47 protein-coding genes and 1 tRNA gene (1 of these 48 only partly in view) are annotated in these 57,671 nt (G+C 51.7%); 26 read left to right on the top strand and 22 right to left on the bottom strand.

Translation table 11 applies throughout. The features are described from left to right. The 7 genes from AC4IE8_RS19340 to AC4IE8_RS19310 form a co-directional block, all read right to left on the bottom strand. Window positions 1-955, bottom strand: partial view of a phospholipase D family protein gene (locus AC4IE8_RS19340; RefSeq protein ID WP_490791771.1) — the 5' portion only. The gene continues 488 nt to the left of window position 1, outside the view; 955 of the gene's 1,443 nt are visible here — the first part of the coding sequence; its start codon is at window positions 953-955; its stop codon lies beyond the left edge, outside the window. A 491-nt stretch (window positions 956-1,446) separates the two neighbouring features. Beyond that, complete coding sequence (locus AC4IE8_RS19335; protein ID WP_490791770.1) at window positions 1,447-2,853, bottom strand: TRAP transporter large permease; 1,407 nt, start codon at window positions 2,851-2,853, stop codon at window positions 1,447-1,449. Further along, window positions 2,850-3,482, bottom strand: a complete 633-nt coding sequence (locus AC4IE8_RS19330) for a TRAP transporter small permease subunit (RefSeq protein ID WP_490791769.1) — start codon at window positions 3,480-3,482, stop codon at window positions 2,850-2,852. The genes AC4IE8_RS19335 and AC4IE8_RS19330 overlap by 4 nt, the downstream gene beginning before the upstream one ends. 49 nt (window positions 3,483-3,531) lie before the next feature. After that, window positions 3,532-4,536 carry a C4-dicarboxylate TRAP transporter substrate-binding protein gene (locus AC4IE8_RS19325; RefSeq protein WP_490791768.1) on the bottom strand — a complete coding sequence of 335 codons (1,005 nt, stop codon included), beginning with the start codon at window positions 4,534-4,536 and terminating at the stop codon, window positions 3,532-3,534. A gap of 280 nt (window positions 4,537-4,816) precedes the next feature. Beyond that, complete coding sequence (locus tag AC4IE8_RS19320; protein WP_490791767.1) at window positions 4,817-6,154, bottom strand: hypothetical protein; 1,338 nt, start codon at window positions 6,152-6,154, stop codon at window positions 4,817-4,819. A 450-nt stretch (window positions 6,155-6,604) separates the two neighbouring features. Further along, a complete protein-coding gene (locus AC4IE8_RS19315; RefSeq protein WP_068987851.1) occupies window positions 6,605-9,436 on the bottom strand; it encodes a bifunctional diguanylate cyclase/phosphodiesterase in 2,832 nt (943 codons plus the stop codon). 6 nt (window positions 9,437-9,442) lie between these two features. After that, window positions 9,443-10,249: a substrate-binding domain-containing protein gene (locus AC4IE8_RS19310; RefSeq protein ID WP_490791766.1), complete on the bottom strand. Its 807-nt coding sequence runs from the start codon at window positions 10,247-10,249 to the stop codon at window positions 9,443-9,445. A gap of 725 nt (window positions 10,250-10,974) precedes the next feature. On the opposite strand from AC4IE8_RS19310, the gene tadA reads away from it, so the two are divergent. The 3 genes from tadA (at window position 10,975) to AC4IE8_RS19295 (ending at window position 13,341) form a co-directional block, all read left to right on the top strand. Continuing rightward, window positions 10,975-11,445, top strand: coding sequence for a tRNA adenosine(34) deaminase TadA (gene tadA, locus AC4IE8_RS19305; RefSeq protein ID WP_068987853.1), 471 nt, complete (start codon window positions 10,975-10,977; stop codon window positions 11,443-11,445). Window positions 11,446-11,534: 89 nt separating this feature from the next. After that, window positions 11,535-12,500, top strand: a complete 966-nt coding sequence (locus AC4IE8_RS19300) for a phospholipase A (protein WP_490791765.1) — start codon at window positions 11,535-11,537, stop codon at window positions 12,498-12,500. Between the two features lie 49 nt (window positions 12,501-12,549). Further along, entirely contained in the window at window positions 12,550-13,341 is a 792-nt protein-coding gene (locus AC4IE8_RS19295; RefSeq protein WP_068987854.1) for an inositol monophosphatase family protein, read from the top strand. A gap of 12 nt (window positions 13,342-13,353) precedes the next feature. On the opposite strand, the gene mltF is transcribed toward AC4IE8_RS19295, so the two are convergent. Then, window positions 13,354-14,787 (bottom strand): membrane-bound lytic murein transglycosylase MltF, encoded by a 1,434-nt coding sequence (mltF, locus tag AC4IE8_RS19290; RefSeq protein ID WP_071891724.1) that lies wholly within the window; start codon window positions 14,785-14,787, stop codon window positions 13,354-13,356. A 299-nt stretch (window positions 14,788-15,086) separates the two neighbouring features. Between mltF and AC4IE8_RS19285 the strand changes: the two genes are divergently transcribed. The 3 genes from AC4IE8_RS19285 (at window position 15,087) to AC4IE8_RS19275 (ending at window position 16,697) form a co-directional block, all read left to right on the top strand. Continuing rightward, window positions 15,087-15,176 (top strand) — tRNA-Ser (locus AC4IE8_RS19285). Between the two features lie 141 nt (window positions 15,177-15,317). Beyond that, the gene (locus AC4IE8_RS19280; RefSeq protein ID WP_068987855.1) at window positions 15,318-15,935 is read left to right on the top strand and encodes a LysE family translocator; all 618 of its coding nucleotides are present in this window, start codon (window positions 15,318-15,320) and stop codon (window positions 15,933-15,935) included. Between the two features lie 201 nt (window positions 15,936-16,136). Next, entirely contained in the window at window positions 16,137-16,697 is a 561-nt protein-coding gene (locus AC4IE8_RS19275) for a beta-class carbonic anhydrase (protein WP_068987856.1), read from the top strand. Between the two features lie 98 nt (window positions 16,698-16,795). Here the strand turns inward: AC4IE8_RS19275 and AC4IE8_RS19270 are convergent, their stop codons facing one another. The 3 genes from AC4IE8_RS19270 to AC4IE8_RS19260 form a co-directional block, all read right to left on the bottom strand. Beyond that, window positions 16,796-17,599 carry a DUF2189 domain-containing protein gene (locus tag AC4IE8_RS19270; RefSeq protein WP_490791764.1) on the bottom strand — a complete coding sequence of 268 codons (804 nt, stop codon included), beginning with the start codon at window positions 17,597-17,599 and terminating at the stop codon, window positions 16,796-16,798. Between the two features lie 472 nt (window positions 17,600-18,071). Continuing rightward, window positions 18,072-19,082 (bottom strand): metal-dependent hydrolase, encoded by a 1,011-nt coding sequence (locus AC4IE8_RS19265; RefSeq protein ID WP_068987858.1) that lies wholly within the window; start codon window positions 19,080-19,082, stop codon window positions 18,072-18,074. Between the two features lie 19 nt (window positions 19,083-19,101). Further along, entirely contained in the window at window positions 19,102-19,788 is a 687-nt protein-coding gene (locus tag AC4IE8_RS19260) for a TetR/AcrR family transcriptional regulator (RefSeq protein WP_490791763.1), read from the bottom strand. Between the two features lie 187 nt (window positions 19,789-19,975). Between AC4IE8_RS19260 and AC4IE8_RS19255 the strand changes: the two genes are divergently transcribed. After that, window positions 19,976-20,668, top strand: a complete 693-nt coding sequence (locus AC4IE8_RS19255; protein ID WP_490791762.1) for an alpha/beta hydrolase — start codon at window positions 19,976-19,978, stop codon at window positions 20,666-20,668. A gap of 15 nt (window positions 20,669-20,683) precedes the next feature. Here AC4IE8_RS19255 and dinB read toward each other — a convergent pair whose 3' ends face one another. From dinB to AC4IE8_RS19235, 4 genes are all read right to left on the bottom strand, one after another. Next, window positions 20,684-21,898, bottom strand: coding sequence for a DNA polymerase IV (dinB, locus tag AC4IE8_RS19250; protein WP_068987861.1), 1,215 nt, complete (start codon window positions 21,896-21,898; stop codon window positions 20,684-20,686). Between the two features lie 18 nt (window positions 21,899-21,916). Then, the gene (locus AC4IE8_RS19245) at window positions 21,917-22,102 is read right to left on the bottom strand and encodes a hypothetical protein (protein ID WP_068987862.1); all 186 of its coding nucleotides are present in this window, start codon (window positions 22,100-22,102) and stop codon (window positions 21,917-21,919) included. Between the two features lie 227 nt (window positions 22,103-22,329). Continuing rightward, window positions 22,330-24,219 (bottom strand): DUF6345 domain-containing protein, encoded by a 1,890-nt coding sequence (locus AC4IE8_RS19240; RefSeq protein ID WP_490791761.1) that lies wholly within the window; start codon window positions 24,217-24,219, stop codon window positions 22,330-22,332. 278 nt (window positions 24,220-24,497) lie between these two features. Further along, window positions 24,498-25,601: a serine hydrolase domain-containing protein gene (locus AC4IE8_RS19235; RefSeq protein WP_490791760.1), complete on the bottom strand. Its 1,104-nt coding sequence runs from the start codon at window positions 25,599-25,601 to the stop codon at window positions 24,498-24,500. Between the two features lie 313 nt (window positions 25,602-25,914). Between AC4IE8_RS19235 and AC4IE8_RS19230 the strand changes: the two genes are divergently transcribed. The 4 genes from AC4IE8_RS19230 to AC4IE8_RS19215 are packed head-to-tail and all read left to right on the top strand — an operon-like array spanning window position 25,915 to window position 30,219. Then, window positions 25,915-26,433 carry a (2Fe-2S)-binding protein gene (locus AC4IE8_RS19230; RefSeq protein ID WP_490791759.1) on the top strand — a complete coding sequence of 173 codons (519 nt, stop codon included), beginning with the start codon at window positions 25,915-25,917 and terminating at the stop codon, window positions 26,431-26,433. Beyond that, a complete protein-coding gene (locus tag AC4IE8_RS19225; RefSeq protein ID WP_490791758.1) occupies window positions 26,430-28,619 on the top strand; it encodes a xanthine dehydrogenase family protein molybdopterin-binding subunit in 2,190 nt (729 codons plus the stop codon). Before AC4IE8_RS19230 ends, AC4IE8_RS19225 begins: the two co-directional genes overlap by 4 nt. Next, window positions 28,619-29,608: an XdhC family protein gene (locus AC4IE8_RS19220; RefSeq protein ID WP_490791757.1), complete on the top strand. Its 990-nt coding sequence runs from the start codon at window positions 28,619-28,621 to the stop codon at window positions 29,606-29,608. Before AC4IE8_RS19225 ends, AC4IE8_RS19220 begins: the two co-directional genes overlap by 1 nt. A 2-nt stretch (window positions 29,609-29,610) precedes the next feature. Continuing rightward, window positions 29,611-30,219, top strand: coding sequence for a nucleotidyltransferase family protein (locus AC4IE8_RS19215; protein ID WP_490791756.1), 609 nt, complete (start codon window positions 29,611-29,613; stop codon window positions 30,217-30,219). A gap of 10 nt (window positions 30,220-30,229) precedes the next feature. Here AC4IE8_RS19215 and AC4IE8_RS19210 read toward each other — a convergent pair whose 3' ends face one another. Together AC4IE8_RS19210 and AC4IE8_RS19205 are read right to left on the bottom strand one after the other, a co-directional pair. Then, window positions 30,230-30,535, bottom strand: coding sequence for an MGMT family protein (locus AC4IE8_RS19210; RefSeq protein WP_490791755.1), 306 nt, complete (start codon window positions 30,533-30,535; stop codon window positions 30,230-30,232). An 81-nt stretch (window positions 30,536-30,616) separates the two neighbouring features. Beyond that, complete coding sequence (locus AC4IE8_RS19205; RefSeq protein ID WP_490791754.1) at window positions 30,617-31,201, bottom strand: class I SAM-dependent methyltransferase; 585 nt, start codon at window positions 31,199-31,201, stop codon at window positions 30,617-30,619. Between the two features lie 801 nt (window positions 31,202-32,002). Between AC4IE8_RS19205 and egtB the strand changes: the two genes are divergently transcribed. The 7 genes from egtB to AC4IE8_RS19170 all read left to right on the top strand — a co-directional run bounded on the left by egtB (window position 32,003) and on the right by AC4IE8_RS19170 (window position 44,496). Further along, window positions 32,003-33,262 (top strand): ergothioneine biosynthesis protein EgtB, encoded by a 1,260-nt coding sequence (gene egtB / locus AC4IE8_RS19200; protein WP_490791753.1) that lies wholly within the window; start codon window positions 32,003-32,005, stop codon window positions 33,260-33,262. After that, window positions 33,262-34,215, top strand: a complete 954-nt coding sequence (gene egtD, locus AC4IE8_RS19195; RefSeq protein WP_490791752.1) for an L-histidine N(alpha)-methyltransferase — start codon at window positions 33,262-33,264, stop codon at window positions 34,213-34,215. The genes egtB and egtD overlap by 1 nt, the downstream gene beginning before the upstream one ends. 188 nt (window positions 34,216-34,403) lie before the next feature. After that, window positions 34,404-37,868 carry an ABC transporter substrate binding protein gene (locus AC4IE8_RS19190; RefSeq protein ID WP_490791751.1) on the top strand — a complete coding sequence of 1,155 codons (3,465 nt, stop codon included), beginning with the start codon at window positions 34,404-34,406 and terminating at the stop codon, window positions 37,866-37,868. Further along, on the top strand, window positions 37,763-39,850 hold the full coding sequence (locus AC4IE8_RS19185) for an EAL domain-containing protein (RefSeq protein WP_490791784.1): 2,088 nt from the start codon (window positions 37,763-37,765) through the stop codon (window positions 39,848-39,850). Before AC4IE8_RS19190 ends, AC4IE8_RS19185 begins: the two co-directional genes overlap by 106 nt. A 14-nt stretch (window positions 39,851-39,864) precedes the next feature. Then, window positions 39,865-40,323 (top strand): hemerythrin family protein, encoded by a 459-nt coding sequence (locus AC4IE8_RS19180; RefSeq protein ID WP_083225904.1) that lies wholly within the window; start codon window positions 39,865-39,867, stop codon window positions 40,321-40,323. Between the two features lie 725 nt (window positions 40,324-41,048). Next, complete coding sequence (locus tag AC4IE8_RS19175) at window positions 41,049-41,306, top strand: hypothetical protein (protein WP_490791750.1); 258 nt, start codon at window positions 41,049-41,051, stop codon at window positions 41,304-41,306. 91 nt (window positions 41,307-41,397) lie between these two features. Continuing rightward, window positions 41,398-44,496, top strand: a complete 3,099-nt coding sequence (locus tag AC4IE8_RS19170) for an efflux RND transporter permease subunit (RefSeq protein ID WP_490791749.1) — start codon at window positions 41,398-41,400, stop codon at window positions 44,494-44,496. Between the two features lie 161 nt (window positions 44,497-44,657). Here AC4IE8_RS19170 and AC4IE8_RS19165 read toward each other — a convergent pair whose 3' ends face one another. The 4 genes from AC4IE8_RS19165 to AC4IE8_RS19150 form a co-directional block, all read right to left on the bottom strand. After that, a complete protein-coding gene (locus AC4IE8_RS19165; protein WP_490791748.1) occupies window positions 44,658-45,785 on the bottom strand; it encodes an NAD(P)/FAD-dependent oxidoreductase in 1,128 nt (375 codons plus the stop codon). Window positions 45,786-46,420: 635 nt separating this feature from the next. After that, the gene (locus AC4IE8_RS19160; protein WP_068987876.1) at window positions 46,421-46,654 is read right to left on the bottom strand and encodes an ATP-binding protein; all 234 of its coding nucleotides are present in this window, start codon (window positions 46,652-46,654) and stop codon (window positions 46,421-46,423) included. A gap of 256 nt (window positions 46,655-46,910) precedes the next feature. Further along, entirely contained in the window at window positions 46,911-47,966 is a 1,056-nt protein-coding gene (locus tag AC4IE8_RS19155; RefSeq protein WP_068987877.1) for an efflux RND transporter periplasmic adaptor subunit, read from the bottom strand. A gap of 4 nt (window positions 47,967-47,970) precedes the next feature. Continuing rightward, window positions 47,971-48,327: a S24 family peptidase gene (locus AC4IE8_RS19150; RefSeq protein ID WP_068987878.1), complete on the bottom strand. Its 357-nt coding sequence runs from the start codon at window positions 48,325-48,327 to the stop codon at window positions 47,971-47,973. Window positions 48,328-48,583: 256 nt separating this feature from the next. Between AC4IE8_RS19150 and AC4IE8_RS19145 the strand changes: the two genes are divergently transcribed. The 5 genes from AC4IE8_RS19145 to AC4IE8_RS19125 all read left to right on the top strand — a co-directional run bounded on the left by AC4IE8_RS19145 (window position 48,584) and on the right by AC4IE8_RS19125 (window position 54,552). After that, window positions 48,584-50,392: an ABCB family ABC transporter ATP-binding protein/permease gene (locus tag AC4IE8_RS19145; protein WP_490791747.1), complete on the top strand. Its 1,809-nt coding sequence runs from the start codon at window positions 48,584-48,586 to the stop codon at window positions 50,390-50,392. Next, window positions 50,392-51,540 carry a tRNA nucleotidyltransferase/poly(A) polymerase-related protein gene (locus tag AC4IE8_RS19140; protein WP_490791746.1) on the top strand — a complete coding sequence of 383 codons (1,149 nt, stop codon included), beginning with the start codon at window positions 50,392-50,394 and terminating at the stop codon, window positions 51,538-51,540. The genes AC4IE8_RS19145 and AC4IE8_RS19140 overlap by 1 nt, the downstream gene beginning before the upstream one ends. A gap of 102 nt (window positions 51,541-51,642) precedes the next feature. Continuing rightward, entirely contained in the window at window positions 51,643-53,298 is a 1,656-nt protein-coding gene (locus tag AC4IE8_RS19135) for an ATP-binding protein (RefSeq protein WP_490791745.1), read from the top strand. A gap of 128 nt (window positions 53,299-53,426) precedes the next feature. Further along, the gene (locus AC4IE8_RS19130) at window positions 53,427-54,071 is read left to right on the top strand and encodes a response regulator (protein WP_068987881.1); all 645 of its coding nucleotides are present in this window, start codon (window positions 53,427-53,429) and stop codon (window positions 54,069-54,071) included. A gap of 10 nt (window positions 54,072-54,081) precedes the next feature. After that, the gene (locus AC4IE8_RS19125; protein ID WP_068987882.1) at window positions 54,082-54,552 is read left to right on the top strand and encodes a rhodanese-like domain-containing protein; all 471 of its coding nucleotides are present in this window, start codon (window positions 54,082-54,084) and stop codon (window positions 54,550-54,552) included. 194 nt (window positions 54,553-54,746) lie between these two features. On the opposite strand, the gene cysG is transcribed toward AC4IE8_RS19125, so the two are convergent. Continuing rightward, window positions 54,747-56,171: a siroheme synthase CysG gene (cysG, locus tag AC4IE8_RS19120; protein ID WP_068987883.1), complete on the bottom strand. Its 1,425-nt coding sequence runs from the start codon at window positions 56,169-56,171 to the stop codon at window positions 54,747-54,749. A gap of 178 nt (window positions 56,172-56,349) precedes the next feature. Between cysG and AC4IE8_RS19115 the strand changes: the two genes are divergently transcribed. The 3 genes from AC4IE8_RS19115 to dsrE2 all read left to right on the top strand — a co-directional run bounded on the left by AC4IE8_RS19115 (window position 56,350) and on the right by dsrE2 (window position 57,628). Then, window positions 56,350-56,676: a rhodanese-like domain-containing protein gene (locus tag AC4IE8_RS19115; RefSeq protein ID WP_068987884.1), complete on the top strand. Its 327-nt coding sequence runs from the start codon at window positions 56,350-56,352 to the stop codon at window positions 56,674-56,676. 188 nt (window positions 56,677-56,864) lie between these two features. Continuing rightward, window positions 56,865-57,095, top strand: coding sequence for a sulfurtransferase TusA family protein (locus AC4IE8_RS19110; protein ID WP_068987885.1), 231 nt, complete (start codon window positions 56,865-56,867; stop codon window positions 57,093-57,095). Window positions 57,096-57,145: 50 nt separating this feature from the next. Then, complete coding sequence (gene dsrE2, locus AC4IE8_RS19105; protein ID WP_068987886.1) at window positions 57,146-57,628, top strand: sulfur carrier protein DsrE2; 483 nt, start codon at window positions 57,146-57,148, stop codon at window positions 57,626-57,628. The last annotated feature ends 43 nt before the right edge of the window (window positions 57,629-57,671 follow it).

The raw sequence follows: 57,671 nt of genomic DNA, 5'->3' as shown, positions 1-57,671 counted from the left end.
ATTCAAAACCGCCTTCCGGCATGATCAGATAGGGACTCTCTATCAGTATCTCTTTCTCGGCCCCGGAAAGCAGTTCGATCAGCGAGGTTGTGCTCTGGCCACCACCTCTCAGGTTGTTGCTCTGATTGTTTTTACCCGGTATGTCGTGGAGGTAGGTTACATCTGTCCAGTGCAGTTGCGTAAAAATCCGCTCGACCCGAGTCGCCATATTGGTGATTGCGATGCGGATCTCTGGTGCGAAATTCAGTGGATCACCGGCATATCGGTGGAGCCATTCGGTATAGCCTTCGATCTGCTCGTTGGTCAAATCTTGCTTCTCTTCCGCAAGCAGACTGCTTAGAGAGACTGACAGGGGGCTTTGCCAAAAGCTGTCGAAGCTGTGTTGTATCCGGGGCAACACAGAACCGGCAACCATCACATCCCGGTCGCGGAAGTTATAGGTATGGTCGAAATCATAATACTCATCGGCCATGTTGCGTCCGCCGGTGATCGCAATGGTCTGGTCGTAGATTACGACTTTGTCATGCATACGTTGATTGGAGCTGCGAAAGTCTGTGATCAGATGCCAGAGCTGTGACAGTGTTCCTCTGCCTACCGAGTGCAGCGGGTTATAGATTTTGATCTGGATATTGGGGTGTGCATCCAGAGAGAGCAGTGTCTCCGGTTCGGCGTCGATCAACAGGTCATCGACTATGACCCTTACCCTGACGCCCCGTTCAGCCGCGGTGAGAAGAGACTCACTGGCAAGCGTACCGATATTATCCGTACTCCAGATGAAATATTGTACGTCGATGGTCTGCTGTGCGGATTCGGTGAGCCAGGCCCGGGTGAGCAGTGACTCCTCACCTTTTTCCAGAATATAGACACCACTCTGTCCTGGGTGCTGTTGGCCCAGTTCATTCAAGTGTTCAAGGATACTGGCCTGCAACGACAGTGAGATTAAGAGAGCCGGCACTATCTGAGTGCATAGTTTTACGATCTGTTTTAGAAGCATTGCTGATAAGTGCATGATGTTGACTTTAATTAACTGTCGACTGTTTAAAAAGTCGCTATTCCCGATACTCTCCGAAGATCTTCGGCTGCCAAAAATCTATCGAGGCAATCAGGTAACTCGTTGGCTGACGTTATTCAATTCTGGTCTGCTTTACTTGTCGGTCTGGTGTTGCAGTCATCGGCTTAAAATTCTGCTCCCAGTTGCAATTAAAGCTGAGATATCCATGTAACAGGTTTGGCGTATGCTCATGGTAACTGACTTCAGTATAAGGTGTTGTTATCAGTGATACATTCATGATTTTGAGAAGAGCATCACCGATAGAAAAACTTAACCATCCTTTTTTGTGGCTGATATCAAGATAGTAGCGTGGATTCGGCTTTTTGGGCTATGTAACCAGGCCGGTCTGAAGAGTGAGTGGTCAATCTGATGCGGGCAGTCGAGGTGGTTACAGGTCATGTATAGCCAATCAGGCTGGGTAACCAGATGACTATTTTAGGGAATGCGATCAGCGTGCCTATGGTGATCACATCAGCCACAAAGAAGGGTGTACATCCGCGGAATACATCCTGAACCGTGCATTCAGGTCGTACACCTGCGACCACAAAGCAATTCAATCCGATCGGTGGGGTGATCAGGCAGAGCTCCGCCATTTTGACCACGATAATGCCAAACCAGATGGAGCAGCCCACGCCGGATAAGCCAAATGCGGATTCCGCTGCGGTGACCGCCTCTCCGCCGTTCAGGGCGATCACGGCCGGATAGACCACAGGCAGTGTCAACAGCAGCATGCCGATGGCGTCCATGAACATGCCGAGTACCGCATAGGCGCAGAGAATCAGCAGCAGGGTCAGCATCGGACTCTGTTCCAGACTGACGATCCAGTCTGAAAAGGCGCTCGGAAGATCGGCAAAGCCGAGGAACCTCACATACAGCAACACCCCCCAGATGATGGTGAATATCATTACCGTCAACTTGGCGGTTTCCATCAGGGAGTTTTTCACTTCCGGCCAGCGTGCCCCCCGGTAGAGTGCCATGCAGAGGATCACGAAGGCGCCCAACGCACCCGCTTCCGTGGGTGTTCCCACACCACCGTAGATGCAGATTACGATAATCGCGATGACAAAAAAGATCGGCAGTGCTCCGGGGAGAGACTGAAAACGCTGTTTCCAGGTAAAGCCGCTGATTGGCGGTCCAAAATTTTTACGGGTCTTGGCCAACAGAATTACCAGGCCTCCGTAAATCAGTGCCGAGACCGCCCCTGGCAGAAAGCCGGCCATCAGCAATGCGCCCACATCCTGCTCCACAATGATCGCGTAGATCACCAGGATAGCCGAGGGTGGTATCAGTGAGGCCAGGGTGCCGCCGGCAGCGACCACCCCAGCAGCGAAGCGTTTGTCGTAGCCCAGCTTTAGCATTTCGGGCACTGCTATGCGGGCAAATACCGCCGATGTGGCCACTGATGCGCCGGAGACCGCGGCAAATCCCGCTGTGGAGAAAACGGTTGCCACTCCCATGCCGCCGGGTAACCAGCCGAGCCAACGTTTTGCCGCTTCGAACAGCGCCCGGGTCAAACCGGCATGATAGGCCAGAAAACCGATCAGGATAAAAGTGGGTATCAGAGAGAGCGCCAGGGTGGAGACTTTGGAGTGGGGGATGGTTCCTGCCATTTTGACGGCCACGCCAAAACCTTTCTCAAATCCCAGCTTGGCGCTAAAGATCCATAACAGACCGAGAAAACCGGCCAGGGCGGCAGCAAAGGCGACCCGCACACCGATGACCACAAATAACAGCATCGCTCCGGTCACCCATAGACCGATGCTGATGGAATCCATGCTGGCCATGGTTTCGATCAGGCTCATGAGCGATCCCTGTTGCCTTCAATCTCTCCCATCACCGATTCAGCCTCCTTGGCTGCCACGGTGGCTGCGTTCTCGATCAACGGTACGGCAACCGGTTGCTCGCCACCCTCTTTGAAGGCTCTGGCATACCCCCAGATCTGCAGTATCAGACGTAATGCCAAGACGCTCAGTGCCAGGGGCACTACCAGCTTGGCAGGCCAGGTGGGCAGGTTGATATCCAACGATGAGTCGCCAATGTCGTAGGCCCGCCAGAAATGCAGGTAGGAGCCATAGATCAGGACCAGGGTGACCAGCAACATCAGAACCACCGAAAACAGTTCGGTAAACCAGAGCAGGCGCCCATGTAACTGGCCGATCAGGATATCCATTCTGATGTGGCCGCCGAGACGTTTGGTGTAGGCGATGCCAAGAAAGGCGATAAAAGCCATCGCCTGTTCAACCCAGTCTACATAGCCGTCAATGGGCATGGAGAACAGCCATCGGCCGAGCACGTTGATTGTAGCGAGTATCACCAATAGGAAGATGGCGATGCCACCGATCAGATTGAGTAACGATTCCAGTCTGAAGAACAGACGATCAGCCAGGCTCAATCGCGATTCATCATTCAGAATGGTTGCTGTATTGGACATGGTCCACCTCTAACCAGGCAGGGCGACGTTGCTGTTGCCACCAATTGGACTATTTCTCAAACAGCTCAGCGGTAAAATCGAAGAGTGCCTGTGAATCAAATTTGCCGGCGAATTTTTTGATCCATTCCGCTCTCACCGATTCTGATAATTTGTTCAGTTCTGTGGTCTGTGCTTGAGTAAAGGTGACCTTGGTGAGTCCTTCATTCTCAACCGCCTTCTGATATTTGCCAGTGGTATTTTCTTCATAGTTCTTTACGTAGAAGGCCAATGCTTCATCCACAGAGCCGAGCAGTGCCTCACGATGAGCCGGCTTCAAGCTGTTGAGTGCGTCGGTATTGACAACTACCGGGCAGTTGGCTGAGCCAAGGTTGAGATTGGTGGTATACCATTTGCCTACCTTGTAGGATTTGGTGGCCAGGTGGGCGTGGGGAGCGAAGGAGGCAGCATCAATCACGCCTGAGTCCATTGATTGACGTACTTCAGAGAAGGGTACGCCGGTTTTGACAGCCCCCAACTTACCCAGAACCCCCATGATACCACCTGGGCCGCGTACCCTGAGCCCCTTGAGATCCGCCAGTCCCTGTATGGCATCCCCCTTACTGACGATATTGTATTGTGGCAGTGGGGTAGGCATCAGCAGTGTGGCATTCCAGCGAGCCAGATCCTTTTTCACGATAGGGTGTTTGAAGACTTTCGTATAGATTTCGGAAACTCTGGTCAGTGAGAGGGTGCGGGAAAAGGGTAGCTCTGTCACCGTAATGCTGGGATTTTTCGCGGTGTGGTAGAAGGAGCAAAATTGGGCCATTTCAAAAGCACCAATCGAGATACCATCCAGGTTTTCACGGGATTTTGAGAGGCCGCCGTAGGAGATGTTCAGTTTGAATTCGCCCTTGGTTTTCGCTTCAACCAATTCAGCCAGTTTTTCCACATTCTCGGTAAACGCTCGACGTTTTCCCCACAGGGATACGTTCCACTCGGTGGCAGCATAGGTTTCACTGGTGACGAAAATTCCGATCAGTATGGCCGGCAGAAGGCGACTGGTGATTTTATTCATTGTGTTTCTCCTCCGATATCGCAAATGTTTGCTCAATATTGTATGTGCATTGTCCTGTTGTGCTTCCTATTGACAGGCCCTGGTATGAACTTGATATTCAAGATCAGAGGCGGGTTTTAAGCATCTACAAGTCTGAAGATTAGCAGGAATGGGGGGGCAAGTTTAGGGTCTGTTCGTATTGATCCTATGTCAGCTTGCTTGCCAGGCAACGGCCAAGCAAGACCCTGGTTACCGGCAGCGGCAGGATAGGGTTGAGAATAATCCTATCCAGACAGTGGGCCTATTCCCAGGGGTAGTTGTCGAAGATGGCAATTGGAAAGGGGCCGAACACATCAGGACCGATTTTATATTTAATGAAGTAGTCGCCGGGTGGAATTATGCCTGATGGTGGGCTGTACGCCTCCAGCATGTCACCAGTGCCTGAGGTGGTTTTAGGTGGTGTGTATTCATCAAAAACAGTGGGTTCATCGTTGTTAGCGGGCCAGAGTTTTGATGATACAGGTTGGCTGGGCCAGACATTACTGACCATGACCACAAAAACCTCACCGTTCTTGCGTACTACTCTGTCAGAAATGGATATGGAGGGTCGCTGTTGGTTGCTCCAGTATTCCGGATAACTGGCGACACGGCCATGATCCCTGATATTGAGCCACATGGGGTATTCAAAACCATCCAGCCATTCAGGGTCTATGAGATACCCATCACCAAGCGCGTCAGGTTTGACCGCACTCTCCCAGGTGATGGATAGATCGGTGAAGTTGCCAAGGTTCCTTATGTTGTCAAGCTGAGGAATGCGTGTTGCAAGGATTGCCTCTGATTTGAAGGCTTTCCACATGTCGCTGAGGAAGAAAATGTGACCGAGTGAGGATAGGTGCAGACGGTCATGGGATAGCAAGCCGAGCCGGGCGGGTCTGAAATAATCGGTGTGCACAACTACGTCGGCAAGATTCTGGCACTCAGTGTCCAATGCTTTCCACGCACTTAATCGATCCTGCATAGATGGATCAATGATCTTTTCCAGTTCAGTGGTTTCAGAGGTATACAGTCCAGCCTCACCCGGGATTGTACTTGTAGAGTGCAAATGGGGAATGCAATACTTCTTTTTAATTTCGGTTTCGGATTTACCGCCGTGTTGAATTTCATCATAGGGTATCTGCCTGGAATAGATGATGACGGCATCCGGACTGCCTGCGCGCAGTGCCGCATAGAGGGCTTGTGCATCTGTGATAAGTTGTGAGCGCGATCTGTCGTCAATATTCAGTATGGCATCGGTAATTCCCAGTTCTATTACGATGACGTCAAGATCCATGGAGTTGGTGATCTCCACATAGCTCTTACCGGTCTCCGGGTCGATGCTGTTCAATGCTGTGAAATGGGTAAGTGCACCGGATCCTGTATGGTGTATATCCACATCAATACCCTCGGCATCAAATGCACGTTGTGCCAGGGCCGACCAGGTGTCGAACCAGGGAAATACAATCTCAGATGCACCGAGTACACCAATCTTACCCGCGTCTCCTTTGCATAGCGTGATTGTGTCACCTGTATTGAAGGCATAGGCCGTGGGTGCGCGCTCAATGCTCCAGCTGACGCCTGAGATCTGGGTGACTTTAACCATTTCATCTCTGCCGTCTTCAAGTCGAAGGATCCTTGCCCAGAACCAGTCACCTGTTTCCAAGGTCGGGAAACCAGACGATGAGGCGACCGTCACTGTTTGATCGCTCTCAGAAATATTTGAAGTCAGTACAGTGTCTATAACACCAGAACAGTTTTTCTCCGCCATGTAAGGTCTCCATTTTCAGTCTGTTGCCGATTCCGATAGCTTAGCGTTCAGATTGAATGTCTCTGGTTGTTTGGTTTCGTAGGTGAATGCCACAATCCATATGCCTGAGACTCCTTGATCACGGTGCGCACAAACTATTTGAGCTGCAAAAATAGAAGAGTTTGATTAAGTTTAGTGCACCAGTGATTGAAATATAATGACCGAAAATGGTTAACAGCTACCACAGCATAGCTGGATTAGTTAGCATGCAGGGTTGAATTTTGTGAAATTTGTCAGCTTTTGCCTTCAAGCGGTGGTCAGTTTCTGTTTTTTCTGTAACAGCTGCATCATCTCTTCCGCCGGTAGGGGTTTGCTGAAAAGGTATCCTTGGGCCATATCGCAATCCTGTTGTTGCAGATAGTTAAGTTGATCTTCTGTCTCAACCCCTTCTGCAACGACGGTGATTCCCAGTCCATGGGCCATGGCAATGGTGGCATTTACAAGCTCTCTGTCGGCTGGATCGATAGTGATGTCATTAATAAAGCTACGATCGATCTTCAGATTGCCGAATGGGTATCTGCGCAGGTAGCTCAGGGAAGAGTAGCCGGTACCGAAATCATCCATGGTAATGGTCACGCCAAGATTGTTTAACTCTGACAAGGCATCATCGATATAGGTGTGGCCACTCATCAAAACACCTTCTGTGATCTCCAGAACCACAGTATTTCTGGGGATTCTGCATTGAGCCAATGCCGCTTTTATCTGTTTTACCAGATTGGGATCCCTGAACTGTCTTGGTGAGATATTGATGGCAACTTTAAATGGTTTGCCGAATTGATTCTGCCACTGTGCTGTCATACACAGAGCCTGTTTAATCACAAATTGACCTAACGGTATGATCTGACCGGTCTGTTCAGTGATTGGAATGAACTCATCGGGTCTGACCTCACCCAATGCCGGATTGTGCCATCTTAGCAGGGATTCGGCGCCAATGATTTCGTGTTTGGCAATGTCGAGTATCGGCTGATAGTAGAGTTGAAACTCATTTCTCTCAAGTGCACCATGCAGCTGCTCTTCAACCTGCAATCGTCTTGATATTCCTTTATTCATCTCGTGAGTAAAGAAGTTAAAAGTGTTCCGTCCCTGTTCTTTGGATTGATACATGGCGGTATCAGCGTTGCGTAGAAGTTCTGCCGGGTTGTCCCCGTCGCTGGGATATATTGAGATACCGATACTGGCTGTGAGTATCAGTTCTCGTCCATCCAGAATAAAAGGTGGCTTGAAGCAATTGAGTATTTTTTCTGCGATTGGCAGTACTTCCTTTTCTGTATGTAGACTGCCCAGCAGTATGATGAATTCATCCCCTCCCAGTCGAGAGACCGTGTCATCAATGCGCACAGAATCTTTCAAACGCTTGGCTGCCTGAATCAGTAATTTATCGCCTGCTTCGTGGCTCATGGAATCATTGACCTTCTTGAAGTCATCCAGGTCGAGAAACAGCACAGCTGCCATATGCTGATTTCTCTGTGCCTCCTTGATGATCTGAGAGAGTCGATCAAGCGTAAGAAAACGGTTGGGCAGGTTTGTCAGACTGTCATAATTGGCTTGATGCAGGATCTTTTTTTCCTGCTGTTTCTGCAGGCTGATATCCTCTTTGACAGCCAGGTAGTGACTGGTTGAACCTGATTCATCCACTACCGGCGCTATGTATGCCCGTTCCCAGTACAGGTCGCCGTTCTTTTTGCGGTTCTGCAGTTCACCGCGCCAGGGTTGCCCTGATACGATGGCCTGCCAGAGCTCTTTGAAGTGCTCTGCTGGGGTGTTTTCCGATTTAAGAATCCGTGGATTCTTACCCAGCACCTCGTTGGCCTCATATCCGGAGGTGATTTCGAACGCTCTATTGACATATTCGATGTTACCGTTGGTATCTGTCATGACAACCGAAACGGGGCTCTGTTCTATTGCCTGAAGCAGGGTTCGAATGCGTTTTTCCGCCTGTTTACGATCACTGATATCACGGAAATTTATAACCGCGCCAACTATTTTGCCCTTACGGTGGATCGGATTGCTGGAGTATTCCACCGGAAACGAGGTACCATCTTTGCGCCAGAATAGCTCATTATCAACAGTGTGAACCGTGCCACCTTTGAGTACTTCAAGCATGCAGCATTCGGAGGCAGGGTAGGGTGAACCATCGCTGCGAGTGTGGTGGATTAATTCATGGTTGCCACGGTTGATCAGCTCTTCCGGGCTATAACCGAGCATGCGTGAAGCAGAGGGGTTGACGAAAGTGGTGATTCCCTGATTATCCACCCCGAAAATGCCCTCCACAGTCGTATCAAGCAGTAGCTGTAACTGATCTTCAGCCTGTTTGCGGTTTTCAATGACCTTTCCGACTCTGGTGAGTGTGACAAGCAGCAGGTAGGCGGATAGGCCCAGTGCGATGACCACCACGGGTATGCGAAAGCTGTCATAGAGGCTCTCACTCTCTTTGTATTCGTTGGATAGATGTGAGATTTTCTCCTGGCTGTCATAGAGTATTCGGGCGGCATTTTCTTGTGTTCTTTGCAGTATGGTATTTATGGTCTTGATCAAATTGATGATGCGGACCTGCAGATCTGCGGGTTCGTTGGGGAAAAGGTCAATTCTCGATTTGATCAATTGGTAGAGAAGTTGTGCTTGTTCCTCCAGATTATGAATCGCCGGTCCCAACTCGAGTACTTCAAGAACATACCCCTCTGACTCAGGCAGGTAGTAATTGGCGACCAGATTCATGGAGTTCTGACCTGGAATGTTGGTCGCAATCTCGTCTTTGAAAACACCGCCGTTGTGCAGTATGGCGAGCCCTTCCTTGATTATCATCAGGTTGTCGTCGAAGCGCTTTTTTACGACTTCAAGCTCAAGGCGGTTATCCAGTGTACTGAGTTTAAAAACAGAGGCCTTTGCGGAAAACAGACGTTGATAGATCGACAGTCCTATCTCCTGACGTGCTTTTTGGTTGTCGAGCTGGTTTTCTATTTGATTGGCTTTGCTTCTAAAGCCAGTATGAATACCAACCAACACCACGACAATAGCCAATATGGATAGGGCCAGGCCAATGATCTGTCTTTGGATCGGGTGTTCGGTGAGTTGTAGCATACTTTCCTAGATATTCCGGTCAACTGTATAGAGGCCGTAGCGCTCGAAAATGTTTCGGCCTACTTCAGATGAGGCATAATCCATGAATTTTTTTGCAAGTTCAGGATATTTGGAGGTTTTTAACAGTCCCAGTACCAGCTTTTTCTTTGCCGCATATTTGTCATCGATGGGGAGTGCATCAATCAGCTCTGCATTTTCCGGCCATGTGGCTGTGGCATACCAGTTGATTACCAGATCAGCTTCACCCTTCTTCAATACATCAATCAAACGTTTGGAATCCGTTGTCAATTCTTTCGCATTTTGCAACGCTTGATTGAATATTCCCGCAGCCGTGAGGATTTTTTTCGTCTCTTTGCCGATGCTGCCAGTATCCGGATTGCCGATCACAATGTACAAATCCGGGTTCAGTAGGGTCGTCACTCCAGCTGGGATGTTCTTCGGATTGCCTTGACGGACCATGATGGCTGCCTTGTTGTAGCCGATATGGGTTGACGCTTCAATCAGATCGTTCTCCATGGCTTGCTGGATGTAGGATTCAGAGCCAGGTAAATAGAGGTCCCCCAGACGATTGAACTTGATCGACCTGAGCAGATTTCCAGAGCCACCCTTAATAATGGAAATCTTAATATTTTCCTGTTCTTCCAGAATCGCTGCAATTTCCGATACCGGCTTGATCATGGTGATGCCACAGTAGATGAGCAGTTCTTTCCTGGGGAGGGCTTGCTCGGGTGAGAGGCTCGATCGGTTGATGATATAGACTGAGAGGATCGAAATCACAAGCAAGCTAAGGACGATAATGGCGCTTTTTCTCATCAGGTAGTAAATCCAGTATTAAAAGTTTTACTTCTTTCCTGGGTTGAAAAACTCTATAGTCCGTGCCCACTGGCTATATATTTCAACCTGCATGGTTGTTCAGTGCAACTTTCGATGAAAGGCGGCTGGTAGATGCCTTAATAGCAGTAGCCCTAGGGCCTGTTAACACGAATCCAATACGTCCTGTTGTGCCTGAAAGAGTACCAATCAAGGCGCGAGGAACGTAGGCTGGTTGTTCCAGATGAGCGACGAGCAACGGTTCGTGGTGCTTTTTCAGGCGCAACCCCCTTATTGATGTCGAAGAGGAGGTTGGGTCTGTTTTGCGCCCAGCAGCACTATCATTCGCTGATGTAGAATAACCACACCACACTCATTCAGCCTTGCTGAGTATAGAAACAGTCCCAGCAGGACAGTTTGGATTCGCGTTAACAGCCCCTGGTCACCGGGTTAGTTAAGTATAATATTTGGTGTTCGAAATAGAAGTGCAAATTTCTATCGATCGCCATGGAAATCAGGACAGCGCAATGTCAGCAGAACAGTGGATGGATTTCCTGGTGTTATTGATTCATTAGCAGTGCGAATTAAATTCACGTATTATTTGATGGATAACAATATATAAGGTGATAATATTTGCGAGAATGACACCGATGAACACCAGGGCATCTAACCCGGAACGGACCCTCGTACCACGGTTTTCAACCTGATTTAGTAAAAGACTTAGTTTCATGTCAGTAGAAGACGAGCATGATGTGCTTTTCATGCAGCACGCCCTGATGTTAGCGGCGCGGGCTGAGCAGTTGGGCGAGGTGCCGGTTGGGGCTGTTGTGGTCAGAGAAGGCAGATTGATTGGTGAGGGTTGGAATCAGCCTATCGGTGGTCATGATCCTACCGCCCATGCCGAGATCGTGGCATTGAGGGATGCTGCGATTAAGGAGCGGAACTACCGCCTTCCGGACACTACTTTGTATGTCACCCTTGAGCCCTGTCCCATGTGTGCCGGTGCGATTGTCCATGCCAGGGTCAAGCGGGTGGTCTATGGGGCGGCAGACCCGAAAGGTGGCGCAGCCGGCAGTGTCTTCGACCTGTTACCCACGGATAGTCGATTCAATCACCGTGTCGAGGTGGAAGGTGGTTTGATGATGGAGCAGAGTGCCAAGCTGTTGCAGGACTTTTTCAGGCGTAAACGCATTAAATAAAAAGCATGAAATTGATAGAACACTCTTTTGCCTCACTCAGGCCAGTCCAACTCATTTGTCTGTTGATCTCAGGATCTCTCTCCGTCTCGTTGTCTGCACAGCCTCTGACAGATTATCAGCGCTGTCTGCTACAGCAATTAGATCGTGCGGCAGAGACTCAAACGGTTGCGGATATCAAGGCACAATGCGCTGTGGAATTGGCTGAGCAATCGGCGGCAAAAGGGGCGATGGATGAGGCGGCTCAGAGTGAGCAGCCGGAGAGTGGTTCGATGATTGCCAATCGACGCGATGCTGAAAAGGCAACCCGCCAGAATCCATTTGTGATCTCCCCACACAAACAGAATTATGTGCTATTGGCATCCTACAATGCGGAACCGAATTTTCAGGTATACAACATTCCTGAGTCTGATTTTGACCGCTGGGAGATGAAATTCCAGCTCAGTTATAAAATGCCGGTGGTCGAAGGGTTGTTTGGCAGTGATGTGGATCTCTATGCCGCCTATACCAATCTCTCCTTCTGGCAGGCCTACAACCGGGATATATCATCTCCCTTCCGAGAGACCAATCATGAGCCAGAACTGTTTTTGGTTGTACCGGATATGTGGCCGGACGAATGGCAGCTGGATAGATGGCGCAATGCGCTGATGCAGTTTGGAGTGGTACATCAATCGAATGGACAGGGTGGTTTTCTATCCCGCAGCTGGAATCGTCTCTACGCAGACTTGAAGTTTGAGAAACGGAATTTCCTGTTAGGATTCAAGTCCTGGTATAGAATTCCGGAAGATAACGACGATAACCCCCATATTGATGATTATCTCGGTCGCTATGAGATCCATGGCTTATACAAAAAGCGCCAGCAGACTTTCAGCCTGATGCTGAGAAACCTGTTTGACGGTGAGAGCAGGGATACCATAAAACTCGACTGGAGTTTTCCGCTTTACGGCCGTTGGCGGGGTTACTTACAATATTTCAACGGTTATGGCGAGAGCTTGATCGATTTTGATGCCAAGAGTCATCGTTTGGGCTTCGGCCTGCAGTTGACCGACTGGTTATGATTGGCTTTGCGTAGCCGCTCAACAACAATCCAAAACAGAGCCGACTCTGATGCAACTTCCTCAACTTCAACAACTGACCGAAATGGTAAAACAGGCTGCTGTCAATGAGGTCAGGTCGAGATTTCAGCAAACCGATTCTAGAAAGAAGCTCGACGGCACTCTCATCACGGCGGCTGATCTTGGCTGTCAGCAGTGGTTGACTGATGCACTGAAGCAGTCGTGGCCGGACATCCCGCTGCTGGGTGAAGAGATGACGCCGGCACAACATGATCAGCTATTGGATAATAGCGACTCCGGTCTATGGGTGCTTGATCCCCTGGATGGCACAGCCAACTTTGCCGCTGGATTTCCTCACTTCAGTGTCTCCCTCGCTCTGGTGCAATCCGGGCAGGTCGTCCAGGGGGTTGTCTATGACCCCATGCGGGACGAGTGTTTTAGTGCGGAGCAGGGTGAAGGGGCCTGGCTGAACGGGGCAAGGTTAGAGTTGAGTTCGTCTGAAACCGCGCTTGAGGAGTGTATCGCGGTGGTCGATTTCAAGCGGCTCTCTCCAACCCTGGCCACAGCCCTGGCGGTTGAGCCCCCTTTCCGTTCACAGCGAAGTCTCGGCTCTGTGGCGCTGGATTGGTGTTGGATGGCCGCAGCTCGTGGGCAAATCTATCACCATGGTGGGCAGTCTCTCTGGGATTATGCAGCGGGGCGTTTGATATTCGCTGAAGCGGGTGGCTCTTTTTCCGCCCCTGAAGTCAACCTTAGCCTGGGAAAACAACCGGCGGTGGCAGCGGTTTCCACGCAGTTGCACGATCTCTGGTGGGAGTGGCTCGAGCGGATGGATAAGTGTTGACAGGACCTAGGACTACAGGGCGTCAGGTGTTATTGAAAGGACATGACTGGCATCGTTTTCCGACTCGGCTTTCCTGGTAGCTTCGATCTTGCGTAACTGCCATTTCAGCAATTCATAATAGGCCCTGATGTTGTCAACGTAGTTAACCGGTTCCTTACCCCGGGCATAGCCTCTTTTCAGGTTCTTGTACCATTTCTTTAGGCTCAGCTTGGGGAGGTGTTTCTTTACTTCCACCCATTTGTCAGGGTCACCACCAAGCTGTTCTGTGAGTATCCGGGCATCTTCCAGGTGGCCAAATCCCACGTTGTAGCCAGCCAGTGTCAGCCATAACCGGTCTGGCTCCTGAATCCGCTCTGGCAGTCGGCGCTTGATGAACTGCAGATATTTCGCTCCGCCGGTAATACTCTGTTGTGGATCGAGGCGACTCTCTATTTTCATATGCTTGGCAGTCGCCAGGGTCAGCATCATTATGCCCCGAACGCCGGTGGGGGATTTTGCCTTCGGATTCCAATGGGATTCCTGGTAGCCGATGGCCGCCAGCAGACGCCAGTCCATTCCGATCATTTCTGCCGCTTGTTCAAACAAGGCACGATATTTGGGTAGACGGTTTTTCAGGTGGCGCAGGAAGGTGCGTAGTTCGACAAAATTGAGCCGCCCGATATGACCATAGTGGCGTTCAATGAGTTGTGGAAGGGTGCCGTCTTCCCGTATGCGGTTGAAAAAGACCTCCATCGCCTGATAAAGGCTGGCATCTTCCGCATGGGCCATGGCCCATGCCAGGGGTTGAGGTTCAGTGAGATTGAAGCCAACCTTGATATGCGGCATGAAACGTCGGGTAACGGCAAACTCATTCGAGTCGGCAATGGTGAAATCGATGGTTTTATCCTCCACCATCTGCATCAGTTCGGCGCTCTCCAGATTGTCATGGCTGGTCCACCTCAATACCGGGTAGTCCTTTTGCAATCGCAATAGCTCTTCCTCATGACTGCTGCCGGCCAGTATATGCAGATCCTTGTCCAGCAGGTCTTCGATCTTGCGTGGACGGTGGGTTCCACCCCGATAGATGACCTGCTGGGTTATCTCCTGATAGGCGGGACCGAAACGGATAATCGATTGCCGCTCCGGGGTGACGGTCAATCCTGCTGCGGCCAGATGGGCATCCCCATTGATGACCGTGGGCAACAGATCGTCAAAACCTTCTGGGATGATGAAATGGGGTTTGACGCCCAGTTCCTCGGCAAACCGCTGCACCAGATCGTACTCGAGTCCGGTCAAGCCTTCAGATCCTTCATATAGGGTTGTACCGCTGTTACGTGTGACCACGCGCAGCTCTCCGGATGCCTTGATACGTTCAACCAGTGGCGGCGGGATGCTGCAGCTGCCGATCAGCAGCGAGAGGGCTGTCAGCAGACAGGCGGCGAGTTTGGTCGTTGAGGGAAGCTGCATCTATGTCAGGATCTATCGATTACTTTTAGTTATGACAATAAGAATTGTCGCAGGATCCATTGGCTCATTTGTTATCTTTGATATTGGCTCTGGCATAGTCTCTAGCTTAGGGCCTGTTAACAGGCCCTAGTTTAGTAGGTATTGTATAAATATAGTATCTACGGCTATTGAATCGGATACCATTGGTAATCCAATTCTTGGGTCTTGGCATTGATTTTAGGCAATTAACTGGATTTATCGGTAGAATTTACCGGAATCAACTACCGAAATAGGGTTATTACCGCTATTTTTATCACTTCGGAGAGGTGCCGGAGCGGCCGAACGGGCCTGACTCGAAATCAGGTGATCCCTCACGGGGTCCGAGGGTTCAAATCCCTCCCTCTCCGCCAAACAGGCAGACATCTATCCAGTAGGATGAAATAGTGCAGTGTACAGCTCACACAGATACCAATGAATGTAACCCTCTTCCAGGTTATTTGTGCATGTCTGAAGTTGTTCACGATATCGAGTGGTCGACGGATTAATAAACCGTGCTTACCAGTTTAACCACCGGTTTGATTCTGGGTATTTCCGCCGGACTGGCGCCAGGGCCGTTGTTGACCCTGGTGATCTCCGAGACTTTGCAACACAATATCGGCTCAGGTATCCGGGTTGCGCTTGCCCCGCTGATTACCGATCTGCCGATCATTCTTGTGATGTTGTTGATCGTCAACGAACTGTCTTCCATGCAGCCGGTACTGGGTCTGATCTCACTGGCCGGGGGCTGCTTTGTTTTCTATCTCGGCTATCAAAATATCCTGACAAAAGGGGTCGAGCTGGATCTGCAACCGAAAGAGGCCAGATCCCTTTTAAAGGGAGTCCTGGCCAACACGCTGAGTCCTCATCCCTACCTGTTCTGGTTCAGTGTCGGTGGTCCGATCATGGTCAAAGCAATGGATTCCGGCATTGTTGCACCACTCATATTCATGTTCAGTTTTTATACGCTTCTGGTGGGCTCGAAAATCGTATTGGCCATTGCTGTAGGTAGATCGAAGCAGTTGTTAAGTGGTTCACTCTATCTCACCATGCTCCGTTCTCTTGGCCTGTTATTGTGTGTGTTGGCCCTGTTTCTGATCTCCGATGGATTTAGCCTGTTGGGAGTGTGGTAGAGGTCGATTGTGAGGCGCTGTCAACAAGAGACAGGTCTTTTTGCATGGTGTCTGCATTGATACGCTTTACCCCCACAGCTTACCAGTGAATAGCCGATAATCTTCTTCCTCTACAACTGTCCAATCTACAGGACGCTTTGTTTGATCCAGCATGGAGTGCTGCCTCTTTTGAATTGTAAGAACAATATGAGGAGGGGAGTCATGAGTCGGATTAATGATGAAGTACTGGCGGCGAACAAAGGCTATGCCGCTGAGTTTGGAGATAGAGCTAAGCTACCGATGCCTCCGGGAAGACGCTTTGCCATATTGACCTGTATGGATGCCAGACTGGATCCTGCAAAATTTGCCGGTTTGTCAGAAGGTGATGCCCATGTGATACGCAATGCGGGTGGACGGGCCAGTGACGATGCGATCCGTTCCCTGGTGATCTCTCACAAGTTACTCGGCACCCATGAGTGGTTTGTGATTCACCATACCGATTGCGGGATGGAAACCTTCACCAATGAGATCATGTCAGACCTGCTGTCGAGCAGCCTGGAGACTGCCACGATTGATGAGACTGGTTGGCATGATACGGGTAAAGGTCCGGGCTCAACCGAGGGACGTTACATCAATTGGATGACCATCTCGGATAACAAAAAGAGTGTCATCGAAGATGTTCAACGCATCAAGCACCATCCTTTGGTGCCTGACGATATACCGGTGCATGGTTATCTTTATGATTGTGCAAGCGGAAAACTGATTGAAGTCACGGGTGTCTGATCTCTGCCAGTCATGGGTAACCGGTGATCAGGGTATGAACCGCTCTACTCTGTTGCAGGAACAGACCCTGAGTCACCGGGTGTATGAGTTTCAGGCGACTATGCCGGAGTCTCTCTTACCACCAGATCTCTGTAGGCATGCCATGTGGCATGGGCTGCCAGTGGAAATCCGATGATCAGGCCGACGAACATGGTCAGGAATCCGGCAATGATGATGGCAACCAGAATCCCCCCCCAGAGCAGTAGTTGCATACGGTTGTGACGCATCGCGCTCCAGCTGGTCTGGATGGCATCAAAGGCGTTGCAGTTGCGGTCAAGCAGCATGGGTACACTGATGGCGCTGATACTGAAGATCATGAAGGCGATGACAGCACCACTGACGGTTCCGGCAACCAAAAGCTGAAAGCCATTCCAGGTACCGAACAGGGTGACCAGAAAGCCCTGCCAAGTGGCCGGGGTAATGCCGGTGAAGGTCAGCGCGATGATCAGATGGGCCAGGATTACCCAGGCGATCAACGCTACCACCAGAATCAGTCCCATACTGAAGATGTTGAAATAGTTGTCTTTGATCGAGTCTGCCGCCTGTTTGAATGAGGGGGAGTTACCCGATTCGATCTGACGGCTGAAGGCATACAGGCCTATGCCCAACAGGGGGGCTACCAGGAAAAAGCCGGCCAGTAACTGGGGCAGTAGAAAATAGGACTCATTGGTGATGATCAGCAGCATCAGCAGATAGCTGATGGCAGTCAGAGCCAGGCCGTAGGAAAGACTTTTAAATGGGGCGGTTTTGATGTCCTGCCAACCTGCAGAGAGCCACTTCCACGGCTGTTCCGAATTGATCTCCTTGACCTCTGCAATGGTTACCGGCTGGTCATCATAGTGGTGTATCACCGCATGATTCATGCTGATCTCCTCCAAATCATTACTAAATTAGTTGTTTTTTATAATTTATGATCACAGATTCCGAGCCATCCATGATCAATCCATCATGCTCGGGATGATGAAATTTGAACTAGGGCCTGTTAACACTAATCCAATGCGCCCTGCTGGGGCTGTTTTTGTGCCCGGCAAGGCAGAGTGAGCGTGGTGTAGCCCGGCTACATGAGCGAAATATAACGCCGCTGGGTGCAAAAACAGCCCCAGCCCTCTGGGTTGTGCCTGAAAAAGCGCCACTCGGCGTTGCTCGTCGCTCATTTGGAATAACCAAACTTCTCTCCTCGCGCCTTGATTGGCGCTTTTTCAGGCACAACAGGGCGTATTGGATTAGTGTTAACAGGCCCTGGTCTGTGCTTGCTTGACTGATCGACAGTCTGCTTGATCCAGACAAAATATCTCTCTAAATATAGCGGAATTCTCGAATGGGTCATGAAATGGCCTAGAGAGGCTGTCGTTCTGCCGCGGTGAAACGCTTCAGTCGATAGAGTTTCCACGGCTGCTGTTGCTGCTGACACATGCCGTAGCGAAAGGGTGGTGTCAGATAGGGCAGGGTGTATCGCAGGTCGGTAAACCAGATACAGGTTTCACCCGGGAATTGGTCCAATCGATAAAGGATCGGGAAATGGGCGAACTGCCTGAACTTCTGCAGTTGATCCTGCTGCCAGGCGATTGAAACCAGTGGGGTTTGTCGGGCCTGGTCAGTGGGTAGCCGATAGGTTTTCCACGTCAGGTTGTGTGCCCCCCGGTAGTCCCTGAAGATTGCCTGGTGCTCGGCGGTCAGGCTTAGATAGGCGACCTGGTAGTGGCTTTGGTGGCGATTGATCAGTTGCCAGTAGAAGGGCGAGAAGGGTTGTGGCAGTGCATGCAGATCCGTCGCTTGGGGGAACTGTCTGGCTGCCACCTGCAGGGCTTCCGATTTAAGCAGCCACTGACCACTCAGATAACCACTCAGAATAAGCAGACCACTCAGGGCCACCCTGCGGGGAGGGTGGCGGAGCAGTAGCAGCAGGGTAACCACAATAATTGCAGTGAAATAGCCATCGATGAAAAAACTGATCGCCAGGCTATAAGAGGTTGTTGCGATAGGGTAAAAGAGTTTAATCCCGAACGGGGTCAAGAGGTCCAACGGGAGGTGGGAGAGCAGGCCCAGACAGCAGAGGGCATAGGTCGTTCGCCAATGGTTTCGCGCCCACCGCCAGGGGAGGCTGCAGAGGGTCAACAGAGCCGCCCAGAGGGGAATCAGCAACAGAGAGTGGGTGGCGCTGCGATGCCAGTCGGCGAGAAAAAGTAAGGGGTCTATCCAGAACCCCAGGTAGTCGATGTCGGGAAAGGCGGCCGCCATGCCGGTGATGACCATGCGCCGGGGGAGCTCGTTGGATCCGGCCGACGGTGTGCGATGCAGGGCGGCAGTGCAGACCGCGCCGAACAGGGCATGGGTTATGGTATCCATCTTTGGCAGCTATCGCAGTTCAGTGGACGATGCTACCGTTCTCCTGTTGCTGATTTGACGAATCCGATGTCTCGGGCCTATAGGCGTCCGCTTCTGCTGCAGCAGTCAGTAGGTTGAAAGACTCGGCCCTACTCAGTAGTCGGTCGAGCAGCTTCGCTGTCTTCTCCGCACCGCTGGAATCATCAAACAGCCAGTGCGCGAATGTGCTGAGATAGATGCCGGTTGTAACCACCTCTTCACCGATCCGCTTCAGATCTATCGAGTCGCGATGGGCTGCCTCAAGGAACCATTGGACGGTACGGCTGATTCTCAACAGACCGAGCACCTGCAGGTGGAGATGGCCCAGTTCAAACTTGTAGCCAAGCATCTCCCGGCTCACTTTTCGTTGATTCTGCATCGAAGTGAGCCAGCAGAAGATCGATCGATGGATACGTTCTCTCGGGGTGAGCCACTGATAATCCTCCTGTGCTGCATCGGCCAGCATGGCTCGGTCCGCCCGGTCGTACCAGGCTTCAACAAGATCATCTTTCTGTCGGTAGTAATGTTGCACAGTCTGCAGGTCGATCCCCATCTCTTCCGCTACTTGGTGGAGTCGAATGGACTCCCATGAGTTCTGCCCGGCCATTTGTACTGCGAAATCGAGAATCTTTTCCGCCAATTCATCAGGCGGCTGTGTATCAGCTTTAGGTTTCTGGTATGCCATCATGGATACCTCTCTGTTGGTGTTAACAGACCCTGAATTATTTGAATTATAGTTACTGCAGACGGATGGGCATCATGGAAGATATGGCAAGATACGTGGTATTTGCGAGTAAACTCTTTACTCGACAGGTGGATCATATGTGATGAGACCATTGGTGATTATAAAAGCCTGACCCATGGGAGACCTGAGCATGCACGGCAACTGTTTAATCAGGGTATTACCTAGCCATTTCATGGCTGGCTTGTTGGTATTTGTGATGGTGTTTAACGCCCATGGTAAAACCCTTACAGACGAGGAGGATTTTTGGGAGGAGCCAGAGATCGAGGTCAATGAAGGGGTGCTTGAGTTTCTCTCTCAGCCACCTGAGAAGCCGGTTCACCATCATCAGAATCAGATTACCATTACCCGGTCTAGCCTGCAGGATGGCTGGGTCGAACTCTCACAATGTCACCACCATCTCGATCCGGTGCCCCGCCTGGAGATCGTCTATCACCCGCAACGCATCCGTGACATCCGCATCGTCTCATCAAACAATATCGGCCATGCCGAGGTGGTCGGGCACAAGCTGGATCTCAGTGATGTCAAACGATCCGCTGAGATCTGTCTGAGTGCTCAAAGCAGGGCGTTGCACAATCTGGGAGAGGGGCTCTACCAGTTACGCAATGGTCCTTATATGCGCCGCTTTCTGGATGGCTACTATCCTATGCAACTCAGTCTGGAGGTTCGTTATCCAGCGGAGCGTATCGAGCTGAGCGGTCAGCAGCCTTTGCCCGAAGGGGGGGTTGATCAAGAATCCATGAATGGCCTGTTCAAGTGGAGTGGCTGGTTCACTGGCAAGCTATCGACGCAACTCGATTTCATGCTCAATCCGCTGAGTGAATAGTCGCCTTTAGGAATGTTACTCAGACTCTGATTCGGTTTTGGAGTCGACCCGTTTGCTGCCCAGGCGTATGGCGTGTTTGCCGAATTTTCCACTCACCTCATCCAGGGTTTGATAGAGCCGGTCCTGCCTCACTTCGGTGTGTGGCGCCGGATCTCCAAACAGATCCGGCTGTCTCTCCAGCTTATCGATGGCGCCATCCCAGCCACTGATGCCAAGACCGATCAGCCGTACCGGCTGATCATCCCAGGGTTCATTGCGATAAAGCTCCCAGGCGGTTTTGAATATCTCCTGATCCGCTGAAGTCGGGGTCGTCAAGCTGCGGCTCCGGGTATGGGTGTCGAATCCACGAAAACGGATTTTCAGGGTTACCAGGCTCCCCTTGCGATGCTCCTGGCGGGCCACATATCCCACCTCCTGGGCCGACCAGTGGAGGCTCTCCCGCAGGATAGCCGGATCGGTGATGTCCTGGTCAAAGGTTGTCTCTTTGGAGATCGACTTGCGTGTCGACTGATCATCGACCCTGTCTGAGGCGATGCCCTGTGCCTGCTGATAGATATTGGTGCCCGCTAGATTACCCAGCTGACGGCGCAGCTCCAGCAGGGAGAGTCGACGTACATCGGCAATCGTGCGTAGCCCCAGACGCTGCAGGATGGGTGCACTCTTGCTACCGAGGCCACGCAGTACCGTCAGTGGCAGGGGGTTGAGAAACGCTTCGACCTGATCTGCTGTGACCACTGTCAGTCCATCCGGTTTCTGATAGTCCGAAGCGAGTTTTGCAATCAGACGGTTTGGTCCGATTCCCACCGAGGCGGTCAAGCCAACCTGATCGTGGATCAGCTGTTTTGCCTGCTGGCCGATCGACTCGGCATTACCGATCAGAAGCTCCATGCCGGTGATATCGAGAAAGGCTTCGTCTACAGAGACCTTCTCCACCACCGGTGAAAGGCTCTGCAGGGCAGTCATGATCTGTTGGGAAACCGCGCCATACCGGTTGATATCCGGACGCAGGTAGACAGCTTCCACCGGCAGGCGCCTGGCAGCCTCGCTGATCGGCATGGCCGAACGTACGCCGTAACGTCTGGCCTCATAGGAGCAGGTTGCCACAACCCCCCGCCTGCCGGGTTTTGCACCAACCACCAGGGGGCGGCCCTGGTACTCCGGATGGTCCCGTTGCTCAATCGAGGCAAAGAAGGCATCCAGATCGATATGCATAATCAGGCGTTCACTCATGGTGAGAGTTTATACCAATTAACCGGGAGGAAAATCTTGCTTGGGAGTGCTTTGGTTTTTCGATCGCAAATCGATTTTGCAGTTTTTGCTGGTTTCGTCAGGCGGTTCAAGCAGCCAGGCCCTGGTTAAACCTAGATTCCGCAGTTGACCGCTCCATTCTAACAGCAGGTTATTGATGTCGAAGGAAATAGTTTCGATGCTCATGGTCACCTGCTGGATGAATCACGCTACAGGGCGAATTGCACGCTTGTGGCGGCGCATGGCGGCGTTGCAACTCCTTGCAATAGCGGGCTACTGCGCGTCGTTGCGCCTTGCCCTGCACCCCCACAAGCGCACACTTCACCCTGTCCAACTGCGGATTCTAGGTTAAACGAAAAACCCGATTCAGATGACTGAATCGGGTTCTCTTTATCAAATGATCCTAAATTGCCTTACAGGATTTTGATACTCCAGTAGCCGATGATATCCCCATCCCGGATATCCGGGCCGACGGATCCCTTGCCCCAGAAGTAGTCGTTCATATTCGACATGCCATTGTTACCCAACACACCCATTACCACCGGGACTACACCGGAAGGTTGGTTGGTGTCGGTTGCTTCGAACCAGGCGGTTTTCACTGTCATCGGGCTGCTTTTCAGCATATTGTCCGCGAACTCCCCGGAGAAGCTGTTCCAGGCATAGGCATTGGTATGGAAACCGAGCAGCAGGTGAAGCCCATCGAACTCCTGTTTCCAGCGATCGAAGCGCGACATGCCGCTCCAGTCGTCCTTGAGTACCTGACAGGAGAGCAGAGCGAGCCACTCAAGATCCTTGTCGCCCCAATCATCGGTGGCGTCATCATGATCCAGGGTGCCGTCGTCATGGCTGTTATCTTCGAAGGTGAATCCACCACCATAACCATGACCGACATAGAAGGTCATATCGGTATTGTCGATCCAGTTGCTGTCTTGACTGGCTTTGAAGTCCTGCTCCCAGGCTAGGGTTCCCGACCAGCTGAAGCGCTCAGTGACACCCGCACTCTGCATGCGATCGATAAAGCCCTGCTCAAGATCACCAAACTCATTGGTCACCGCATTCTCAGTACCGTAATCGGTAATGCCACCTATCGCTTCTACCGCCGGGATCAATGTTTCGAGCATGGCTGTGACGGCATTGGTGAAGAAACGACTGATCGCGGACTCGTTATGTTGTGAGACCAGATTGGCAGGCAGGTTGGCAGTGACCACACGCTGAATACCATTAGCATCGGTCACCGTGACACTGACGCTCTCTTCGCTGATGCCGTCACGCTGCTGCGGATAAAAAGAGATCGTTGAACCGTTCCTCTCCTGAAGTTTTGCACGAGTGGCGCTCCAGTCGATCTGGTAGGGGGGCATTCCGCCATTGATATCGACCTTTGCATTGACTGTTTTGCCATCAAACCAGCTGTCGAGTGTCACTTCCGGAACATATTCGCTACTGTCAACTGCGGGGATCAGTTGATGCAGAAGATTGACGATCTCACCATCCACGACGGCCGTTCCACCGCAATCATAGTGTGGCTGGATGGTCTTCACTGAGGTCATTTCCAGGCTGGGTGCAAAATAGACCAGTTGGGTGGTGATGTTGAGTTTTTCGAAGGCTTTACTCTGTTCGCCACTCAGAAGCTTCTCACGACATTGCAGTTTGGCTGCGGTGTGATCGATGACTGGCACCGGTTCACCCTGTTGCAGCGAGCGGTTGGCAAAATAGAGCTGGGTGGTGTTGCCTTCACTGCCTACGGTTGTGGAGATTTTTGCACCGGGTCCGATCAGTGGAATGTCGCCGGCGTAGAGTTGCAGGTCCACCTTGGTATCGATCATTTGATCAGCCAGGAGTTTGCCATCGATATCCACCGCCTCGAATTGTGTGTGACGCAGTATCGGTTTATAGACTTGTGGCAACAGACCGATCTCATCCAATGAGCCTTCCAGCTGATGCAGGACCACATCCTCTTCAATCGGCTGGATCATTGACAGGGCATCAAAATCGATCTGTTCAATGGTGGTTGATCGCTTCTCTTCGTCCGCCTCACCCCGACCGGCAATCCGGGTTGGGATGTACTGGTGATTTTTCAAATCGATGTAGCTGAGTTCACCGGTTCGTTGTACCGTCTCGAAATCGATGCGATCCGGGTTGGCGTCAAGTAGCTTCGACAGTTGATAGGCTTGATTTTCCGACAGGCCATTATCGATTGCGTGATAGACCGGTAGATCCTTGGCGAATGCATGCCCCTGCAGGCCAATGGCTGAACAGCACAATGCGATCGTTACCGCTTTATTGGATTTTTTTACAATATCCATGTGTATGATCCTTTAATTAAATCGTGTGAGAAAGAACTGGATGATCCGTTAACTACCTGGATGCTCCCTTGAAGAACGATCCCTGATCGAACTGGGTGTTAAGCTACAGAAACCGGACCGGCATTGGCTGTGGAAAATTACCAAGCAGGTAGATGATTTGTTCACATTCAGAACAAGTGCGTGAGTGATCGGTGTGGAATCGTGCTGCCGGATGGGAGAGCTTTGTTTGGTGAGATAACGGTTGTTGGATCGTCGGTGGTTGTTTCTGTTGAACAGTCTCAGAACCAGTCATACGCCGGATAACTGCCACCGATGGCCAAGGCCATGATCTCATCGGTTATTTTAAACGCCCTTTCATTATTCGACATGACAATAACCGCAAGCTTCTCTTTAGGGTAAGCAACCACAAAGTGTCTGTAACCGGCCATGCTACCCCAGTGCCAGAATGAGCGATGCGGACGGGTTTGTTGAAGACCCCAGCCCAAGCCCCAGTCGACACCTTTAGCGACCTCGGTCTGTGGCTGGAGCAGTTTTGAGGCGATGCTGTCGGGATCCTTTGAACACTCGATCATATGTTCAACAAACCTGGTGTAGTCAGGTAGTGTGGTGAACAGACTCCAGGCGGAAAAGGCGGATTGTGGTCTGTTTTTTACCGGGTATTGTTTGCCTTTCGAGTCATAGCTATGAGCCAGACTTCGACTGTATTCGGTATGCCATAAATAACTGCTGTTGCTCATGCCGAGTGGTTTGAATACCGTTTCCTTGGCCAGTTGTTCGAGGCTTTTGCCGGACAACTTTTCAATCACCTTCTGCAGATAGAGATAGCCATGTCCGGAATATTTGAAGTTGCTGCCGGGTGTGAAATGGAATTTGAAGGCATCGTTATTTATGCCCAGATTGGGTAAGCCGCTTGTATGGGTAAGGATCATTCTGGCAGTAATCTGTAGTGACCTGGGATCATCATCAATGACCCGCTCTTCAAAGTATGAATAGAGGGGGGTGTCAAGATCCAGTAAACCCTGTTCGGCGAGTGCCACGACGATATAGGCAAACACCGGCTTACCTAGCGAGGCTGCCCGGAACAGGGTGTTTGGCTCCATTTTTTTATCTGGGGATCTATGGCTGTGGCCGAAAGATCTCAGCAGACAGAGCTGTCCATCCCGTATGACGCCGATGGAAAGTCCTGTGATCTGATATTTTTTGATCAGCCCGGGAGTGGTGTGGTCTATGGTTCTGCTGAGTTGATCGATGGGGGTATCGGTAGATAGGGGGCCGTCCCGGTTGCAGGCCGACAGCAGGAAAATCAGCAGCAGGCTGATCAGATGGCAGACCGGTTGAAAGGATCTACCGGAATGGTCTGGTTCGATCGTTAGGTAACTCAATGTCTGTTCTGCCCTGAACCTGTCACCCCTAGGTCAATCCATTGTAACAAGACAATAACGATAATAAATGTGTTTGTTAGAATCCTGCTTTATACGCTCTCAGTACCTCATCTAGGTGCTGAATCGGCTATCATTTGCGGAACAGGATGGAATTCACCTGGCCTGGGAACTCGAAGGGGTTGTAGCTTTCAAAATTGCGTTGCTCTATACCTTTTAGGTGTGAATCTCTGATTAATTCTCTTTATCAGCATTACGCTCATGCCGGTATAACGGATTTGCCAGGGTTCTCATAAAAATATTAAACATCGGTAGTGTGTCATGCCTGATTGCGACCAACGGCTGGCATTACCACGAGGAGGTTGATGTGTTGAATCTGTCGATTAACGGAAAGCGTCACGCTCTGGATCTTGACCCTCAGACCCCCCTGCTCTGGGCGATCCGCGATCGTGTCGGCCTGACAGGCACCAAATACAGTTGCGGCATTGCCCAATGCGGCAGTTGTACGGTCTATCTCGATGGGGCACCGGTTCGTGCCTGTATCACACCGGTCTCCGATGCGGTGGGCAAAGAGGTAACCACCATCGAAGGGCTCTCCAGCCCGGCCGGTCAGGCGGTACAGGCGGCATGGAGAGAGCTGGAGGTGGTGCAGTGTGGTTACTGTCAGTCTGGACAGATCATGTCCGCCGCCTCGCTACTGCAACGAAACCGTAAACCGACCGATGCGGATATCGACCAGGCCATGCAGGGTAACCTCTGCCGCTGTGCAACCTACGCACGGATTCGTCAGGCAATCAAGGTGGCTGCGGATAAGCTTAACGGGGTGCAGTCATGAAAACCGATCGCATCGTCAATCTCAGTCGTCGTCGTTTTATCGCCGGGAGTGCAGTGTCGCTGGCCGGTTTGACTCTGGGCATTATCCCCACGGTGGCGGCTGAACAGCGGGAAGCTGGGCCGGGAATCGCCGGGCAGGCGCCAGAGATCGCCGGGGATTTTTCGCCCAACGCCTTTCTGCGTATCGATGGTAATGGCATTGTCACCGTCATCTCAAAACACCTGGAGATGGGGCAGGGAACCTATACCGGCATGGCAACCCTGGTGGCGGAAGAGCTGGATGCAGACTGGGAGAGAGTCAGAGTGGAAGGCGCGCCTGCGGATGCCGGTCGCTACAACAACCTCTTTTGGGGCAAGGCCCAGGGTACCGGTGGCAGTACGGCCATCGCCAACTCCTGGAAGCAGATGAGAAAGGCCGGGGCTGCCGCCAGGCAGATGTTGGTTCAGGCCGCCGCCAAACAGTGGCAGGTGGAAGCGGGTGAGATCACGGTCAAGTCCGGGGTGATCCGCCATGCTCCGAGTGGCCGGCAATCCGCTTTCGGTGAGTTGGCGGAGCTGGCGGCTGAGCAGCCTGTACCCGAGTCGGTGACACTTAAGGATCCCAAATCGTTCAGCTTGATCGGTCAGCGCATTCCCCGTAAGGACAGTCCGGAAAAGATCAATGGCCAGGCGATCTTCACCCAGGATGTGAAACTGCCCGGCATACTGACCGCGGTGGTGTTACATCCCCCTCGGCTTGGGGCGACGGTGTCGAAAATCGACAGTAAGGGTGCTCTGGCCGTGAAGGGTGTCAGAGAGGTGATCCAGATTCCATCTGGAGTGGCAGTGGTTGCGGATGATTTCTGGCAGGCAAAACTGGGTAGGGATGCGCTCTCTGTAAGCTGGGATGAGTCGAAAGCCTTTCGTAAAAGTTCTGCGCAGATTCTGGACGACTATCGGCAGCTCGCAGAAAAACCGGGCCTGGTAGCGCGAACGGAGGGGAGTGCGGCAACAGCGATGGCCTCGACTGCTGACGCCGTCGAGGCGGAGTACAGTGTGCCCTTTCTCTCCCACTCCGCGATGGAGCCGATGAATTGCGTGGTGCGCATCGACGAAGCAGGTTGCGAGGTGTGGAATGGGGAGCAGATGCAGACCAGTGATCAGCATCAGATTGCCGGTCTGTTGGGCCTCGAGCCGCACCAGGTGCATATCAACATGCTGTATGCGGGAGGTTCCTTCGGTCGGCGGGCCAATCCGGCAGCGGACTATCTGCTGGAGACGGTGCATATCGCAAAAGCACTGAAACCGGGCACCCCGCTGAAGATGGTCTGGACCCGGGAGGATGATACCCATGCGGGTTACTACCGTCCGCTCTATCTGCACCGAATGCGCGCTGCCCTGAATGATCAGGGGGAGCCCCATGTCTGGGATCAGCGTATCGTGGGTCAGTCGATCCTAAAAGGCACGCCATTCGAATCGGTGATGGTTAAGGATGGTGTCGATATGACCTCGGTGGAGGGGGCGGCGAATCTGCCCTATGAGATCAAACATATCCAGGTCGATCTGCACTCACCGGAACTGCCTGTGCCGGTGCTCTGGTGGCGCTCTGTGGGTTCCACCCACACCGCATTTGCGGTGGAGTGTTTTATCGATGAGTTGGCGGTCAAGGCTGGGCAGGACCCCCTGGCCTATCGACGCAAACTGCTGCGTAACCATCCGCGACATCTTGGCGTATTGAATCTGGCTGCGGAAAAGGCCGGTTGGGGCGAACCCATGGGACGCAACCGGGGGCAGGGGATCGCTGTGCATGAGTCGTTCAACTCCTATGTGGCCCAGGTGGCCGAAGTTTCGGTACGTCGTAGTGTGATCAGTGTGGATCGGGTGGTGATCGCCGTGGATTGCGGTGTGGCGGTCAACCCGGATGTGATTGTGGCCCAGATGGAGGGCGGCATGGGATTCGGTCTGTCAGCAACCCTGTTCAGCGAGTTGACCTTCAGGGAGGGTCGGGTCGAACAGTCCAATTTCACTGACTATCGGATATTGCGAATCGATCAGATGCCGGAAGTTGAAGTGCATATTGTTGCTTCGGCTGAAGCCCCCACAGGAGTGGGTGAGCCGGCAACGCCGGTGATTGCCCCGGCTGTGGCGAATGCGGTCTATGCGGCAACCGGGAAGCGACTGCGTCAGCTGCCGCTGCGGCTGGGTTGATGGGTTACCCTGACACACCCGGTCTGGTCTCCGACGACCTGGAGGTGATTCGTACAGCCGCCGGGTGGTTGGACGACGGGGTAAGGGTGGCGCTGGTCACTGTGTTGAAAACCTGGGGTTCATCACCAAGACCTCCGGGCGCCCTGTTGGCGATCCATGCGTCCGGTCATACCGTCGGCTCTGTTTCCGGCGGCTGTGTGGAAGAGACCCTGGTTACGAGCCACCGTAATGGAGAGCTGGGGGGAGCGCATCCGTCCCTGGTCGACTTCGGGGTTGCAAATGCCGAGGCGGAGCGACTGGGGCTGCCCTGCGGCGGTCGCCTGGAGTTGATGGTTGAATTGCTCAACTCGGTCGACAGCCTGAAACCCCTGCTGGAACGGATGGAAGATGGCCAGCTGGCCGCTCGTCGGGTGGCATTGGAAAGCGGCGAGGTCACTCTGCAGACCGGTGGGGCCGGTGTCGAGTTCGAGGTGACCCGGGTATCGGTAACCAAGGTGTTCGGCCCCGCCTGGCAGCTGTTGTTGATCGGTAACGGTCAGATCGCACGCCATCTTGCCCAAATGGCGATCAGCCTCGATTATCGGGTGACGATCTGCGATCCGCGCTCCGAGTTTATCGATCAAAATCCGCTTGTGGGTGTTCACTATTCAAAGCGGATGCCGGACGACGAAGTGCGGAGATTGAAGGATGTCGACCGGACAGCCGTAGTGACGCTGGCCCATGACCCTCGGCAGGACGACCTGGGACTGACTGCCGCACTGGAGCAGGCTCTATTCTATATTGGCGCATTGGGTTCCCGGCGCAGTGCGGAAAAACGCCGAGCGCGGCTGACAGAGGTGGGTCACAGTGCCGATCAGATTGCCCGGATTCACGCGCCGGCTGGCTTGGCAATCGGTAGTAAGCGTCCTGCTGAGATCGCCCTCTCGATCCTGGCGCAAATCACCGCTGTGCGCAATCGTGTTGGTGCGGGCAGCATGGCAGGAGGTTAAGCATGTCAGCGACCGTAGGCATTCTACTGGCAGCCGGCAGTAGCCGCCGCTTCGGCGCCAATAAGTTGTTACAACCCATGGTTGGTGGTGAGCCGATGGGTGTGATGGCTGCACGACATCTATTGACTGCCGTATCCCGAGGTGTGGCGGTTGTTCGGCCGGATGATACCGAGTTGTCTGCAGCTCTGTCTGAGCTGGGTTATCGGGTGGTGGAGAATCCGCAGCCGGAGACTGGTATGGGTGGGAGTCTGGCCGTGGCAGTCAGTGCTTCGCTTGATGCGGGAGGCTGGCTGGTCGCGCTGGCTGATATGCCCTGGATAAGACCACAAACCATTGCACAAGTGGCTGAGCGGTTGGAGCAGGGGGCTTCCATCGTTGCTCCGATGCATCATGGTGAGCGGGGGCATCCGGTTGGTTTTGCGACCCGTTGGGGCGAGTGGTTGGTTGACTTGAGCGGGGATCGTGGGGCCAAACAGTTGCTCATTGATTACCCCAGCGACCTGGAGTTGCTGCCAGCGGATGATCCTGGAATTCTGCTGGATGTGGATTTTCCAGAGCAGTTATCGGAAACCGGGTTCGAATCTATCTCCGCTAACGACTTGCTTGGTTAAGCTGGAGGCTTCAGACAGACTGATCCGGCCATCTGCAGGCGGCTGAATATTTGCCATTGGCTTCAGGAATCAACCCCTCATCTGAAAGTAACCGATACTGTCTTTGATTGCCGGGGTAATCTGCGATTTTCCGTTGGCCTGTAATCAATCGATACCAGGGTAGATTACTGTCTGCAGGCAGGGTCCTCAACCAGGCGAGAACTTGACGTACATGGACACCGCAGAGTGAGGCCATATCCCCATAACTGCAGTAACGGCCGGCTGGAATCGAGGCAAGGTTGGTATAGAACACTTGACGCAATTCATCGCTGCCCATTGATCTTCTTCGCTCGCAATTTTGTCGCCGGATTCATCTTAACAGATGCGGGTTGGTGGTTGAAAAAACCAGTGCAGCAGCTCAAGCATTGTTCAGCAGTGTGCGAAACCTTCGATAGACCCAGACATGGGCCGGTGGGAAATTCCACAGGATGCGATCGATACGAAAACCGACCACCTGCATGGAGCGGGCAAGTTGTTTGGGGATCGGAGGTGCCGGTGAGTAAGTGTATTGAATCAGCTTTCCCTCATGAGAGAGACTGTTGAATATGGTGGTTAGCACACGGATCCGGGTATGCATGCGCATGTTCAACAGAGGCAGGCTGGAAACCACATTTTCGGCCAATCCCAGGTCGTTCTGCTTCAGCAGCTGTTGCAGTCGGGAGGCGTCACCGGCAAGGATGGAAAGGCTGGGGAATTGGCTGATCAGTTTTTCGGCCAGTATCTGATCCTTCTCCACCACCACCAGGCATTTAGGATTGATACCCCGGCCGAGCAGTGCAGAGGTGACCGCTCCGGTACCGGCGCCAAGCTCTATGGTGAGTCCATCCATACTGCTGACCTGGGCGGCCATGGCCTGGGCCAGGCACTCACTACTGGGAAGCAGTGCGCCGACTTGGCGCGGGTTGCGTATCCAGGCCGAGATAAAATCCGGTTTTGCTTTCATTAACCCGGTACCTTAATAGTCCATGTTCAGCCGTAGCCTGCCTGCAGCAAGGCATCAAAACACCGCTGTGGCACTCCTACAGCAAGTTTTATAACACAGTTTGCAGGCAGGTACGCTTCGGCCTCTTGTTAAATTCAAATTGCTAGGGGCTTCAAGCATGCCCTCGCTCCGCGGTGATGCTGTTGACAAGGGAACAGCCCTTCTCGGCGACCCACGCCTTGATCAAGGGCAGGCTTGAAGCCCTGAACACGGCCTATTGAGGTGCCGGGTTAATAATTGATTCAGCATGACGATTCGGGTAGGGAGGTGTTAGCTGCCCCATATCTGTCAGAGTTTGAATCGCTTCCATTGATGTGGTCGTATGGGAATTAATATCACATTGCCAGAATCCAGTGAGGTCGGCAACCGGGATGGGGAGATCCTACACTGAAATGGGGAGTAGCCGACAGTTAGACGTCTGCCACACCATTGGCTGAGAATTTTTGACTGCTGTTATTGTCACAAAGGGTTCTTTGAGGAAGTTTATAATCGTAACAAAGAGTCCGCTTTTCAGGGATTGAGCAGGCGCAGACCTGGACCCTGGGTCGCCACACACGAGTTTGTTCTAAACAGAACTCGATATCCGCAAAGACTCTATGGTTTGTCAGCCTGTCATAATTTCTGATTCTGCCAAAATAGCTTTAACTGTGCTTGCCCAGTTTTCGTCAGTCACGCCTGAAACGGGTCGATGAAAGCGCCTCTGGTTCTGCCAGCAGGAATTCACAGGATCACTAAAAAAAGAAAAATATGAAGAACATTCAGATGGATAGTGCTATTGCACGACAAACTGACCGAGAGCAGCTTATCGAGGAATTCCGGCGTGTTCGAAAGTACACGGAGACACTCTGTGCGCCTCTCTCAGTGGATGATTACCAGATTCAGTCGATTGCACAGACCAGTCCGCCAAAGTGGCACATTGCCCATGTTACCTGGTTCTTCGAAGCCTTTGTGCTGCTTGATTTCGATGATCACTATGAGTGCTTCGATGGACGTTACGACTACCTCTTCAACAGCTACTACTATACCCATGGAAAGATGCATCCCCGACCGGACAGGGGGCTTCTATCGAGACCGACTGTTGAGCAGATCTATCGCTATCGTCACTCGGTGGATCTTGCGATGGAGAGGCTGATGAGTGATATCAGCGCCTCCCGGTGGGAAGCGTTGGCCTTCAGGGTGACTCTTGGTCTGAACCATGAGCAGCAGCATCAGGAACTGCTGCTCATGGATATCAAGCACAATTTCTCCGTGAATCCCCTCAAGCCGGCCTATCGGGATGATCTGTCGGAAACTACCAAGCCGGGGCGCGCTGTGGCCTGGGTTGAACGAACCGGCGGGATCTATGAGATCGGTAGTGCTGAGCAGGGATTTGCCTATGACAATGAAACCCCGCGACACAAGGTGTTGTTGCGTGATCATCTGTTGGCAGACCGCTTTGTCACCAACGGAGAGTATCTGGCTTTTGTCGAGGATGGGGCCTATCGGCAGCCGGCATTGTGGCTTGCTGACGGTTGGGCGCGTATCCAAAGTGAGGATTGGCGAGCCCCCCTCTATTGGCAGTCGGACGGAGAGTGGGTGCAGTTTACGCTGGGTGGATTGAGGCCGCTTGAAGCAGATGAGCCCGTCTGTCACCTGAACTACTTTGAAGCGGATGCCTATGCCAGGTGGGCGGGAAAACGGTTGCCGACAGAAGCGGAACTGGAATCGATGCTGGCGGACATCCCGGTTACCGGGCATTTCGCAGATCGGGAGAGACTCCATCCGGAGCCTGCCGGTGAAAATGGTCAATGGTTTGGCGATCTGTGGGCATGGACAGCCTCTCCATACGCCGCCTACCCGGGTTTCAAACCCCTGGCAGGCAGTATGGGTGAGTATAACGGCAAGTTTATGTCCAATCAGATTGTGCTTAAGGGGGGAAGTTGTGTCACGCCGCCGGGACATACCCGGGCCAGCTATCGCAACTTTTTCTATCCGGATGAGCGCTGGGCATTTACAGGCTTGCGTCTGGCGGAGGACATGTGATGGAAAATGTAACCTTTCATGATCACAAACCCGACACACTGAGTTTGTATGACGCAGTAGTACAGGGGCTATCCAAGCGACAGAAGTCGATTCCACCCAAATTCTTCTATGACAAAAGGGGTTCTGAGTTATTCGATCAGATCTGTCAACAGCCGGAATACTATTTGCCGACAGTGGAACGGCGGATGCTGGAGCAGAATGCCGCAGAGATTGCAGAATTGGCGGGGCGTGGCAGAGTTTTAATCGAACCTGGTGCGGGAAGCGCAAGCAAAGTCAGGCTGTTACTGGATGCGCTACAGCCGAGTGCTTTTGTACCTATGGATATCTCCTTTGAATATCTTAAATCGAGTGCCACGGTGCTGGCCGAAGAGTACCCATGGCTGTCAATACGCGCAGCCTGCGTGGACTATACCCACTCACTGCCGGTACCGGAGAATGTGCCTCAGGGGCCGAGACTTCTGTTTTTTCCAGGTTCAAGCCTGGGTAATTTCAATAAACAGGAGGCATGTGAGTTTTTAAGGCTGGTGCATAACACCCTGGGCAGGGGTGGAATGCTACTGATCGGTATCGACACCAAGAAAAACCATGGCCTGTTGAATGCTGCCTATAACGATGCTGCAGGTCTGACGGCTGAATTCAACCTGAATCTGCTTCATCGGGTGCAGAATGAACTGCACGCAGATCTGGATCCAAACAACTTCTCCCATAGTGCCTTTTACAACAATCAAGCCGGGCGGATCGAGATGCATTTGATCAGCAAGCTTAAGCATACCTTAAGGATTGATGGTCATGCGTTTGATTTTGAGGAGGGAGAGTATCTGCATACGGAAAACTCATACAAATATTCACCGGATGAGTTTATTTCCATGGCCGCTTTGAACGGTTTTCAGTCACGGCGATACTGGGTTGACGATCAAGGAATGTTTGCGATCTATCTATTGCAGTCTGAATGAAACAAAGGTTCTCAGAACCAGGATGGGATTTGAATGTACATGAATCTTAAATAATGTGAATTTCTGGCCTATAATTTTCTGAGGAGAAGAATCAGTATCGATAAATTGACTTTCTGGATTAAACTCCAAGGTCAATAAAGCAAGGATCCAGTCAATAACCTGTCCCTCAGCTTATGGGTGCTTGCAATATGAGTTATAAGCTCTTTGTCAACTGTCTTGTCTGCTGTGCATTTTTCTTCTTGGGAGGTGCATCAAAGGCAGATACCTCGCTCAATGACAAGAGAGTGCTGCTAATCTATTCCTATCACCCCGGTTTTCCAACTACACCAAAAATTCTTGCCGGTCTTCGCTCTATTTTTACTTTTAATGGGCCAAAGATTGATATCGAGTTTATGGACTCGAAACGGCTGCATGATGAGCAGAGTCAAATAAATTTTCTGCGCCAACTGAGTTATAAGCTGAATTATCGACCGGCATACGATTTGGTGATTGTAGCTAATGACCATGCATTAGAGATGGTATCAGGTTATGGCAAAAGTTTGTTCAAGGATACACCGGTTGTTTTTCTAGGGATAAATAGCTTTGAGTTGGCGCTAGAGTTAGAGCGAATGGATGGCTATACAGGTGTAGTAGAGAATCCTTCATTTAAAGAAAACCTGGTGCTTGCCAAGACGCTGTTCCCGGCTGCAAATAAGGCGTATGTGATTGTCGATGGTACGACCAGTGGGCAGCATGATCTAAGACACTTTGAAAAAGAACTTGAGACTTTCAGTGAGCTTGAGATCGAAAAAATCTCCTTGGCTGATTTGAAGTGGGCAGAGTTGGAAAAAAGTCTTAGTGCAATCAATGAGAAAGATTTGGTTTTTTTGCTATCCGCTTATCGGGATAGTGAAAAAATCAGTAAATCCTTTGAAGAGAGTCTGAAGTTGATCGTTGATGCGACTGGTGTGCCAATTTTTCACTTTCGGCAGCATGGGTTGAAGAGTGGAATATTCGGCGGGATTATGATTGATCATTCTGAGCAGGCGAAACAAGCGGCTCGCTTGGCTAAGCAGATATTGGAAGGTGTTTCAGTTGAAAGCTTAAAAGTGATAAGAACAAGTCCTAATGTTCCCTATTTTGACTATCGTGTGGTGCTTTCATACGGATTGGATGAGAGTGAATTTCCGCGCGAAACTCATTGGGTGAATCTACCGGAAGATGAATCACACTATAAAAATTATTTTTACTACGCTATTAGCGGATTATTGCTGCTTTTTATCGCTGTGTTTGCCTTTTTAATATTTTTTGGACGCTATAGAAAGCTCTCAAGTGAGATTTCAAAAAGTGAGGAGAACTATCGGAAAATTGTTGAAAACAGTCATGATGGAATCTTTCAGGTCGACCTGAATGGTGAGATTCAATTTGCCAATGTCAGGTTGGCAGAGATGCTCGGTTACAAACTGTCGGAAATTATCGGCTTGCCCTTGCATGGTTTTATACAGGAGGAATCGAGAGAGGAGGCTGTAGGCAGTCTTTTAAAAGGGGTGGGAGAGGAGAGTGATTCTTATGAAGTGAAGTTTATTAATCGAAAGGGAGAAGAAGTGTGGACGTCGTTGAATACAAGCAGGATAAGGGATGACCAGGGTCGAGTATGTGGGATCTTGTCGCTGGTGAGAGATATCGATGTACTTAGAAAAGAGCGCAGTAGATTAAGAGAGAGCGAGGAGAAGTTTAAACAATTGACTCATTCGATCAAGGAGGTATTTTGGCTGGGTTCGCCGGATTGGCAGCAGGTATTTTATATAAGTCCAGGCTATGAACAGATTTGGGGGAGAAGCAGAGAGTCGCTTTATGATAACGCGTTAAATTGGATGGAGGCGCTTCCGGAAGATGATTTAAAGTGTGTGGAAGAATTTCTCGGTGAAGAACGTTCACAGGATTGGGTCGAGCTGACCTTTCCTGAATATCGTGTGTATCGACCTGATGGCACTATGAGCTGGGTTGAGGCAAAAGCGTTCGCTATTAAAAACGAACGGGGGGAATGTTATCGGATTGCGGGTATTGCAGAGGATATAACAGAAAGAAAGGAGAATGAGCTTGAGCTGAGTTATCGATTGGAATATGAGCGTATGGTTGCGGAGCACTCATCAAGATTGGTTGGTGCAGGTGTCGCTGAGATGCAGGACAGCTTCGATAATCTTTTGGCGCAACTGGGTCAGTTGACTGGTAGCTCAAGAGCCTACTTGGTCTTGGTTGCTAATGAGAATAGTGATGTTGAAGTGACAAATGAATGGTATGCCGAGAATCGGCATTCCCTTCAAAGCCTGTATGATCAGAATTCAAAAAAACTTTTTACCTGTCTGTTTGAATTCATACAAGTTGGTGGTGTTGATTTTATCGGCTCAATAGATGAGTTGTCTGATCAAGAGGTTGATTGCAATCAGGAGTTGAAAAAGTTGGATATCGCCACGCTTAAAGGCGTGCCAATTAGAATCAATGGTCGTTTAACCGGATTTCTCGGTCTGGATCAACCTGTTGTGGAGTATGCCTGGTTAAAGGATGACATGTCCATGTTGAGAACAGTTGCTGATCTTATGACAGGTGCGATCAGGCGGCAGAAAATTGTAGCTGATTTAAGAAGTTCCAGGCGAATACTCAGTACACTTCTGAATAATCTACCTGGTGCTGTATATCGATGTAATAATGATGAGTATTGGAGTATGCAGTTTATCAGTGAAGGTATCGAAGTAATCACCGGCTACGCTTCAAATGACATCATAGGGAATCATATGGTGAGTTATTCCGACCTTATTCACAAGGATGATAAGGAAACTGTCAGGAAAGTCGTTATCGATGCAGTGAATGATCATGACCATTTTGAGATTGAATACAGGATCTTGGATAAAGCTAACAGAGTTCATTGGGTATGGGAGAGAGGTGCGCTGATAGAGGATGAAGACGGAGTCGGTTTGATTGAAGGATTTATCACTGAGATTAGTGATAAAAAGCAGATAGAGAGCGCGTTGAAATCCAGTGAAGAGTATTTGAAACTGATTATGAACTCAACCGCCGAGTCTATTTATGTTCTGGATGAAAACGGTGTCTGTATCAGTGTTAATAAAGCTTGTTTGGAGCAGTTGGGTTACACGGATGAAAATGAACTTAAGGGTAGGGTAATGCATGACGTAATGCATCATACACGACACACCGGAGAATTTTATGGAAGAGAAGAGTGTCCTATGTATCTATCCACAACCACCGGTAAACAGGTTCATGTTGAAGATGAGGTGTTTTGGAGAAAAGATGGGACAAGTTTTCCGGTGGAGTATTGGTCATATCCATTAATTGAGAATTCTGAAAGAAGGGGGGTTGTTGTATCCTTTATTGATATAAGTGAGCGAAAGTTCACTGAAGAGTTGATGAGTGCCAGAGTGAATTTACACGATTTCGCTCAAAATAATACAACAAAGGAATTTCTGAAATTTGCTATTGGTGAGGCGTGTAAAAAAACGGACAGCGAGTTGGGTTTTTTTACTTCATTGATCCTGACAGGAACTCAGTTGCCATACAGGTATGGGCATCAGGGCAGGATGGTGAAGCTGGTGTTGTTGGTCGTGAACAGCAGATGGATCGGCGGGATGATGAGGTTTGGGCAGTTGCTTGCAGGCTAATGAAGCCAATAATCCAGAATGAAGTCAATTCCATCGATACGATAAAAAGAACAGCTCATGGGAGTGTAGAACTTCGATCTGAGCTGTGTGTGCCGGTAGTAAGTAATAGCCGCGTGGTAGCGGTTATGGGTGTTGGTAATCGCAAACTGGGTGAATATGGTGAGGTTGAATTACAGAAAGTCGAGCAGATAGCAGAGCTTACCTGGGATTTGGCTGAAAGCAAAATTATCAAAGAAAAAATTGAAGAAAGTAAAGTTCAGCTCAATACAATTCTAGATACCGTTTCAGAGGCTGTAGCTCTTTGGGATTATCAAGGCAGGTTGCGTTATGCAAACCCTGAATTTCTTAACTTGATTATCACTCATAAAGACGAGCCTAAGATTTCCGACTATATCGGTAAAACACTCAGTGCGTTTGATAGCGCTTACCCATTTATTACTGACATAAACGAATATTTGCATGGTTTGTTGATGGATGGAAAGTCTGTCGATAAATGTCAGATAGAACATGAAGCTGCTGATGGTGATTCAAGTTGGATCAGTCTCTCTGTGCACGCCCTCTATGATAGCAATAGATCAACCATTACCGGCGCTGTTTCGGTGATTACCAATATAACAGATGAAAAGAACAGTGAGGCAAAACTGGAACAGCTTGCCCATTACGACAATTTAACCAAACTGCCAAATAGAATGTTATCAATCGATCGCCTCCAACAGATGATAGCCAGGGCGGACAGAACCAGTGAGTTAATGGCAGTCTGCTATCTCGATCTTGATGGCTTCAAACAGGTCAATGACACATACGGCCATGAAGCGGGAGACGAATTACTCAAACAAACGGCAAATCGGCTGGGAATTTGCATCAGGCATGGTGACACCGTATCGCGTCTGGGAGGGGATGAGTTTCTTATACTGCTGGCAGGCTTGAATGATCAGCATGAAACCCAGAACATACTAGGGCGTATCCTTGAGCAGGTGGCAAAAGCTTACATTATCGGTGAAGTCAGTGTTACCAACGTTAGCGCTAGTATTGGTGTGACTCTCTTTCCGGTGGATAAATCAGATGCGGATGGCCTGATACGCCATGCAGATCAGGCCATGTATCTTGCCAAGCGTATGGGCAAGAATCGATACCAGTTTTACAGCAAGGAGTTGGAACGCCGTATATTTGCACAACAGGAGGTGCTTGGGGATGTGGTCAGGGCGCTCAATGAAGATCAACTGGAAATCTATTATCAGCCAGTGGTTGATTGCGTCACTGGTAGTGTGACCAGTTGCGAGGTTCTGTTGAGATGGAATAATCCTATTCTTGGGTTGATGAAGCCTGCTGAGTTCTTACCTTTGCTGAATCGCTATGAAATCAAACTCTCCATCACTGATTGGGTTTTGAAGCAGGTAGTCAATTATGTATCAAAACAGAAAGCAAACGGTTCCAGCTTTCCGGTTTCATTCAATCTTTTCCCTGAGCAGTGTTTTGATTCAGGAATCCTGGAGGCCTTGAAAAGAAACACGCAGCAGTTGGAAGCAGCTAAACGACATCGGATTAATATTGAGATCCAGGAGTCGGATGTTGTCGCCTCATATACCAAGGCGAATCAATTTATCAAAGCATGCAACAGAATGGGAATCGAGTGTATATTAGGCGGAATAGGCACAGGTGAGTTGTCTGTGATTCAGTTGGCTCAATTGTCAGTCGAGCAGATAAAGATAAATTTAAACCAACTGAAAACCATAGCCACGAAGGATGCTCAGGTTGCGCTCGTAAAAAGTATTCTGGCCTTGGCGGAATCGTCCGGTAAAACTGTAATAGTACAGGGGATTGAGAATTCCAAGCAGTTGTCGGATATCAGTAAACTGGGCTGTACAAAGATTCAGGGCTACCTGATATCACATCCGCTACCAGAGGAAACATTCACAAAATGGATTGGCGACTCAAAGATAACGTCGGCTTTTGTTGGTGCGCCTCCAGGTATGAATGGATAGATGGATTTCAATAAATGACTACAAATAACTCAATCATATGGTGTGAAGATATGGCCACTGGTGTGGATGTGATCGATTCCCAGCACCAGAATCTGTTGCAAATGGTCAACGATGCCTACAAGGGATTGGATGAGGAGTTCAGTGAGGTGGTATTTCAAAGGATAACAAAAGAACTATTGAGCTATGCAATTTATCACTTTCAAACAGAAGAGCATCTGATGAAAGAGTACGGTTATTTTGAGGAGTGTCCTGAAGATGCAACCCAGCATGTTGAAGAACACAGAAGTTTCTCAGCAAAGGTGGTGTCTGCAAGAGATAGTGTAAATAGTGAAGTCAAAGAGGAGATGGTGCAGATATTGGAATTTCTAAACAGCTGGATCATGAACCATACACAGAATGTAGATTTAAAACTGGGAGCATTTATACGGATGAAAGACAAACAAGGTGAATATGAAGGGTCTAGGGACTGCTAACCCGAATCCAATACGCCCTGCTGGGACTGTTTTTGTGTCCGGCAAGGCAGAATGAGCGCGGTGTAGCCCGGCTACATGAGCGAAAGATGACGCCGCTGAGCGCAAACACAGACCCAGCCTTTCAGGTACAACAGGACGTATTGGATTCATGTTAACAGGTCCTAGTTACCCGATATAAGGGGATGCTCCAGCTGAATCAATATTAAGCCAAGTAATAATACGGCTTGGTGTGTAAACTAAGAATGTTTCAGTGTGGATAAGCCAATATCCCCTATTTAGAGAGTATCAGGTTCTTCAGCTACTATTTTGCAAACTGGATGAGTGTTACCAGGCTCAAATACAATATAGGACATTCGTGTTGTGCTGCTGATTGAGACGCCAGGCAGCTTAGCCTCTATCCTGTTTATCTGAGTAAATGACCCTTTGTCTATACTTCGAGAGTTATCAAGTGGGAATTTAACCACTTGCAGCTTTTCAGTTTTTAGCTATAGATTTGTAATGAGTCTGTAATAAAATGTCGAATACGGAGTTGGGCAATGTTGCGCTGGGTTCTGGGTATGTTTTTTTTCTATGCTGGATATTCGCTATCCGAAGAACATCCTGCCTGTCTGGTTCTCCCTCTGACAGAACCTGGTTACTCAACCGGTGAACTGCTCACAATCGCCAACAGTTGTAAATCCACGCAGGTTGCAGAACTCTATTATCATAGAGCACAGCATATAAAATTGCTTCGGAAATTTAAGGAATTCGAGCGTGGTTTACTGCAATACGGTGAAAAAGACGATGACAGCTATATCGAATCCTATCGTATACACATCGCTATAATTGAAGCGTTTTCAAGCCATGATCTGCTTACCGATAAACGGGATCAGACCCTGGTTACCCTGAATAGGATTTACGAGCAGGCACATGAAATTGCTGAGTTGAGATTCAGAGGCTACGATTTGATCGCGGATCGTCTCGAACTGATATATCAACTCTGATCTGGAATCTTATACGCACTACCCTTACTCAAAGTGTACCCCGGTCTTAAATTTGTCATATCATAAACACTCTTGAAATGAGTGGTATGAAATGAAAAAGGCAATTGGCGGCGGTCTCGCTGCGTGGTCTATTCACCATCCTATTGGTGTGGTTATGCTCACCCTTGCCGTGATGGTGCTGGGTCTGCTTGCTTTGGGCGGACTCGGCGTGGATCTACTGCCCAAGGTAATCTATCCGGAGGTCCATGTCAGAGTGGTAGATTCCGGTGTTCCTGCCAATATTATGGAAGATCAGGTTACCCGCCAGTTGGAAGAACAGCTGGCGATCACTGAAGGGGCTGTATTCATTCAGTCGAGAACCACGGAAGGGCGAAGTGCGGTCGATCTCTCCTTCCGTTATGGTACCGACATTGATCAGGCGCTGCAGGATGCCAGTACACGCTTGGATCGTGCCAAACGCTTTCTTCCAGAGAGTATCGATCCACCGATTATTTTCAAAAGAGATCCTTCTCAGCTACCGGTAGCGGAGTTTGTGGTCAGTTCTTCCCTACGTGATCCGGTTGCACTCAGGAGCTGGGTCGACTTCGAATTCAGCAAATGGTTCGTTAACCTGCCTGGTGTTGCCGCTGCAGAGGTTGGTGGTGGGCTTGAACGTGAGATCACCGTACAGGCTGACCAGCTGAGGCTGGCGGGATTGGGTATGCATCTGCTCGACCTGCGTGATGCCCTGAAAGCTGCCAATGTGGAGACTGCCAGCGGGCGCCTGGTGATGCAGCAGGGTGAGCTCAGTGGGCGTACTGCCGGTCGATTCAATTCTGTCGAAGAGATTCTCCAACTGCCTATACGTCAGGTAGGTAAGGATGAGACATCGGCCTTGATTCGACTCTATGAAGTTGCTGATGTGGCGGATAGTGCGGAGGATGAGCGTCTGCGTATTCGCTTGAACGATCTGCCGGGAATCAAGCTCACCATCCAGAAACAGCCTACGGCCAACACGGTTGAAGTGGTCGATCATGTCCTCAACAGATTGGATGAGTTGAGAGGGAAAGGTTTACTGCCGAAGGATATCGAAGTTCATGCGGTTGATGATCAGGCCCGTTTTGTTCGCAAAGCACTGGATAATGCGATCAGTTCCGCATTGACCGGTGCGCTGCTGGCGATGCTGGTGGTCTATCTTTTTCTTGGCAGTCTACGCCGAACATTGATTATCGGCAGCGCCATACCGATCTCAATTCTGGTAACTTTTATCCTCATGACCAGTCTTGATCTTACCCTGAATATCATGACCCTGGGAGGATTGGCCTTGGGTATTGGCATGCTGGTCGACAGTACCATCGTGATGCTCGAGAACATCTATCGACATCAGCATAAGGTTAAGCATAACACCCCCTCAGCCCTGGTATCACAACAGGCCGCTGCCGAAGTCAACAGTGCGATTGTAGCCTCAACCTCAACCAATCTGGCTGCGGTACTGCCCTTTCTCTTTATTGGAGGCCTGGTCGGCCTGCTGTTTAGAGAGCTGATCTACACCATATCAGCAGCCATTCTTGCCTCCATGGTGGTTGCTCTGACCCTGGTGCCTGCTCTGGCCGGTAAACTTAGCGTCAATGGGGATGGTGTTTTTCGTCAACAGATAGACCGCCTGATCAACGGACTGCAGTCCCTGTATAGCCGGTTGATCACTCAACTGTTGCGTGTTCCCTGGGTGATGCCGCTGCTGTTTATTCTGGCGCTGCTGATCGTGATTTTCACATTGATCCCTCAGAAACAGGTCTTTCTGCCGCAGATCGATGAAGGGCGTATCAGTGTCAGTATCACGGCGGACCGGGGAATCAATCTGCAAGGTATGGATGAGTTGGTCAGCCGTATCGAGGGGATCATCAGCAGCCAACCCGAGACAGCCAGCCTGTTTTCCCAGGTTGGTGGTTTTGTTTTCGGTAGAACCCAATATGAATCGGTTAACCGGGCCAGCATCAAAGTGACATTGAAACCCTTTGAGGAGCGGGGAATCAGCAGCCGTGCCTGGATCAAGCGGGTGAATCAGCAGATCAGACAGGCGCGACTGCCCGGGGTACGTGTCTATCTTCGGGTGCAGGGGATTCGCGGTATCAGACTCAACCGGGGGGATGATGATCTGAGTATTCGGGTAAAAGGACCAGATCTGGAGGTGCTTAATGAAATAGCTCAACAGGTCAAGCTGCGGTTGGGCGAGGTCTCCGGCTTGAACAACATCGAATACACGGGTGAGGAGCTGACCCAGGAGATTTCACTGCAGGTTGACCGGCAGCGGGCATCGAGTTTCGGCCTCAGTGTGGAGGATGTGGGTCAGATGTTGAAGCTTGCCCTGGGCGGTGAAGTGGTGACGGACTACCTTGAGGGGGACCGAAGTATCGACGTCCGTTTGCGCTTGCAGCGAGAAGACCTGGCCACACCCGCGGATGTCGAGTCGATCATCATCTTCAGTCGCACCGATCCGCCTGTACCTTTGCGTCTCGGGGAGGTGGCGGATGTGGAGCTGGCTGCCACACCGGTCACCATTCAACGGGACCAGCAACAGCGGATGATTGAAATCAGTGCCTCTCTGGGGGGGGAATTGAGCCTTGGGCTCGCCATCCAGGAGGTTAACGGAGTTATTGATCAGATAGCGCTCCCGGCAGGGTATACCCTCTACGAAGCGGGTGGCTTTCAGGCTGTGCAGCAGGGCCGGGAGATGGGCATGATTTTGCTGGCTCTGGCGCTGTTTCTGGTATTGGTTGTGATGGCGGTGCAGTATGAGTCGATCCGTAACCCGTTGGTGATCATGCTGAGTGTGCCATTCGCTTTGATTGGCGTGGCGTTCGGTTTGAATCTGGTTGACCTGCCACTCTCCATGCCGGTCTGGCTTGGGTTGATCATGCTCTCCGGGATAGTGGTCAACAATGCGATCGTTCTGGTGGAGTATATCGGCCTGAGGCGGGATGCGGGATTGGCCAAGAATGAGGCCATCATCGAGGCATCCAGGTTGAGGTTGCGTCCTATTCTGATGACCACGTTAACCACGGTTGCCGGTATGATGCCACTGGCACTGGCGTTAGGTGAAGGCTCCGAGATGTTGCAGCCACTTGCCGTGACCCTGGTTTCCGGACTGATTTTCTCAACCCTGGTCACCCTGCTACTGATCCCGATGGTCTACCGGCTGATCGGCCGTTGATGGCTTGGCGCCTCGCCTGAAGGGAAGCTTGCGCGGCCCCAATCCTGCGTTGCGACGCTTGATGAGGGCTTGCCATTACCGGCGCGTCGCGACTTGTCTTGGGAACAACACGAAAAGCCTCTGATACCACACATTGTATGAGACAGTAGACTGGATTTCGATCAGCGGTATTGGCGCAGATACCACCATTCAAAAAGTCTTTTCAGCCAATGGAACAGGCGCATGTTCGGCATCACAATATTTCTTTTCATGGTTCGTGCGACCAGCATGCCGCTGTTCTGGCTGTCGACGATACAGACCAGTTCCACTTTAAAGGTCTCTTCTGCGGGCATACCCTGCCAGTCGGCGTAGAGGTTTTTGGCGGCAGCCTCGGCTTGCAGGTCAGCCATATGGGCCTGTTTCGGCATCCAGTCCGGGCCGGGAAAACTGCCCGAGTCGCCCGCAACATAAACCCGCTCCATGCCCTCAACCCGGCATTGGGCGTCGGCTTTGATCAGACCGCCGGGTGAGCGGGGAAGGCTGGTGTTGTCGAACCACTGGTTTCCGGTCATACCCGGCATGAAAAGAATCAGGTCGGCATCGAACTGCCCCCCTTCAGTCTCTACTCCGCCAGAGGTGAACTTGACCATCTTATTTCCGAGATGGGTCTCGATGTCCCGTTTTTTCATCTCGCTGACCAGTCCGGTGACCGCTTTCGGGCCCAGTCTCTGACCGGGATTCTCCGCCGGGGTGAAAAAGACCAGTTTGAATCGATCACGACGTTTTTCCAGGCGCAGTTGCCGGTCGATGCCAAACAGGAATTCGAACATCGGGCCACCCCGCATTGCACTCGGTTCCTTGGGGTTACCGGCGAAGCCGAATGCAATGGTGCCGCCATCCATCTCGCTCAGTCGATGCCTGATCTTTAAGGTCTCATCGATACCCTCACATGGAGTGATGGCATTTTCGATACCGGGCAGTTTCTTGATAAACCGGCCGCCTGACGCGATGATCAGGCCATCATTTTCAATCGGACCTGCCGTGGTCTCCAGTTGACGGCCGTCTTCACTCAGCCCGGTTGCTGTGCCGGCAACGTGATTGACCCGCATGCGTTTGAAAAAAGGTTGCAGTGGGATGATCAGATCCCTGGGTTCACGAATTCTGGAGGGAATCCATATCGAACCGGGCAGGTAATGAAACTCCGCTTTTGGACTGACAACGGTTATTTCTGCAGAGCTGCTCTTTGCGCGTAGGGTTTTTACCGCAGTCAGGGCAGCGAAGCCACTCCCCACAATCGTCACTTTCTGCATCTCGATACTCCCCGTCAATGATCTTGCTTCGGTGTTGCGCACACCTGGGTGGCTGGTTGCCAAATAACCCCCAAACAGGGTGTAAACAGGCCTTAGCTACCGCCCCTTGAATATAGAAATCCTGGATGGTTCTGTGCTCTTTTCCAGCATCTGAGGATACCGGTACGAATCTTGTTTTTAGAGAAAGTACACTAGAGGGTCATACCTGCTACGTCAATAGATGGTGGTTTTGCTGTTCGAGGGCCTGTTAACTCGAATCCAATACACACTGCTGCGTCTGTTATTGTGCTCAGTAAAGCAGAATGAGCGTGGTGCAGTTATTCTACATGAGCGAATGGTAACCCCGCTGGGCGCAAAAACAGCCCCAGCCCCCTCTTTAGATTATTCATAGGAGGGGTTGTGCCTGAAAAAGCGCTGCGAACCGTTGCTCGTTACTCATTTGGAATAACCAATCTACGCTTCTCGCGCCTTGATTGGCACTTATTCAGACACAATAGGGTGCATTGGATTCGTGTTAACAGATCCAAGTCAGCTGGCGGATTAAAAAGGTATGTTCAGTCTGTTTGAGTCGGGATTTTCGATCCACCCCGGGCATAGAGAATGCACGGGGTGGATCGTTGCTGTTTGGTGGTGGCTTAAAGACCGATCAGTTCAGCATGCAGTCCCTGATACTGAGTGATGGAGAGCAGGTCCTTGCTGTTGACCATCTCCGGATTGTATTCGAGGACGAACAGGTGGGGACGTTTTTTATCAACATGCACTGAGACCACGCCTTCCCGACTGCGAAAGGCATTTTCCAGATCCGCCAGTCCATCGGAGTCCAGGGTCTCATCTACATGCAGTGTGACGTCTGCAAGATCGATATTCATGGTTTCTCTCCTTGATACAACAGATTTTAAACTCTGGTGGTTATTGTAAGTTGCGGGTTGTTCCGGCCTCCCTGACCATCAGCCGTACTATTGGGTCGGCCGATCGTGACCTTATTTACCGTGTGGTCCACTAGGTCAATTGGATTGGTGTTAACAGGCGCTAGATTGTTTTTTTGCGTTCCTCACTATGAGGATAGTCTGAATGGGGAAAAAATCAGTAGCGATCTCTTTCTGGGAGGTTAGCGTGGGGTTTGACTCAATTATTGACAGGATCGACCTTGATGCCGGTTTTCAAACCTAGAAAACCCCGTGTGACGATTGCTTCCCCCGGTTTGAGGCCGCTGAGAATCTCCAGCCGGCCAGCAATCCTCACGCCGGTGGTTACCGCTCTACGACTGGTGGTCTGATCCTGCTCCAACAGAAAGACGTACTCGCCTTTGGTGTCTCTCTGTAAGGCGTTGAACGGTATGGTCAGTCTTGGCTGATTGGCACTGTTGATGGTGATCCGGCAGAACTGCCCAGGACGGGCGCCTGGAGGAACCGGCTCCAGCGCCACTTCGACTATACCCATGCGGGTATTCTCATCCAGTTCCGGGTGGATGCGTACAATCTTGCCGGGATAGGCCTCGCTACCCAGTCCGTCGATGCGTACTGAAACCTGATCGTTAAGCGCCAGCTGAGGTAGCAGCAGATCAGAGACCAGAATCCGGGTTACCAGTGACTGCGGATCGATTAAGGTCATCAGATGGGTATGGCGGGGTACCACATCCCCGGGTTCCGCCAGGCGCTGGCTGACCACGCCGCTGAAGGGGGCTGTGATGCGAGTGTAGCCCAGGCGGGTCTGCAGCAGTCTCTGTTCGGCTTTCGCCACATTCAGGTCAGTACGGGCGCGGGCCAGTTCATCATCTGAAACCGCATTGCGCTTGGCCAGCTTCTCCAGCCGCTGTAGATTGGTCTGCATCTGCCGGCTGGTGGCGGCGGCCTTTGCCAATTCCGCCTTCAGTAGATCATCCTCCAGCCCGACCAGGGCTTCTCCCTGTTCAATCCGGTCCCCCTCATAATGGGGTAGGGCGGTGATACGTCCCTCCTCCTGATTGAAGATGCGTACAGACTGGCGTGCTTTTAAGGTCCCGTTGCGTTGATGACTGAGCCCCAGGGATTTCAGTGATATCTGTTCAATGGCAACCAGATGGGGGCTTTTTTTATTCGTTTTGTCGGAGGCCGGCTTACCCGCCGGCTTCTGCTGACTGCAGGCAGTTAGGAGTAACCCCAGGAACAGTACCGATAAGAGCCGGAAGGAGGGGGGAAGCATCAGATCAGTTGGCGGGGATGGTTTTTGGTGGCTTGCCACCCGGTACATAGGGGTGGTAGTGCTTGATGTCCCGGCCAATATTTCTTTGCACCACGACCCCGACGATCTTGTATTCACCCTCTTTCAGCTGAATCTCAGGATAGTCACTGTTGAGGGCTACCAGTCGCTTGGTTGTGCCGCTGTCGGCAATATACTGTCTGAACCAACGATCCCCCTGGGTCTCTGCGACGACAAAGGCTCCCGTGGCACAGACTTCGGACGGCTCGATGACGATGATGCACTTTTCCGGGAATTCCGGTTCCATGCTGTCATCCAGCACCTGGAGGGGGTAGAGTTCGTTATAACTGCAATCTTTACTCATCTGTGTTCACACTATAGTGCTGATTCAAAGTAGTCGGTCATCCCGCTGAGCCGCAGAATATATCGCGTTCAGCCAGTCAGTGCATTTTTTTAACCTGCCTCAATCCTTATCACAGACCATGTTTATCGGTGATTTATCCCCGCATGAATGGGATCGACTTGTAAAGAGTATGGTTTTAAATCATGCGAGTGATACGTCGCGCACGATTGGGTAAATTCCGATAATATGCCGTTTTTATCTAACCACTGTTGCTGGCATGGTCCACCATATTTCATCCCAGAGCCGGGTCCACACCGATCGGCGGGATCTGCACAATCTGAAAAGCATGTTGCCCTTTCTTTGGGAGTATCGTGGTCGCGCGCTGTTTGCCCTGGGTTGTCTGGTGTTTGCGAAAATGGCCAATGTGGGCATTCCCCTGGTGCTCAAGGAGATTGTCGACAGTCTCGAAAAGTCGGTCCATACGGTACTGGTGCTGCCCCTGTTCCTGTTGATCGGATACGGGGTGTTGAGGCTCGCCAGCTCCCTGTTCAATGAATTGCGGGACGCCATCTTTGCCCGGGTACGCTACCGGGCGATGCGGAATCTTTCCAGCAAGGTACTGACCCATCTGCACGATCTGTCGTTGCGTTTTCATCTGGAGCGTCAGACCGGCGCGATCAGCCGGGATTTGGAGCGGGGCACCCGTTCCGTCAGTACCATTCTGAACTACATGGTTTTCAGCATTCTGCCGATGGTGGTGGAGTTCTCCCTGGTGGCTGCGGTGCTGCTGACCCAGTATGACATCAAGTTTGCTTTGGTGACCTTCGGCACCGTGATCGTCTATGTGGGATTCACCCTGGCGATCACCGAGTGGCGGATGGAGTATCGCCACATCATGAACCGTCTCGATTCGGAGGCCAACAGTCAGGCGTTCGACAGTCTGATCAATTACGAGACGGTGAAGTACTTCGGCAATGAGAAGCTTGAGCTGCGTCGCTTCGACGATACCCTGGCGGATTGGGAAGATAATGCGGTGAAGAGCCAGACCTCCATGTCACTGCTCAATTTCGGCCAGGGGGGCATTATCGCGGTGGGTGTGGCGATCATCATGATCTATGCCGCCGACGGGGTGGTCGAAGGCACCATGTCGATCGGTGACCTAGTGCTGGTGAACACGTTCATGCTGCAGCTGTTCATACCGCTCAATTTTCTCGGTATTGTCTATCGGCAGATCAAATACTCATTGGCGGACATGGATCTGATCTTCAAACTGCTGGAACAACAGCCGGAGATCGCCGATGCGGAAGATGCCGAACGGTTGAAACTGCAGGGTGGGGAAGTGCGTTTTGAGCAGGTCGATTTTGCCTATCAGCCGGAGCGGCAGATCCTGCACGATGTGAATTTTACCCTCAAAGCGGGCGAGAAGCTGGCGGTGGTCGGTCACAGTGGCGCCGGCAAGTCGACCCTCTCCCGTCTGCTGTTCCGCTTCTATGATGTGACCGCCGGTGTGATCACTGTGGATGGTCAGGATATCCGCCAGCTGACACGGGAGTCGCTTCGTGCCGCCATCGGCATCGTCCCCCAGGATACCGTGCTGTTCAACGAGAGTATTCTCTACAACCTGGCTTATGGTAATCCCAACGCCTCTCAACAGGAGATCGAAGAGGCGGCCCGTATCGCACATATTGCAGATTTCATTGATCAGTTGCCTGATGGTTACCAGACCGTGGTGGGAGAGCGCGGATTGAAACTCTCCGGCGGTGAGAAACAGCGGGTTGCGATTGCCAGGGCGATGTTGAAACGGCCGCAGATCCTGGTCTTCGATGAGGCGACATCCTCACTGGACACCAAGACAGAACAGTCGATTCAGGAGACGCTGAGGGAGGTGGCCAGAAATCACACCACACTGGTAATCGCCCATCGTCTTTCAACGGTGATCGATGCGGATCGTATTCTGGTGATGGATCAGGGGCGGATTGTGGAGCAGGGGACCCATCCCCAGCTTCTGCAGCAGCAGGGGCGCTACCATCAGATGTGGCAGTTGCAGCAGAAGCAGCAGCAGCTTGGCTCTGATCAGGAGGCGTAATGAAAGTCTATCTGGTCGGCGGTGCGGTACGGGATCAGTTGTTGGAGCTGCCTTATAACGAACGGGATTGGGTGGTGGTCGGTGCCACACCGGAAGAGATGCTGGCCCAGGGGTACCGTCGTGCTGATCGTTATTTTCCGGTGTTTCTCCATCCCGAGAGCGGTGAAGAGTACGCCCTGGCCCGGACCGAAGTGAAGGCGGCACCCGGGTACAAGGGTTTTGAACTCAGCTATGGACCCGAGGTGACCCTGGAGCAGGATCTACTGCGTCGCGATCTGACCATCAATGCCTTGGCGATGGATGAATCGGGTGGTGTGATCGATGTCTGTGAGGGACAGAGGGATCTGCAGGAGGGTTTGTTGCGCCATATCACACCAGCCTTCAGCGAGGATCCTCTGCGTCTGCTGCGTATCGCCCGTTTTGCGGCAAAGCTGGGATGCTGGGGATTTCGGGTGGCTCATGGCACCCATGCCTTGATGAAGAAGATGGCAACGACTGCCGAGCTGGAGACCCTGTCCGCTGAGCGCGTGCTGAAAGAGATGAATCGCGCCATGGGAGAGCCCCAGCCCTGGCGCTTTTTTGAGGTTTTACAGTGCTGCGGTGCACTGCAGAAGCTAATACCCGAAGTGGCTGAAATCATGGGCAGCGAATCCGCAGGGCATGGGGCTCAGACAACCGGGGGCATGGTGTCGGCGTTGAAGCGGATTGTCCCTGTCAGTGATGATCCACTGATTCGTGCTGCGGTGGCATTGTTTTACAGCGCACAGAATCAGCCTGATCTGGCCGTCTGGCTGGATAAAATCCGTCTCGACAAGCGCAGCGGACAGTTGATCAGTGATCTTCTGCAGTTATCTTCTGTCCAAACAAACGAGGTGGGCAGTGAGCGCCTGTTCGATCTGGTTACCCGACTCAAACCCAGGCAACAACCACAAAGATTCGAGGGGCTGTTACTGGCGGCAGAGGCACTTTGGCCAGAGCATATGGTCTGCTTGAAGCCCAGCCTGACTGCCACCCGAGAGGCGCTGTTGGCGCCCCTTCCAGAGCAGCTGGCGGCGTCCGAGTTGCAGGGCAAAGCCCTGGGGGATGCGATCCGTCGCTGGCGGCTCGACTATCTTCAACAACTCAAGCCGCCACAAAACAACTCATGAATCGCCTGCCTGCCGCCAGACGGGATTGTTCGGAGCTGTTCAGAGATTGCTAAATTAAACGGGTAACTGACCCGCTTTTCGGGTTCATGGTAGAGTCGCAATATGCAAGCGGAACAGAAAACAACCTCCAATGAGTCACTGCCCGGTCCCGGGGAGGTTTCCGGCTCGTTGCACCGGTGGTTGACCTGGCTGGAGAGCTTCATCGATCGCAAGCACTGGCCAAGTCTGCGGATTCTGTTTACCGGTAACCTGCTGCTGCCGATCCTGTTCCTGGGATTGAGTCTGACCGTATCCCTGGGCGCGGTGCTGTTTCTGATCGGTGAGACCGGTGGGCGCTCTTCGCTACAGGTGGTCCTGCTGCTCGGTGTCGCCTTTGCGCTGTTTTCCCTGGTGCTGGTACTGATCCGCCTGCGCAGTCAGCTGTTGCGCCCACTCTCTTCACTGGAGCAGACAGTCAACCAGGTCTGCCAGGGTGAGCCTGTCTCCAGCAAAAAGCCATTTGAACCGAGTGGTGTGTTAAGCGGCATGGCGCGGGACATCGACAGTCTCAGCGAGGAGCTGACCGATATCTATGAGGATATGGAGGTCCGCGTGGCCCGGCAGACTCTGCGCCTGGCGCAGAAAACCACCAATTTGCGGGTACTCTATGATGTGGCGGCTGGCATCAACCAGTCGGAGAATCTGGATGAGCTGCTGCTGGAGTATATGGGGATCTTCAAACGCATGGTCAACGCCCGCTCTGCGACGGTCCATCTGGTGCTGCCGGATGACAAGGTGAGGCAGGTGGGTTGCATCGACCTGGATGGCCAGCTCTACAATGAGCAGCAGTTGTTGCCGATCAAGCTCTGTCAGTGCGGTATCACCCTCTCCCCCGGTGATATTCTCTGCAATCAGAATCCGAAGCTCTGCACTCAGCGAAACGGACGCCGGATGTTCGGCGCGGATGAGGTTGAGCGGGTCTCTGTGCCGATGTGGTATCACGGTGATGTGCTGGGCTTTTATCATCTCTATGTGGATAGGCCGGGCATCTATGATGGGCGAGAGGATGTGCTGGATATTCTCAATACCATCGGCAGTCATCTGGGTATGGCAGTAGCCAAGCAGCGCTCCGATTCGGAGGCGCGCCGATTGTCGATTGTTGAGGAGCGAACCTCCCTGGCCCATGAACTGCACGATTCACTGGCGCAGACCCTGGCCAGTCTACGCTTCCAGGTACGTATGCTGGAAGAGACGCTGCAGAATGAGTCGGTGTCGATGACGGCCGAACAGGAGGCCAGGCGTATCCACAACGGTCTTGATGAGGCGCATGATGAGTTGCGTGAGTTGATCAACAGTTTTCGTGCACCGATGGATCAGCGAGGTCTGATTCCCGCCTTGGGTAAATTGGTGGAGCGTTTCAATCAGGAGACGTCGATCCACGCCTTCTTTCAGCCGGACTGCCTGAAGACCGATCTGGATACCACACAGGAGATGCAGGCATTGCGGATTGTCCAGGAATCTTTGGCCAATATCCGTAAACATGCCAATGCCCATACTGTTCGAGTGCTGTTACGATGTCGAAGTCCAGGGCAGTATCTTATCCTGGTTGAGGATGATGGTGTCGGTTTCGAGGGTGCGGCGCCGAAGGGTAATCCGGGCGAGCACATCGGCCTGTCAATCATGGAGGAGCGTGCTCGACGGGTGGATGGTGAGTTATCGATTGAGAGCGAGCCTGGTGAAGGAACCCGGGTTGAATTGGTGATTCGTAGTGCAAAATGATACGCCTTCTCCTTACACCATGATATTGCCGGGTTCGGTTGGTCTGTCAGCGTTCAGGGCAAAGCGCATCTCAGCGCGAATGGCAGTAGCCCTTAACAACAGATGTACGCGTCCACAGAGGTGAAAAAATGCGGGTACTGGTAATAGATGACCATGCTCTGTTTCGAATTGGTCTGCAGGAACTGCTGGAGCGGCGTGGTATTGATGTGATCGCCATAGGCGACTGTCTTAAAGGCATCGAAACAGTGGCCCATGAACGACCGGATGTGGTGCTGTTGGATATGCGGATGCCGGACATGACCGGTACCGAAGTACTGAGTGTGCTGCGCAAACACTATCCTCAGATGCCAATCAGTATGCTGACCACCAGCCGCGAGGAGACGGATGTCATCGAAGCCCTGCAGAACGGCGCGCAAGGCTATCTGCTGAAAGATATGGAACCCGACGAGTTGATCGATGCCCTGCAACAGATCACCAAAGGTCAAACTGTGGTCGCCAACGAGTTGACTGGGATTCTGGCCAAGGCGGTACAGGGGGAGCAACCCAGCAGCAGTGCGCCTACCTCTTCGCTGGATGATCTGACTCCCCGGGAGCGGGAGATTCTGTGTCACCTCGCGGATGGTCAAAGCAACAAAGTGATAGCGCGAAACCTGGGAATCTCCGACGGTACCGTGAAGCTTCATGTTAAAGCGATCCTTAGAAAACTTGAGGTCCATTCACGGGTTGAAGCCGCGGTGATTGCCGTAGAACAAAACCTCTGTTCAAGAGGGTAGGCTTTTTATAATGAAAAATTTTTTAAACCTGATCAGTGATTGTCTGGGGGATGTGCAAGAGATCATGCCCTGGGACCTGGAAGAGCGGTTGGAGGCAAATCCTAAGTTACTTATTGTGGATGTCAGGGAGCCCTATGAGTATGACGCGATGCATATCGAGAACTCGGTTCTTGCGCCCCGCGGGATACTTGAATCGGCCTGTGAGTGGGACTATGAAGAGACCATTCCCGAACTGGTCAAGGCACGCCAGCGGGAGGTGGTTGTGGTGTGCCGCTCCGGCTATCGCAGTGTGCTGGCCGCCTTCTCCATGAAGATGCTCGGTTTCGAAAACGTGGTCTCACTGAAGACCGGCCTGCGGGGCTGGAACGACTTTGAGCAACCGCTGGTGAATGCCGAGGGTGAGTCGGTGGACATCGACGATGCGGATGACTACTTCACCCCCAATCTGCGGGAAGATCAGCTGAGTCCCAAACCGGCCTGAGATTGTGTTTAACCGCGAATGGGAGGGGATTAAGGTGGGGGCACCCTATACCCAGAAATCAACAGTAGGGTGGGGCCTTGCCCCACCAAATACTGCTTGTGGTGCGGCTAAGAGTCTGAGTTGTTGATTAACCGCAAATACACACCAATCACCACAACTTAAGGCAAATAATTGGCTATGCGTCCATTTGCGGCTTAAAAATCTACCGGTGAAGTGGCGCCCTGCTCGGAATGGGGTGGCGTCTCGAACCAGGCCAGCTTCTCATGCAGTTCGACTACGTGGCCGACAATGATCAGTGTAGGAGGCTTGGGGCGTTCCCGTTCCACTGTCTCCAGGATATTCTCCAGGGTGCCGGTGAAGACACGCTGCATATGGGTCGTGCCCTGCTGGATCAGGGCGATCGGCATGTCGCCGGACACACCATGAGCCTGCAGTTCCCGACAGATCACCGGTAGGCCAACCAGCCCCATGTAGAAAACCACGGTCTGGTTCGGTTGCGCCAGCATATCCCAGTTCAGGTTCATGCTGCCGTCTTTCAGATGGCCGGTGACGAAGGTGACTGACTGGGCGTAGTCCCGATGGGTGAGCGGAATTCCGGAGTAGGTGGCGCAGCCCGCCGCAGCGGTGATTCCCGGAATCACCTGAAACGGCACCCCTTCAGCGGCCAGGGTATCGATCTCCTCGCCACCACGGCCGAATATAAAGGGATCCCCCCCCTTCAGCCGCAATACCCGCTTTCCCTGTTTGGCGAGACTGGCCAGCAGCTTGTTGATCTCTTCCTGGCGCATGGCGTGCTTGTCGCGCTCTTTGCCCACATAGACATGCTCCGCGTCGTGACGGGTCATCTCGAGAATCGGTTTTGCCACCAGCCGGTCGTAGACCACCACGTCCGCCTGCTGCATCAGACGCAATGCACGGAAGGTCAGCAGGTCCGGATCCCCCGGTCCGGCGCCGACCAGGTAGACCTCACCCATCTCCTGGTCCAGACGGGGATCCGCCAGAAGACGCTCCATCAGCTGATCCGCCTCCTCATCGTGACCGGAAAAGACCCGCTCGGCAACACCCCCCTCCAGTACCCGGTCCCAAAACAGGCGCCGGTCCTCCGGATTGTTGAAATGGTCCTTGACCCGTTGGCGAAAGCGGTTGCACAGGTTCGCTAGGCGGCCATAACCGGCAGGGATCAGGGATTCCAGTCTGGAGCGGATCAGACGCGCCAGTACTGGCGATGCCCCACCGGTTGAGACGGCGGCCACCACCGGTGAGCGGTCGATGATCGAGGGGACGATGAAACTGCACAATTCAGGCTGGTCCACCACATTGACGGGAATACGCTTGGCGTGGGCCAGCTCGGCTATATGCCGATTGAGTTGTGGATCGTCGGTGGCGGCAATCACCAGATGACGGTCGTTGATATCCTCATCCTGGAAGCCCCTCGCCTGGTGATTGAGGCGCCCCATATCCCGCCAAGTGATCAGATCGTGGGTCAATTCAGGGGAGACCAGAACCACATCCGCCGCGGATTTGAGCAGTAGTGAGATTTTTCTTTCAGCGACTGCACCGCCGCCTACCACCAGGCATGATTTGTTTCTGATGTTCAGGAATATTGGGAAAAATTCCATAAAATACAACCGGTTAATAAGTGTTTGTTGTTCAAGGTTTTGCCATTGCGAGACTCTAGCATGAGTCAATCACATTAAAAAAGCCAGGCTTTAGGCGGCTAATCAAACTTGCAATATTTAAACACATTAATATACTAATTAACTCTGTTTTTAGAGATATTGAGGCTGCCCGAACGTGATGATAAAGGAAATAGACGCTTCCGATCTTGAGGCCCGCATGGCCAAAGACGGTGATTTTCTGCTACTGGACATCCGTAGTGCCGGTGAACTGGCGCAGGGGGTGTTACCGGATGCCGAGCATATTCCGATGCATCTGATTCCTGTTCGCATGTCCGAGCTGCCAAAAGACAAGGATCTGATCCTCTACTGCCACAGTGGAGCGCGTTCCTACCACGCATGTGCCTATCTGGCGCAGCAGGGCTTCGACAACGCAGTCAATCTACGCGGCGGCATTCTGGGTTGGGCGAGATCGGGTTATCGTCTGGAGACCAGGCTGGCCAGCTGAGGCCAACCGTTCCGGATCAGGTTGAAAAGATTTACAGGCAGGCCGGAATTGGTTCCGGGTCTGCGGTTTTGGAGGGGATTGGAGCGGACAGAAGCTTGCGTTTGTAAGTCGCTTGTCATATAAAGGTCCGTCTGATTTTTACCCAAAAACGATACACACACACAATTTAAAAAGCTGGAGGTCATACCATGGCAGATTTTGATCAAGAACTGGACGCAAGCGGACTCAACTGTCCCCTGCCGATTCTGCGTGCGAAAAAAACCCTGAATGGTATGGAGTCCGGTAAAGTTCTGCACATCATTGCAACTGATCCAGGCTCAGTTAAGGATTTCGAAGCCTTCGCCAATCAGACGGGTAATGAGCTGATGGAATCCAAGGAAGTTGGCGGTAAGTTTGAATTCCTCATCAAAAAGGCCTGATCAGCGATCAGTTTGCCAATCCCATTAGGGACTTAATTGGAGACGAAGCAATGTCAGACGAAAAAAAGTTAGCGATAATTGCGACTAAAGGCTCTTTAGACTGGGCCTATCCGCCATTTATCCTGGCCTCAACAGCCGCTGCACTGGGTTACGAAACCGAGATCTTCTTCACTTTCTACGGTCTGCAGCTCCTGAAAAAGGATCTGGATCTGGAAGTGACCCCGCTGGGCAATCCCGGTATGCCGATGCCGATGGGTATGGACAAGTGGTTTCCTGTGGTCGGTCTGGCGCTGCCAGGCATGCAGGGCATGATGACCAGCATGATGAAGAAAAAGATGGCTTCAAAAGGCGTTGCCGACCTGGCTGAGCTGCGTGAGCTTTGTCAGGAAGCCGAAGTCAAGCTGATCGCCTGTCAAATGACAGTGGATCTGTTCGAGATGAATACCTCTGAATTCATCGACGGTATCGAATACGCCGGTGCCGCCAGATTCTTCGAATTCGCGGGTACTAGCGATATCTGCCTTTACATTTAACCCTGAGTAAATGCAGTCACGGCGCCGCCCCACAAGGGCGGCG

The sequence above is a fragment of the Candidatus Thiodiazotropha sp. AKAK2 genome, assembly GCF_058244685.1.
The sequence above is the reverse complement of the archived record's forward strand: the minus strand, read 5'-3'. Positions and strand labels throughout refer to the sequence as shown.

Coding starts and splice junctions, on each gene's coding strand:
- dinB (WP_068987861.1), bottom strand. CDS start 21,898: ATGAGTGAACGCCTGATTATGCATATCGATCTGGATGCCTTCTTTGCC.
- AC4IE8_RS19140 (WP_490791746.1), top strand. CDS start 50,392: ATGAAAGTCTATCTGGTCGGCGGTGCGGTACGGGATCAGTTGTTGGAG.
- AC4IE8_RS19270 (WP_490791764.1), bottom strand. CDS start 17,599: ATGAATCATGCGGTGATACACCACTATGATGACCAGCCGGTAACCATT.
- AC4IE8_RS19215 (WP_490791756.1), top strand. CDS start 29,611: ATGTCAGCGACCGTAGGCATTCTACTGGCAGCCGGCAGTAGCCGCCGC.
- egtB (WP_490791753.1), top strand. CDS start 32,003: ATGGATAGTGCTATTGCACGACAAACTGACCGAGAGCAGCTTATCGAG.
- AC4IE8_RS19160 (WP_068987876.1), bottom strand. CDS start 46,654: ATGAATATCGATCTTGCAGACGTCACACTGCATGTAGATGAGACCCTG.
- AC4IE8_RS19320 (WP_490791767.1), bottom strand. CDS start 6,154: ATGGTTAAAGTCACCCAGATCTCAGGCGTCAGCTGGAGCATTGAGCGC.
- AC4IE8_RS19310 (WP_490791766.1), bottom strand. CDS start 10,249: ATGAGAAAAAGCGCCATTATCGTCCTTAGCTTGCTTGTGATTTCGATC.
- dsrE2 (WP_068987886.1), top strand. CDS start 57,146: ATGTCAGACGAAAAAAAGTTAGCGATAATTGCGACTAAAGGCTCTTTA.
- AC4IE8_RS19315 (WP_068987851.1), bottom strand. CDS start 9,436: ATGCTACAACTCACCGAACACCCGATCCAAAGACAGATCATTGGCCTG.
- AC4IE8_RS19205 (WP_490791754.1), bottom strand. CDS start 31,201: ATGAAAGCAAAACCGGATTTTATCTCGGCCTGGATACGCAACCCGCGC.
- AC4IE8_RS19240 (WP_490791761.1), bottom strand. CDS start 24,219: ATGGATATTGTAAAAAAATCCAATAAAGCGGTAACGATCGCATTGTGC.
- AC4IE8_RS19295 (WP_068987854.1), top strand. CDS start 12,550: ATGCAACTTCCTCAACTTCAACAACTGACCGAAATGGTAAAACAGGCT.
- AC4IE8_RS19180 (WP_083225904.1), top strand. CDS start 39,865: ATGACTACAAATAACTCAATCATATGGTGTGAAGATATGGCCACTGGT.
- AC4IE8_RS19190 (WP_490791751.1), top strand. CDS start 34,404: ATGAGTTATAAGCTCTTTGTCAACTGTCTTGTCTGCTGTGCATTTTTC.
- AC4IE8_RS19135 (WP_490791745.1), top strand. CDS start 51,643: ATGCAAGCGGAACAGAAAACAACCTCCAATGAGTCACTGCCCGGTCCC.
- AC4IE8_RS19330 (WP_490791769.1), bottom strand. CDS start 3,482: ATGTCCAATACAGCAACCATTCTGAATGATGAATCGCGATTGAGCCTG.
- AC4IE8_RS19170 (WP_490791749.1), top strand. CDS start 41,398: ATGAAAAAGGCAATTGGCGGCGGTCTCGCTGCGTGGTCTATTCACCAT.
- AC4IE8_RS19145 (WP_490791747.1), top strand. CDS start 48,584: ATGGTCCACCATATTTCATCCCAGAGCCGGGTCCACACCGATCGGCGG.
- AC4IE8_RS19130 (WP_068987881.1), top strand. CDS start 53,427: ATGCGGGTACTGGTAATAGATGACCATGCTCTGTTTCGAATTGGTCTG.
- AC4IE8_RS19335 (WP_490791770.1), bottom strand. CDS start 2,853: ATGAGCCTGATCGAAACCATGGCCAGCATGGATTCCATCAGCATCGGT.
- AC4IE8_RS19220 (WP_490791757.1), top strand. CDS start 28,619: ATGGGTTACCCTGACACACCCGGTCTGGTCTCCGACGACCTGGAGGTG.
- AC4IE8_RS19255 (WP_490791762.1), top strand. CDS start 19,976: ATGCACGGCAACTGTTTAATCAGGGTATTACCTAGCCATTTCATGGCT.
- AC4IE8_RS19225 (WP_490791758.1), top strand. CDS start 26,430: ATGAAAACCGATCGCATCGTCAATCTCAGTCGTCGTCGTTTTATCGCC.
- mltF (WP_071891724.1), bottom strand. CDS start 14,787: ATGCAGCTTCCCTCAACGACCAAACTCGCCGCCTGTCTGCTGACAGCC.
- AC4IE8_RS19110 (WP_068987885.1), top strand. CDS start 56,865: ATGGCAGATTTTGATCAAGAACTGGACGCAAGCGGACTCAACTGTCCC.
- AC4IE8_RS19245 (WP_068987862.1), bottom strand. CDS start 22,102: ATGAGCATCGAAACTATTTCCTTCGACATCAATAACCTGCTGTTAGAA.
- AC4IE8_RS19265 (WP_068987858.1), bottom strand. CDS start 19,082: ATGGATACCATAACCCATGCCCTGTTCGGCGCGGTCTGCACTGCCGCC.
- AC4IE8_RS19155 (WP_068987877.1), bottom strand. CDS start 47,966: ATGCTTCCCCCCTCCTTCCGGCTCTTATCGGTACTGTTCCTGGGGTTA.
- cysG (WP_068987883.1), bottom strand. CDS start 56,171: ATGGAATTTTTCCCAATATTCCTGAACATCAGAAACAAATCATGCCTG.
- AC4IE8_RS19165 (WP_490791748.1), bottom strand. CDS start 45,785: ATGCAGAAAGTGACGATTGTGGGGAGTGGCTTCGCTGCCCTGACTGCG.
- tadA (WP_068987853.1), top strand. CDS start 10,975: ATGTCAGTAGAAGACGAGCATGATGTGCTTTTCATGCAGCACGCCCTG.
- AC4IE8_RS19210 (WP_490791755.1), bottom strand. CDS start 30,535: ATGGGCAGCGATGAATTGCGTCAAGTGTTCTATACCAACCTTGCCTCG.
- AC4IE8_RS19115 (WP_068987884.1), top strand. CDS start 56,350: ATGATAAAGGAAATAGACGCTTCCGATCTTGAGGCCCGCATGGCCAAA.
- AC4IE8_RS19150 (WP_068987878.1), bottom strand. CDS start 48,327: ATGAGTAAAGATTGCAGTTATAACGAACTCTACCCCCTCCAGGTGCTG.
- AC4IE8_RS19125 (WP_068987882.1), top strand. CDS start 54,082: ATGAAAAATTTTTTAAACCTGATCAGTGATTGTCTGGGGGATGTGCAA.
- AC4IE8_RS19275 (WP_068987856.1), top strand. CDS start 16,137: ATGAGTCGGATTAATGATGAAGTACTGGCGGCGAACAAAGGCTATGCC.
- AC4IE8_RS19260 (WP_490791763.1), bottom strand. CDS start 19,788: ATGATGGCATACCAGAAACCTAAAGCTGATACACAGCCGCCTGATGAA.
- AC4IE8_RS19325 (WP_490791768.1), bottom strand. CDS start 4,536: ATGAATAAAATCACCAGTCGCCTTCTGCCGGCCATACTGATCGGAATT.
- egtD (WP_490791752.1), top strand. CDS start 33,262: ATGGAAAATGTAACCTTTCATGATCACAAACCCGACACACTGAGTTTG.